The sequence below is a fragment of the Pseudoxanthomonas sp. PXM02 genome, assembly GCF_014851805.1.
Taxonomy (GTDB): domain Bacteria; phylum Pseudomonadota; class Gammaproteobacteria; order Xanthomonadales; family Xanthomonadaceae; genus Pseudoxanthomonas_A.
In genome coordinates this window covers 399,398-455,613 of sequence record NZ_JACVAK010000001.1, presented here as the reverse complement: position 1 = coordinate 455,613, position 56,216 = coordinate 399,398, and the positions used below count along the sequence as shown (strand labels likewise).

Below are 56,216 nucleotides of genomic sequence, written 5' to 3'. Positions count from 1 at the left end.
TGCGCTCCTCGTGCACCAGTTCCAGCGCGGCCACCAGCGCGTACTGCACGAGCGGCAGTCCGGACGGCGCCTGCACGTAGGGCTTCTCTTTCTCTTCCAGCGTGTGCGGTGCGTGGTCGGTGGCCAGCACGTCCACCACGTCGTCCACCAGCGCCCTGATCAGGGCTTCGCGGTCACTGGCGTCTTTGATCGCGGGATTGCACTTGATCAGGTTGCCGAGCGCGGCGTAGTCGGCGCGGTCGAAGCGCAGGAAGTGGATGCAGGTTTCAGCCGTGATCTTCTTGCGCGTGCCGTCGGCGGCGATCAGCGGGCCCGGCGTGAACAGCGCCAGTTCGTCGGCGGTGGAGATATGCAGCACGTGCAGGCGGGTGCCGTGCTTGCGCGCCAGCGACATCGCCAGCTGCGTCGACTTGATGCAGGCCTCGCGGCTGCGGATGTCGGGGTGGTGTTCGGCGCTCAGCGCATCGCCGTACTTTGCCTGGAAAGCCGCCAGGTTGGCGTCGATGGTCGGCGTGTCTTCGCAGTGGGTGATGATCGGCGTGGGCGCCTCGCGGAAGATCGCGTCCAGCGTCTCGGGGTTGTCGACCAGCATGTTGCCGGTGGACGCGCCCATGAACACCTTGATGCCCGGCGCCGTCTTCGGATCCAGCGTGCGGATCGCTTCCAGGTTGTCGTTGCTGGCACCCATGTAGAAGCCGTAGTTGCCCCACGCGCGGCCCTTGGCGCGCTGGTACTTGTCTTCCAGCGCGGCCGCGTCGAGCGTCGGCGGGCTGGTGTTGGGCATGTCCATGAAGGTGGTCAGGCCGCCGGCCACGGCCGCGGCCGACTCGGTGGCCATGTCGCCCTTGTGCGGCATGCCGGGTTCGCGGAAGTGCACCTGGTCGTCGATCATGCCGGGCAGCAGCCAGCGCCCGGCGGCGTCGATGACCGTTTCCCCGCCTTCGGGGCGGATTTCGGCGGCGATGCGGGCGATGCGCCCGTTCTCGATGCGCAGGTCACCCTCGGTGACGCGGCCTTCATTGACCAGACGGGCGTTGACGATGACGGTAGCGGGCATCAGCGGTTCCTGGAGGGGCAGGGGGAAGAGGAGGCGTCGTGATCGCACGACGGTACAGGATCGTGTCCGCCGGGATGCAGGGGGTGGCAGCGGCCGATCCGGCGGACCGCCAGCCAGCCGCCCTTCAGCGGGCCGAACCGGCCGATCGCCTCCATGGCGTACTCCGAGCACGACGGGACGAAGCGGCAGCGCGGTCCCAGCAGTGGGCTGATGAAGCGCTTGTAGCCCTTCAGCAGCAGGATGAGCAGGCGGGCGAGCATGGCCCGATGATACCGCGTCGGGTTGCCGCTGCCTCCCGGGTAGGCTATAAAAGCGCGCTTTCCCGATGCTCGGGAAGAACAAGGAAGCGCTGTTCGTGGCTGCAAAGAAACCTGCGAAGAAGGCCGCCAAGGCCGCCAAGAAACCCGCTCAGACCGTCGCCAAGAAGCCTGTCGCGAAGAAGGCTGTCGCCAAGAAACCGGCTCCCAAGCCGGTAGCGAAGAAAGCGGCTCCCAAACCTGTCGCCAAGAAGCCGGCCGCCAAGAAAGCGGCGCCGGTGAAGAAGGCTGCCCCGGCGAAGAAGCCGGCGGCCAAGCCCGCGGCGAAGCAGGCGGCACCGGTCAAGAAGGCGGTCGCCAAGGCGACCAAGCCCGCAGTTGCCAAGAAGCCCGCACCTGCCGCCAAGGCGGCTCCGGTGAAGGCGCCGGCCAAGGCCGCGAAACCCGCTCCTGCCCCCGCTCCGAAGCCTGCCGCGAAGCCGGCTCCGGCAAAGTCCGCCCCCACCGCGGCTGCGACCAAGACTCCTGTGCCTGCACCCGCCCCCAAGGCGGCTGCCCCGGCTCCGGCGCCCGCCGCCAAGGTTCCGTCCCCCCCGAAGCCTGTGCCAGCCCCGAAACCGAATACCAAGAACGCCAAAGCCTCTACCGCCGTCGAAGCGCCCGTGAGCCCCCGTCCCGCCGTTGCCCGCCCCGTGGGCAAGGTCGCGGTCGCCGTGGCTGCCCGCCCTGCGGCGCCGGTCGTGCGCGGCAAGGTGAAAGAAGTGCCCTACAAGACCGACGAAGCCACCGGTCGTCCGATCGTGCCGACCGGCTACAAGCCCTCGTCCGACGAGGAATACATGAGCACGCTGCAGCTGGAGTACTTCCGCCAGCGGCTGCTGCAGTGGCGTGCGGACCTGGTCGAAGAGTCCAAGCAGACCATCGAGAACCTCAAGGACGAAGTCCGCGACATTGGCGACGAAGCCGAGCGCGCGACCCGCGAGACCGAGAACTCGCTGGAACTGCGTACCCGCGACCGCTACCGCAAGCTGATCGGAAAGATCGACAGCACGCTCAAGCGCCTGGAAGCGGGCGACTATGGCTACTGCGTCGATACCGGCGAAGAGATCGGCCTGGATCGTCTTGAGGCGCGCCTCACCGCCGAGCGCACCATCGACGCCCAGGAACGCTGGGAACACATGCAGAAGCAGCAGGGCGACTGAACCCCGCCGCTGACGCACACCACAGAACCCCGCTCCGGCGGGGTTTTGTGTCTCTGGAGTACGTCGCACAGGAGGCCACATGCAGCACGAAGACTTCATGCGCCAGGCCGTGGCGCTGGCACGTGCCAACATCGCCGACGGTGGCCGTCCGTTCGGTGCGGTCGTGGCCAGGGCGGGCGAGGTGGTCGCACACGCGGCCAACGGCATCCATCGCGACCACGATCCGACCGCACACGCGGAGCTGCTTGCCATCCGCGCGGCAGCGAGCACGTTGGGCGCGCCGCGTCTGGACGGCTGCGTCGTCTACGCCAGTGGTCATCCCTGTCCGATGTGCCTGGCCGCGATGCACCTGTGCGGCATTTCGCAGGCCTGGTACGCCTACGGCAACGAAGACGGCGAGCCCTATGGCTTGTCCACCGCTGAGGTGTATCGCGAGATGGCGCGGGCGCCCGAGCAGCATCTGACGCTGCAGTTGCAGGTTCTCAGGCCCGAAGGCGAGCAGGGTCTGTACGACGAATGGGTTGCACGCCGCTGACGCAGCGCGCCGACGCGGTCACTGCAAGTCGCGCAGGTCCAGTCGCCGCAATCGTGGCGTCTTCCATGCGGTCACGCCCGCGACCGACAGGATCGCGAAACCGCCCAGGATCACGGCGGGCACCAGCCCCAGCAGCTTGGCCATGGTGCCGGCGTAGAACGCACCGAGTTCGTTCGACGAACTGACGAAGATGCCGTTGATCGACGAGACGCGCCCGCGCATTTCGTCCGGCGTCGACAGCTGCAGGATGGTCGAGCGCACCACCACCGACACACCGTCGCACATGCCGTAGAACAGCAGGATGACGGCCGACAGCCAGAAGCTGCGCGACAGGCCGAAGGCGATGACCGCCAGGCCGAAGCCCGCCACCGCGAACAGCAGCACGCGACCGGCATGCTTCTGCAGCGGATGCCGCGCCAGCCACAGGCCGACGCAGACCGAGCCCGCCGCCGGCATCGCGCGCAGGATGCCCAGGCCTTCGGGGCCGTAGTGCAGGATGTCGTGGATGAAGGCGGGCAGCATCGCCACCACGCCGCCCAGCAGCACCGAGAACATGTCCAGCGCCATCGCGCCCAGCATGATCTGGTTGTTCAGGACAAAACGGGCGCCCTGCGCGATGCTCGCGAACACTGGAAGACTGACCGCCGGCGGACCGGGTTCTTCCACCCGCAGCCGCGCCAGCACGGTGGCGGCCGCCAGCGCGAACACCACCGCCATCGCGTAGGACAGCGTCTTGCCGCCGAAACCGACCAGCAGGCCGCCCAGCGCGGGACCGGTGACCAGCGCCGCCTGGAAGATCACGCTGCCCAGGCCCGCCGCACGCACGAAGTCCTCGCGCGGCAACACCTTCGCGAACAACGCGTTGTAGACAGGACTCAGGAACGAGCGCGCCATGCCCGTGAGCGCGATGGCCGCATAGATCGGCCACGTTCCTTGGAAGGGCAGCCAACCTGCGGACACGGCCACCAGGATCACCGCCGTAGTCGCCAGCGCCGCGCAGGCGACGATGCCGACGCGTCGACGCGGCAGGTGGTCGACCAGGTAGCCGGCGAACGGTGCGACGCAGAAGAACGGCAGTACTTCGGCCAGACCGACCAGACCCAGCGAGAACGTGTCCCGGGTCAGTTCGTAGATATGCCAGCCGACGGTGACCGCGACGATCTGGTACGACAGCAGCGCGCAGATGCGGTAGGCGAGTACCGCCGAATAACCGCGGTTGCGGAGCAGTGAAAACGCGGAAGGCGTGCCGGTTCCGCTCACTTCGTGTTCGCGGCCGTCTCGCGGATGAAGGCCAGCAGCGACGCCAGTCCGTTCGAGCGGGTGGGCGAGAGGTGCTTCGCGAGCCCGATATCGGCGATGTAATCCGGCGACGTGGCCAGGATTTCCGCAGCCGGACGCCCGGAGTACACGCGCAGAGCCAGGAAGATCAGCCCCGAGACGATTGCCGAATCACTGACCGCATGGAAATCCAGCTTCGCCGCATCACCGCTGGGCACGATCCAGACCATCGATTGGCAGCCAAGCAGGCGATGCTCCTCGCGCTTCCAGTCATCGGGGAAGGCCGGCAGCTTCCGGCCCAGGTCGATCAGGTACTGGTAGCGTTCGGACCAATCGCCGAAGAAGGCGAATTCGTCCTTGATCGCCGCCTGCGCGTCGGCGGCGGTGGGTTCGAGCGGGAAGATCGTGTCGGTCATGGGGCTTTCTATCTGTCTCTAGAGCCCTTCTCCCGCCGGGAGAGGGGTTGGGGAGAGGGTGCGGCGAAGTCCATCAGGCACGGGCATCGGGACTGCGCCAAACCCTCATCCTGCGCTTCGCGCCACCTTCTCCCGGAGGGAGCAGGAAAGGGAGGGCATCACGCCCGCTTCCAGCGCACGCCCTGCGGCGTGTCTTCCAGCAGGATGCCTTCGGCGGCCAGCTGGTCACGGATGGCGTCGGAGCGCGCGAAGTCGCGGGACTGCTTCGCTGCCACGCGTTCGTCGATCAGCGCCTGGATGCGGGCATCGTCGTCGGAGGAGGTACCGCGACCGAACCATTCGGCCGGATCCTGCTGCAGCAGGCCTAGCACCCGACCCGCGCCGAGCAGTTCGCTCTTCAGTCGCTGCTTCTCCCCCTCGTCCGTCGCCTTGCGTGCCTCGGCAGCGATACGGGCCACTTCGGCCAGCGCCTGCGGGGTGTTGAGGTCGTCGTCCAGGATGTCTTCGATGAACTGCGGCGTCACAGCGACGGCGTCGATATCGCGCAGGTCGCGCAGCGTTCCGTACAACCGGTCCAGCGTGTTCTTAGATTGCTCCACCAGCGCCTCGGACCAGTCCAGCGGCTGCCGGTAGTGGGCCGAGAGCAACGCATAGCGCAGGCCTTCCGGCGGATGCTGCTGCAGCAGGTCGTGGACCTTCTCGATGTTCCCCAGCGACTTGCTCATCTTGGCGCCGCCGAAGTTGAGCATGCCGTTGTGCACCCAGAAGCGGGCGAACGTCTTGTGCGAGCCGTCGGCATGCTTGTGCGCGCACTCGCTCTGCGCCACTTCGTTCTCGTGGTGCGGGAACTGCAGGTCCACGCCGCCGGCATGGATGTCGATGGTCTCGCCCAGGTGGGCGGCGGCCATCGCCGAGCATTCGATATGCCAGCCCGGGCGACCGATGCCCCAGGGCGAGTCCCAGCCCGGCAGATCCGGGGTGGAAGGTTTCCACAGCACGAAGTCGCCCGGATCGCGCTTGTACGGGGCGACCTCGACGCGGGCGCCCGCCAGCATTTCCTCGGGATCGCGACGCGAGAGCTTGCCGTACTCGGCGAAGCTGCCCACCGAGAACAGTACGTGGCCTTCGGCGGCGTAGGCGTGTCCGCCAGCGATCAGCTGCTCGATCATCGTGATGATGTGGCCGATGTGGTCGGTGGCGGCCGGTTCGATGTCCGGGGCGAACTCACCGGTCACGCCCAGGCCGGCCATGTCCTCGCGGTAGGCGGCGGCGTAGCGGTCAGTGATGGCCGAGATCGCCACGCCCAGGTCCTTGGCCGCGGCGTTGATCTTGTCGTCCACGTCGGTGATGTTGCGGGCGTAGCGCAGTTGGCCGAAGCGGCGGCGCAGCAGGGCCGCCAGCACGCCGAACACGACGGGGCCACGCGCATTGCCGATATGGACGTAGTTGTAGACGGTGGGCCCGCAGACGTACATCGTGGGGATCGGGCCGAGCGGTTCGAAGTCCTCGACCCGGCGGGTGAGGTTGTTGTGCAGGCGCAGGGTCATGGGGACAGGGCAGGGGAGAGCCGTGGAATTCTAACGCCTGAGCCGCATGCGAGGGTCCGGCGACCGCTCGGGAGGCCGATGTTCAGCCCCACTCAAGGCGCCGTCCCTAAACTGTGACACCGGGATCCCACCTACAGGCCACATGCTCCGCCTCCGCACCGCCCTTCTCCTGTCCTGCTGCCTGCTTGCCACCTCTGTCGTGGCGCAGGAGCGGGTGATCCCGACGGAGAACGTCCGTCTGGACTATGCGCAGGTGCTGAGCGTCGAGCCGGTGTACCAGACCCTGCGGGCGACCCGCACCGAGCAGCGCTGCGACGAAGTGCCCGCGCCGAAGGCCGAGGTGCCCGCGCCGGCGAAGGACGAGGGTCGCTGGAACCGGATGGTCAACTCGGTGCGCGGCTGGTTCGGTGGCGACGAGCCGGAGCCGTCGGCGCCGTTGGCACCGCCCTCCACGATGAAGGTCAACTGCCGCACGGTGCCGATCGAGCGCGAGTTCCAGCGCCCGATCGCCTATGACGTGGACTACATCTACAAGGGCGTGAAGTACCGCTCGCGTCTGGCCGAAGATCCCGGCAACCGCCTGCGCATCCGTATCTCGGTGGTGCCCTACATCGCGCCTGCCCAACCCACGGCGAGCGGTCCCTGATTCTGTGCACGGTTGCACACGCAACCGAATCCGGCCTTGCGCTGCGCCGCAGCACATGCGAGCATTCGCGCCCATGAAGATGAACGCACACGCCCATGCTGACAGCGCGGCCTCCCAGGCCTCGAGCATGACGTCGCGTGCGCGTCGACCGGAATCCTGCATCTAGCTGGGTACCCCGGACGTCGTCGCCTGTTCACCGGAAACCCAGCCAGAGGCTGGGTTTTTTCGTTTCTGAAGTCCGTTTTGCCACATTCCCGAAACCAGGATGCCGTAATGAAGCACTTCTTGAACACGCAGGACTGGAGCCGTAGCGACCTCGATGCGTTGCTGACGCAGGCCGCCCTCTACAAGCAGAACAAGCTGGGCGACGCGCTGAAGGGCAAGTCCATCGCGCTGGTGTTCTTCAATCCCTCCATGCGCACCCGCACCAGCTTCGAGCTGGGCGCGTTCCAGTTGGGTGGCCATGCGGTGGTGCTGCAGCCGGGCAAGGATGCGTGGCCGATCGAGTTCAACCTGGGCACGGTGATGGATGGCGACACAGAAGAGCACATCGCCGAGGTGGCGAAGGTGTTGGGCCGCTACGTCGACCTGATCGGCGTGCGCGCGTTCCCGAAGTTCGTCGACTGGGCCTACGACCGCGAGGACATCGTGCTGAAGTCGTTCGCCAAGTACTCGCCGGTGCCGGTGATCAACATGGAGACGATCACCCATCCCTGCCAGGAGCTGGCGCATGCCCTGGCGTTGCAGGAGCACTTCGGCACGTCGGACCTGCGCGGCAAGAAGTACGTGCTCACCTGGACCTACCATCCCAAGCCGCTGAACACCGCCGTAGCCAACTCGGCGCTGACCATTGCCACGCGCATGGGCATGGACGTGACCCTGCTGTGCCCGACGCCGGACTATGTGCTGGATGAGCGCTACATGGGCTGGGCCGAGCAGAACGTCGCCGAGAGCGGCGGTTCGCTGCAGGTCAGCCACGATATCGACAGCGCCTACGCTGGTGCCGATGTCGTGTACGCCAAGAGCTGGGGCGCGCTGCCGTTCTTCGGCAACTGGGAGCCCGAGAAGCCGATCCGCGACCAGTACAAGCACTTCATCGTCGACGAGCGGAAGATGGCGCTGACCAACAACGGCGTCTTCAGCCATTGCCTGCCGCTGCGTCGCAACGTCAAGGCCACCGACGGCGTGATGGATTCGCCGCAGTGCATCGCCATCGACGAAGCCGAAAACCGCCTGCATGTGCAGAAGGCCATCATGGCGGCCCTCATCAAGTAAGGCGGGCCCAGGCCCGCTGCTCCTACCTGCATCACACCCCCATCCGGTGGGCCAAGGCCCACCCTACGAGAGTTCCAAGATGACCACGCCTCACGACTCCAAAGACATCGTCCTCGCCTTTTCCGGCGGCCTCGACACCAGCTTCTGCGTGCCCTATCTGAAGGAGCGCGGCTGGAACGTGCATACCGTGTTCGCCGACACCGGCGGTGTGGATGCCGAAGAGCGCGCCTTCATCGAGCAGCGCGCCGCCGAACTGGGCGTGGCCAGCCATGTCACCGTCGATGGCGGTCCCGCGATCTGGGACGGCTTCGTCAAACCGTTCGTGTGGGCGGGCGAGGGCTACCAGGGCCAGTACCCGCTGCTGGTGTCCGACCGTTACCTGATCGTCGACGCCGCGTTGAAGCGCGCCGCCGAGCTGGGCACCAATGCCATCGCGCACGGCTGCACCGGCATGGGCAACGACCAGGTGCGCTTCGACCTGGCGGTCAAAGCCAGTGGTGACTACCGCATCGTGGCGCCGATCCGCGAGATCCAGAAGGAGCATACCCAGACCCGCGCCTACGAGCAGGCGTACCTGGAAGAGCGCGGCTTCGGCGTGCGCGCCAAGCAGAAGAGCTACACGATCAATGAGAACCTGCTGGGCCTGACGATGTCCGGCGGCGAGATCGACAAGTGGGAAGCGCCGGGCGAAGGCGCGCGTGGCTGGTGCGCACCGCGTGCCGAGTGGCCGGTGGAACCGCTGCGCGTGACGATCGGCTTCAAGCACGGCGAAGCCGTCAGCCTGGACGGCCAGCCGGTTGCCGGCGCCGCGCTGCTGGCGAAATTGAATGCCCTGTTCGCACCGTATGGCGTGGGCCGTGGCGTGTACACCGGCGACACCGTGATCGGCCTGAAGGGCCGCATCGTGTTCGAAGCGCCCGGCCTGGTGTCGCTGCTGGCCGCGCACCGCGCGCTGGAGGAGACCGTGCTGACCAAGCAGCAGAACCGCTTCAAGCCCGAGGTCGCGCGCAAGTGGGTGGAACTGGTGTACGAAGGTTTCTACCACGACCCGCTGAAGGCCGACCTGGAAGCATTCCTGCAGTCGTCGCAGTCCATCGTCAACGGCGAAGTGGTGCTGGAGACCCGCGGTGGCCGCGTCGATGCGGTGGCCGTGAAGTCGCCGCACATCCTCAACGCCAAGGGCGCGACGTACGCGCAGTCGGCCGACTGGGGTGTGGAAGAAGCGGAAGGCTTCATCAAGCTGTTCGGCATGAGCTCGACCCTGTGGGCCGAGATCAATCGCTGAGCCGAGGGAAGAAATCCCGTCATTCCAGCGGATCTCAACAGCCGTATGGCTGGTAAAGCTGGAATCCAGGTTGATCTGCCGGAAACTTAAAAGGCAGAAGCGAGATGGATCCCGGCGTTCGCCGGGATGACGAACGGAACGTTGATCGATCACGGACAAGACACGCAATGCTGCAATCCGTTCTCCAACACCTTGAAAAGCTGGTGTCGTTCGATACCCGCAATCCGCCGCGCGACATCGGCACGGACGGGATATTCGACTATCTGCGCACGCAGCTTCCGGACTTCGCTATCGAAGTGATCGATCACGGCGCGGGCGCGGTGTCGTTCTTCGCCGTGCGCGGTCAGCCGAAGCGGGTGTTCAACGTGCACCTGGACACGGTGCCGTCGTCGCCGGCGTGGACCGCCAGTCCGCATGTGCTGCGGATCGACGGCGATCGCGCCATCGGCCTCGGCGCCTGCGACATCAAGGGTGCGGCGGCGGCGCTGGTGGCCGCCGCGCAGGTGACCAAGGGCGATGCGGCCTTCCTGTTCACCACGGACGAGGAAGCCAACGATGCACGCTGCATCGCGGCGTTCCTGGCGCGTGACCACGGCTTCGGCGAAGCGATCATCGCTGAGCCGACCCGCTGCGAAGCGGTGCTCGCGCATCGCGGCATCAGTGCCGTGCGTATGGCCTTCACTGGTCAGGCGGGTCATGCGTCGGCCGAGAACGCGCTGTCGCTCAGCGCGCTGCACAACGCGATGCGCTGGGGTACGACGGCGCTGGACTTCGTGCAGGACCAGCATCATCTGCGCTTCGGCGGGCTGACCGGGCTGCGTTTCAACATCGGCCGGGTCGAAGGCGGCATCAAGGCCAACATGATCGCGCCGAGTGCGGAAGTCCGCTTCGGCTTCCGCCCGCTGCCGTCGCAGGACATGGATCAGTTGCACGCCACGTTCCGTAGTTTCGCCAATGCCGATGCGCTGGCCGAGTACGAGGAGACCTTCCGCGGTCCGTCGCTGCCGTCCGGGGATGTTGCCCGTGCGGAAGAGCGCCGTCTGGCGGCGCGCGATCTCGCGGACGAACTCGGCCTGCCGATCGGCAATGCCGTGGACTTCTGGACCGAGGCCTCGCTGTTCTCGGCCGCCGGTCTCACCGCGTTCGTCTACGGTCCGGGCGACATCGCCCAGGCGCATACGGCCGACGAATGGGTATCACTGGAGCAGTTGCAGCGCTACGCCGACAGCGTGGTCCGAATTCTCGAATAACTATGCATGGCGGGCCTTGGCTCGTCATGCACAACATCGATGACGGTGGGCCGAGGCCCGCCTTACGAAAGCAAGAAGACATGGAATCGAACAAGCAAACCCGCCAGACCATCATCCGCTTGCTGTCCAGCATGGCCAGCGCGAAGGAGATCTCGCAGTACGTCAAGCGCTTCTCGCAGCTGGATGCAAAGCGCTTCGCGGTGGTGAAGGTCGGCGGCGCAGTCCTGCGCGACGATCTGGAAGCGCTGACGTCGTCGCTGACGTTCCTGCAGGAAGTCGGCCTGACGCCGATCGTCGTGCACGGCGCCGGCCCGCAGCTGGACGAAGAGATGACGGCCGCCGGCATCACCAAGCAGACCGTCAACGGCCTGCGCGTGACCACGCCGGAAGTCCTGGCCATCGTGCGCAAGGTGTTCCTGCAGCAGAACCTGGCGCTGGTGGAAGCGCTGCAGCAGGTCGGCGCACGCGCGACGTCCATCGTGTCGGGCGTGTTCGAAGCCGAGTACAAGGACCAGGCGACTTACGGTCTGGTCGGCGACGTCACCCGCATCAATCAGGCGCCGATCGAGGCCAGCCTGAAGGCGGGTTCGATCCCGGTAATCGCCAGCATGGGCGAGACCGTCGGCGGGCAGATCCTCAACATCAATGCCGACTTCGCCGCCAACGAACTGGTGCAGGTGCTGCAGCCGTACAAGATCATCTTCCTCACCGGCACCGGCGGCCTGCTGGACGCCGAGGGCAGGGTGATCGATTCGATCAACCTGTCCACCGAGTACGACGAGCTGATGGCGCAGCCGTGGATCAACGGCGGCATGCGGGTGAAGATCGAACAGATCAAGGACCTGCTGGATCGCCTGCCGCTGACCTCGTCGGTGTCTATCACCAAGCCGGCAGAACTTGCGAAGGAACTGTTCACCCATCGCGGTTCCGGCACGCTCGTACGCCGCGGCGAACGCGTGCTGCGCTTCCAGAACGGCTGGGACGGCGTGGACCTGCCACGCCTGAAAACGCTGATCGAATCCAGCTTCGGCCGCACGCTGCTGCCGGACTACTTCGAGCGGACGACGCCTTACCGCGTCTATATCAGCGAGAACTACCGCACCGCGTTGATCCTGACGCAGGAAGAGGGCTTCGCTTACCTCGACAAGTTCGCGGTGCTGGACGATGCCCAGGGCGAAGGCCTGGGTCGCGCGGTCTGGCACGTGATGCGCGAGGAGAATCCGCAGCTGTTCTGGCGTTCGCGCCACAACAACCAGGTCAATATCTTCTACTACGCCGAATCGGACGGCTGCTACAAGCAGGAGAAGTGGAAGGTGTTCTGGTACGGCATCGAGGACTTTGGCGACATCGAACGCTGCGTCGCGCATTGCCGCACGCGCTTGCCGACGCTGAAGGACTGACATGACTTCGGCCTCACTTCCCGTCGCGTGGCAGCAGGTCCCGGTCCTGGCAGGCCGGCATGCGCGCTTGGAGCCTATGTCGCGCGACCATGTCGACAGCCTGCGCGACGCGTTGGCGGGCGATACGCTAGCCGCGCTGTGGTTCACCCAGGTGCCGAAGGCGGAAGACACGGAGGGCTACGTGGATGCCGTGCTGGCCGCACAGGCCGACGGCCGCGTGCTGCCGTTCGTGGTGCGGGATGCGGCCGGTCGCGTGGTCGGCAGTACGCGCTTTTACGGGCTGGAAGCGGACGTGCCCAAGCTCAGCATCGGCTACACCTGGTATGCGCCGGACGTCCAGCGCACCGGCGTCAACACCGAGACGAAGCTCTTGCTGCTGACGCATGCTTTCGAAACCCTGGGCTGCATCAGCGTGGTGTTCGAGACCAGCTGGTTCAACCATCGCTCGCGCGCGGCCATCGCCCGTCTGGGCGCCAAGCAGGACGGCGTGCTGCGCAACCACAAGCGCCACGCCGACGGGTCGCCGCGCGATACCGTCGTCTTTTCCATCATCGACAGTGAGTGGCCCGCGGTGAAACGCAACCTGCAGGCCCGGCTGGCGCAGCACGCACAGGAATCCCCATGAGCAGCAAGAAGACCGTCGGCATCGTCGGTGCCCGCGGCCACACCGGCGCGGAACTGATCCGCCTGATCGCCCGCCACCCGCAGCTGGAACTGGCCTTCGTGTCCTCGCGCGAGCTCGTCGGGCAGAAGGTCAGTGACCACATCCCCGGATTCGAGGGCGAGCTGCGCTACGAGACCTTGAGCCACGAGCAGGTCGGTGGCAAGGGCGCCGATGCCGTCATTCTGGCGCTGCCGAACGGCAAGGCTGCCGAACTGGTCGCGGCCATCGATGCGCAGGCGCCGGACACGGTCGTCGTCGACCTGTCGGCCGACTTCCGCTTCGACGAACACTGGTACTACGGCCTGCCCGAACTGACCCGCGGGAAGTACGCAGGACAGAAGCGCATCAGCAATCCCGGCTGCTACGCCACGGCTATGCAGTTGGCCATTGCGCCGTTGCTCGATCGACTGGCGGGGCCACCGCAGTGCTTCGGCGTGTCGGGCTACTCCGGGGCGGGCACCTCGCCGTCGGACAAGAACAACACCGAGCTGCTGCGCGACAACCTGATGCCGTACGCACTGACCGACCACATGCACGAGCGCGAGGTCAGCCGGCAGCTCGGTGTGCCGGTGGAATTCATGCCGCACGTGGCACCGCATTTCCGCGGCATCACCATGACGGTCAATATCTGGCTTCAGCAGGCGATCAAGATCGACGACGTCCGCACGCTGTACCGCGAGCGCTACGCGTCCGAGCCGCTGATCCGCATCCTCGACGAAGCGCCGTGGGTCAGCCGGATCGCCGGCAGGCACGGCGTCGAGATCGGCGGTTTCACCCTGGCGCCGGGCGGCAAGCGGCTGGTCGTGGTCGCCACGCTGGACAATCTGCTCAAAGGCGCGGCGACGCAGGCGATGCAGAACCTCAATCTTGCTTTCGGCTTCGACGAGCTGGAGAGCATTCCGCAGGAGACGACGGCATGAGCGACCTGTTGTGGCAGAAGCCCGGCGTGGCGGTGGACGCGGAGATCCAGCGTTTCCTGGCTGGCGACGATGTGGTGCTGGACCGCGAGTTCTTCCTGCACGATATCCAGGCCAGCGCGGCGCATGCCGAAGGCCTGCAGCGCACCGGCATCCTGTCGGGCGACGAACTGGCCGGGCTGAAGCGCGAACTGGCGGTCCTCGCCGATGACTTCCGTCGCGGCGACTTCGTGCTCGACGAGCGTTTCGAGGACGGCCACTCCGCCATCGAAGCGCGCCTGACCGAACGCTTGGGCGATGCCGGCCGCAAGATCCATACCGGCCGCAGCCGCAACGACCAGATCCTGGTCGCCACGCGCCTGTGGCTGAAGGAGAAGCTGGCGCGCGTGGCCGTGCTGTCGCGCGAGATCGCCAAAGTCGCGCTGGACCGCGCGCAAGCCGAACGCGACCTGCCGATTCCCGGCTATACCCACATCCAGCGCGCCGTCGTTTCGTCGGCCGGCATGTGGTGGGCGGGCTGGGCCGAGGCTTTTATCGACAACACGATCCGCGCGCGCGACACGCTGAAGCTGGTCGATGCCAATCCGCTCGGCACCGCCGCCGGTTACGGCGTCAACCTCAAGCTGGACCGCGAGCACACCACGACGGCGCTCGGCTTCGCGCGCATGCAGGTCAGTCCGATCTACGCGCAGCTCTCGCGCGGCAAGTTCGAGCTGGCCGCGCTGGAAGCGCTCGGCGCCGCCACGCTGGATCTGCGCCGCATCGCCTGGGACCTGTCGCTGTTCACCAGCGCCGAATTCGGCTTCGTTGCGCTGCCGGCGCAGTACACCACCGGCAGCTCGATCATGCCGAACAAGCGCAATCCCGACGTCATCGAGCTGATGCGCGCCACGCACGCCAGCGTCGCCGCCGCACGCATGGAGATCGAACAACTGCTGTCGCTGCCGTCGGGGTACCACCGCGACCTGCAGGCCAGCAAGGGCGCGATCTTCCACGGCTTCGGCCGCGGCCTGCCGGCGCTGGAACTGCTGCCGGCGCTGCTGGCCAACCTGGGCTGGCGTGAAGACAAACTGCGCGCCGCGATCGATTCCGGCATGTACGCCACCGACGTTGCGGTCGAAGCCGCGGTCGCGGGCGTGCCGTTCCGCGAAGCCTACAAGGCCGCCGCCGCATCGGCCGACAGCGCAGGGCAGGGACGTACGCCGGAAGGCAGCCTAGCCGCGCGCGTCTCGCCTGGCGCGGCCGCCGATCTGCGCCTGGACGAACTGCTCGCCCGCTGGGACGCCCTGTGATCCGCTACCTCGTCATGGCGATGCGTCGTCCGTCGTTCGATGACGCCGTCATCGCGCCGCATCTTTCGTTCCTGGATGAACTGCGCGCTGCTGGCCAGTTGGAAATGACCGGCGGCTTCAGCGACAAGAGCGGCGGGGCCTACGTGCTGGTCAATGTCGCGTCGCTGGAAGAGGCGCGGGCGATCGCGGAACGCGATCCCCTGGCGCTGACCGGCACGTCCGATCTCACCGTCTACGAATGGAACACACGCTGAGCTGACCCATGACGCACGCCACGCCGCTTCCGTTCTCCGAACAACCGTTGCCGGCCTGGCGTCGCGCCGTGCTGAAGGTGGGCAGCAGCCTGCTGGCAGCCGAGGGCGAGGGGCTGAGCCCGCGCCATGCGCTGAATCTGGCGCAGTTCGTGTCGTCCAGCATCGCCGCCGGGCGCGAAGTGGTGATCGTGTCGTCCGGCGCCGTGGCCGCGGGGCGCGGGCTGCTGCACCGCAAGCCGCAGGCCGGCGTGGCGATGGCAGAACGGCAGGCGCTGGCCGCGCTGGGGCAGGCGCAGCTGATCGCGCTGTGGCAACGGTTCTTCGACCGTCCCGTGGCGCAGGTGCTGCTGACCCATGACGACCTGCGCAACCGCCGCCGTTACCTCAATGCGCGCGCCACGCTGCAGGAACTGTTGGCGCTGGGTGCGTTGCCCGTCGTCAACGAGAACGACACCGTCTCCGTCGATGAACTGAAGCTCGGCGACAACGACAATCTCGCTGCGGTCGTCGCAGCGCTGATCGACGCCGATGCGCTGTTCATCGCCACGGACATCGATGGTTTCTACACCGCCAATCCGCGCACGCACGCCGATGCGCGCCCGATCCTGGATGTCGAGGCGCTGACGCCGGAGTTCTTCGCCATGGCCGGCGGCGCTGGCAGCGGCGTCGGTACCGGTGGCATGCATACCAAGCTGGAAGCCGCGGCCAAGGCAGCGGCAGCCGGCATCGAGACCTTCCTGTTCAACGGCACACAGGCCGCGACCGTCTCCACGCTGGCGCGCGGCGCGCTGCTTGGCACGCGCTTTCGCCCGGCGCAGAACCGTCTGGCCGCACGCAAGTACTGGCTGCGCAACGTGCCCGTCGAATCGGGGGCCATCGTGGTCGATGCCGGTGCGGCGACTGCGATGAGCCAGAAGGGCGCGTCGCTGCTGCCCGGTGGCGTGGCGACGGCGGAAGGCGATTTCCGCCGTGGCGACATGGTCGAGCTGGTGCTGCGCGACGAGGCCGGCGACCGCCGTATCGCGCGCGGTGTCAGCCAGTACTCGGCGGTCGATATCCGCCGCATCGCGCGCCGCCACTCGCGCGACATCGAAGGCATCCTCGGTTACACCTACGGCGAGAACGTCGTCCATCGCGACGACCTGGTCCTGGTGTGAGCACGCAGACGGAAACCCCATGACCGGCCAGATCACCCAGCAAGCCCTGCAATGCCGCGATGCGGCCCACGCCATCGCGGCATTGCCGACCGAGGCGAAGAATGCGCTGCTGCAGGCGATGGCCGACGCATTGCTGGCCGACGAGGCGCTGATCCTGGCGGCCAATGCGCAGGACGTCGAGGCGGCTGCAGCCAAAGGCATCGGTAGCGCCATGCTGGATCGCCTGCGCTTGGACAGTGCGCGGCTGCAGGGCATTGCCAGCGCGGTGCGTGAAGTGGCGGAACTGCCGGATCCGGTCGGGCAGGTGACCCGCGCCTACGATCGTCCTAACGGCATCCATGTCGAACGCGTGCGGGTGCCGCTGGGCGTCATCGCGATGATCTACGAGGCGCGCCCGAACGTCACGGCGGATGCGGCGGCGCTGTGCCTGAAGGCCGGCAACGCGGTGATCCTGCGTGGCGGCTCGGAGGCGATCCATTCCAACACCGCCATCGCGGCGGCCTTGAAGCGCGCGTTGCGCGAAGCCGGCTTGCCGGACGCGGTGCTGACGCTGGTCGAGGATCTGCGCCGCGAGACGATCCTGGAGTTGATCCAGCTCAGCGATATCGTCGATCTGGTGATCCCGCGCGGTGGCGAGGGGTTGATCCGCTTTGTCGCGGAACACGCGCGCGTGCCGGTGATCAAGCACTACAAGGGCGTCTGCCACCAGTATGTGGACGCGGGTGCGGACGAGGATCTGGCGCTGGCGCTGCTGCTGGACGGCAAGGTGTCGCGTCCGTCCGCCTGCAATTCGCTGGAGACGCTGCTGGTCCACCGCGATATCGCACCGACCTTCCTGCCGCGTGCGGCCGAGGCGCTACGCGCGCGCGGCGTCGAGGTCCGGGCGGATGCGGCAGCCATGGCGCTGATGCCGGATGCGACCAGTGCGACGGACGACGATTTTGCCGCCGAGTTCCTCGATCTGGTGATCGCGGTTGGAGTAGTCGACGACCTGGATGCTGCCATCTCGCATATCCGTCGCTATACGTCGGACCATACCGAGGTCATCGTCACTCGCAATCCCGTCCATGCGGAGAAGTTTCTCAACGCACTGCGGTCAGCCGTGGTGATGGTCAATGCCTCGTCGCGCTTCTCGGACGGCGGCGAACTGGGGTTGGGTGCGGAGATCGGGATTTCGACCACGCGCCTGCATTCGTATGGCCCTATGGGTCTGGAAGCACTGACGGTGGAGCGGTTTGTGGTGCGCGGAGAGGGGCAGGTACGACATCCGGATTTGCTGGCCTAAGGCTCTTGGGCGAGTCCTGATGTTGGAGTTCCCAAGCTATGCTTCTGACGGAGCCTCATGCGGCGTGTAAAGCACTGTTGAGTTTTAGCGAGATTTTCCCAGGCTTATTGCGACTGGTAGGGTGGAGTCATGTTCCAGTTTGGCGAGCCTAGAGACGACTACAGGACGTTCCGCGCAGAGAATGGCGCTGACGCGCTGGGCCTTCTTATTCAATCAATCCGGTGGTATGCGGTCCGAGCATCCCATGTTCTCTATACATGGTGCTTATTCAGTGCTCTTGAGAGTAAGGAAGCTCACGAGATGTCGGCCAAGCCGATGCCTGAGGACGCTAAGTTTGTTCTTCGCCGAACGCTACTGAATGGGTTGGTGCTTGAGTTGCGTGCGCTGCACGATCGCGACAAAAGCTCCCTTGGGAGTTGTCAGATTGGTCGGCGATTGGCTGATCCTGATACTCGTTTGGCGTTCAACGCATATTTGGAAGTTCACTCCACGGCGATGCCAGATGCTGCGCAGCGTCTTAGCTATCTTGTCTACTTGGAGAAGTACTGTCGCATCATGGCGCCTCCGGCCGGGATAGCTTCGGTGCCAGCTCACCGGCTGTTCGAGAAAATGGAGCTCGTAAGGCGGATGGCAAACAAGGGTGTCGCGCACTCAACCCTTGACCATTTCAGCCTCTATCCATCTGACTTCACGGATTGCGTGGTGGCGTCGCTAACACTCGCATGCGCGGTCGAGGCTTGTATGGGTGACTTCGCGGTCAAGCACGACTACGGACGGATTGAAGAATTGGGCTACGCTGCGGCCGAGCACATACTGCATGCCGAGTTTGACCCAGATGTTTGGGTGATCAAAGCGATTCGGAAATTCCTACCACGCTGGGTAGAAGGGGGTGGAGAATTTCCTCGGTTCCCTGAGGATTTGCTTCCCAAGCAGTACTTGGTGATTCCCCTAAAGCAATAATGGTGGGCACATTGCCCTGCACGCACAAAAAAAAGCCGCCACTGGGGCGGCTTTTTCTTAAAGCCTTGAATCTATTGGTCGGGGAGACAGGATTCGAACCTGCGACCTCTACGTCCCGAACGTAGCGCTCTACCAGACTGAGCTACACCCCGACTGAGCGCGAAATTATAGGTGGGCGACCCGGCCCGGGCAAGCCCCCGACAGCATCCTCTAGCGAAAGTTAGGCCAACAGGCTGGGAAAGGCTGCGGCGGATACGCCAACGAAAGTAAAATGGCCCGTTCACGAAAGCCGGAGTCTCCCTTGATCAAGCCCCGTACCCCGCCTGGCGTCATGGAGCTGCTCCCGCGCGAGCAGATCGCGTTCCAGCGCATGCTGGACACCATCCGCCGGAACTACGAGCGCTTCGGCTTCCTGCCCGTGGAAACCCCGGTCTTCGAACTGTCCGAGACCCTGCTGACCAAGTCCGGCGGCGAGACCGAACGGCAGGTCTACTTCGTCCAGTCCACCGGCGCCCTGGCCAAGGAAGGCGAAGGCCTGCCCGAACTGGCCCTGCGCTTCGACCTGACCGTGCCGCTGGCCCGCTACGTGGCCGAACACGAACACGAACTGACCTTCCCGTTCCGCCGCTACCAGATCCAGCGCGTCTATCGCGGCGAGCGCCAGCAGCGCGGCCGCTTCCGCGAGTTCTACCAGTGCGACATCGACGTCATCGGCAAGGACGCACTGAGCGTTCGCTTCGACGCCGAGATCCTGGCCGTCATCCACGCCGTCTTCAGCGAACTGGGCATCGGCGAGTTCACCATCCAGTTGAACAACCGCAAGCTGATGCGCGGCTTCTTCGAAGCGCAGGGCGTCACCGACGGCGAGCAGCAGGCGCTGGTGCTGCGCGAAGTCGACAAGCTGGACAAGCGCGGCGCCGACTACGTGCGCGAAACGCTGACTGGCGAAGGCTTCGGCATGTCGGTCGAGGGCGTCGACCGTATCCTCGAGTTCGTCGCCATGCGCAGCACCGGCCACGCCGACGCGCTGGCCAAGCTCGATGCGCTGGGGCAGGGCAGCGAGACCTTCAACCAGGGCATCGCCGAACTGCGCGAGGTGCTGGAGCTGGTCAAGGCGCTGGGCGTGCCCGAGAGCGCGTACTGCCTGAACTTCTCCATCGCGCGCGGCCTGGACTACTACACCGGCACCGTCTACGAGACGCAGCTGGACGGTTACCCGCAGATCGGCTCGATCTGCTCGGGCGGCCGCTACGAAGACCTTGCCAGCCACTACACCAAGTCGAAGCTGCCGGGTGTTGGCATCTCGATCGGCCTGACCCGCCTGTTCTGGCAGCTGCGCGAAGCCGGCCTGATCGCGGGTAGCGACGAAAGCAGCGTGCAGGCGATGGTCGCCCTGATGGACGACGGCCAGTTGGCCGAATCGCTGGATATCGCGCGCCGCCTGCGCGCGGCCGGCATCAACACCGAAGTGCAGATGGAAAGCCGCAAGCTGGCCAAGCAGTTCCAGTACGCCTCGCGTGCGGGCATCCGTTTCGTGGTGCTGGCGGGCGAGGAGGAACTCGCGCGCGGCGCGGTGACGGTCAAGGACCTGGTGCGCGAGCAGCAGTTCGAAGTGAAGCGCGAGGAGCTGGCCAGCAGCCTGAAGGTCGAGCTGGAACAGGCCCGCGTACTGGCGGGGCGCTGACATGAAGCCGATCCTGCTGGATGGCAAGTCGCTGACCCGCGACAAGCTGGTCGAGATCGCGTTCGGCGCCAGCGTCGAACTGGACAAGGGCGCGCTGAAGGCCGTCGCGCGCGCCGCCGACTTCCTGGCCGAACAGGTCCGCCGCGAAGAGCCGATCTACGGCGTCTCCACCGGCTTCGGCAGCAACGCCGACAAGCTGCTCGGTGCACATCCGCTGCGCGACGAACTGCCGGGGGCGGTGAAGTCCGGTCGTTCGCTGCACGAGGAACTGCAGTACAACCTGATCGTCACCCATGCCGTGTGCGTGGGCGAGCCGATGGCGCCGGAGATCGTCCGCGCCATGCTCGGCATCCGCATCAACACGCTGCTGAAGGGGCATTCCGGCATCCGCGTGGAGACCCTGCAGGCGCTGGCAGCGATGCTCAACGCCGGCATCGTGCCGGTGGTGCCGTCGCTGGGTTCGGTCGGCGCCTCGGGCGACCTGGCGCCGCTGTCGCACCTGGCCATCGTGCTGCTGGGCGGCGGCGAAGCGTTCTATGAAGGCGAGCGCATTGCCGGTGCTGATGCGCTGAAGCGCGCGGGCCTGTCGCCGGTCAGCCTGTCGTACAAGGAAGGCCTGGCGCTCAACAACGGCACCGCACAGATGCTGGCGATGGGCGTGCTGGCCACGTACCGCCTGGACCAGCTGCTGGATACCGCCGACCTCGCTGCCGCGATGACGATCGACGCGTTCGCCGGCCGCCTGGGCGCGTTCGCCGAGGAAGTGCACGCGCTGCGCCCGCATCCGGGCCAGGTGCACGTCGCGGGGCGGTTGCGCGATCTGCTCGACGGTTCGACGCTGGCCGACATTCCTTATCACCTGGTGCCGAAGTTCCGCCCGTGGCTGCCGCGCAGCTGGGACACCGCCGAGGCGCAGGCGCTGCGTTTCGACATCGGCTGGGACTGGGTGCCGACCGACCAGCGCCACGGTCGCGAGAAGTTCTACCTGCGTTTCATGCCGTTCCGCGGCGGCAAGAAGCACCAGCCGCAGGACAGCTACTCGCTGCGCTGCATCCCGCAGGTGCATGGCGCCGTGCGTGATGCGGTCGAGCAGGCGCGTCGCGTGCTGGAGATCGAACTCAACGCGGTCACCGACAATCCGCTGGTGTTCCCGGACAAACAGTCCGAGCACGTCGAAGAGCAGGTGATCTCCGCCGGCCACTTCCACGGCATGCCGCTGGCGCTGGCGATGAGCTACGTGAAGGCGGCCATCCCGACGCTGGCCTCCATCTCCGAGCGCCGCCTCAACAAGCTGGTCGATCCGTCGACCAACGACGGCCTGCCGGCATTCCTGATCGGCAACGAGGACGGTACCGAGTCGGGCCACATGATCGTGCAGTACTCGGCGGCGGCCATCGTCAACGACCTGGCCAGCCGCGCGCACCCGGCCAGCGTGTTCTCGGTGCCGACCAGCGCGAATGCGGAAGACCATGTGTCGATGGGCGCCAACGAAGCACGCCACGTGCTGGCGATGGTGCAGGACCTGGGCAAGGTGCTGGCGCTGGAGCTGTACACCGCCGCACAGGCACTGGACCTGCGTCGCGACATGATCAATGCCGCCCGCGCCCTGTCGGATCGCACCGACGCCGAAGGCCTGGCCGTGAAGGTCGCGGGTGGTCCGCAGGCGGGTGCTGAAGGGCGCGACGGATTCCTGGCCGAAGTCGAAGCCCTGCGCTCCGCGCTGGCATCCAGCGAAGCCTTCCATCCCGGCCACGCTGTCGCGGCCGCACACGCCGCGATCCGCGCGAAGATCCCGTTCCTCGATCGCGACCGTGCGCTGGATGGCGAAGTGGCTACCGCGGTGCGTCTGGTGGAATCAGGCGAGATCCTCGCCGCGGTCCGCAATCGCTGAGCCGTCGGGAAAAGTAGGTGTGGGAGCGACGTAAGTCGCGAGCTTTTTAAAGCTATCGCGACTTACGTCGCTCCCACACCTGAGATCCCCAGTCCTACAGCGTCCTTACGCAATCCCGCCCTTCGGCCTTGGCGGCATACAGCGCCTGGTCGGCCACCTGCAACGCAGACTCCAGGCTGTCGCGGGCTTCCAGGTCGACGCAGTGCACGCCGATGCTGGCCGAGACCGCGATCTCCAGTTCACCGCTGCGGCATGGCTGCGCACGCAGTGCCTGGCGCAGTTCTTCGGCGACCACGCTGGCTTCGCCCAGGCCCATGCCGGGCAGGGCGGCGATGAACTCCTCACCGCCGAATCGCGCCAGCAGCGCGCCGTGCGGGCGCAGCGTCTCGGCCAGTGTGTTCGACGTGCAGCGCAGGCAGTCGTCGCCGACCAGGTGGCCGTAGGTGTCGTTGATGCGTTTGAAGTGGTCCAGGTCGATCATCAGCAGCGAGATCGGCCGTTGCGAGTTGCGCGACTGCGACAGCAGGTGCTCGAAGGCTTCGCGGAAATGCGTGCGGTTGTAGAGATCAGTCAGGCCGTCGAGGCGGCTGGATTCGCGCAGCCGGTGGTGAGCGCTCTCCAGTTCCGACATCGCCTGGCGCAGTTCGCCGGTCCGCTCGATCACCTGCGCTTCGAGCGAATTCTTGGCATCGCGCACGATGCGTTCGTTCTCGTTGCGCAGGGCGGCGTAGCGGTAACCCAGCGCCACCGACAGCAGCAGCATTTCCAGCGCCGAACCGATCTGCACGCCGTACTCGGTCAGGAAGGTCTTGGGCAGCAGGCCGAACGCCAATGCCACGAAGATGCCGGTGCCCAACAGGAACATCGCCCAGGCCAGCAGGAACACCTTCGCCGGCCGGTAGCCGGTGCGCACCACCATCAGCGTGATCACCGCGATCCAGACGATGCTGGGGAACACCGCCGCCGAAGCGATCGGCGTGGCCACGTGGTACGGCAGCTGGGTCGCCGCAATGCCGAGCAGCACGAAGAAGCCGATGATCGCCTTGCTGATGCGGTCGCCCAGCCGCCATCGCGTGCCCAGGTCCAGGAACGTACGCGAGAACTGCTGCATGCCGATCTGCGCCAGGCAGACCGACAGCGGTACCGATTTGTCCGCCAGCCAGGTGGAATGCGGCCACAGGTACTCGAAGCCCAGGCCGTTGAGGGTGAACAGCACCAGCCCGAACGCGCTGATGTGGAACAGGTACCAGAAGTAGCTGCCGTCGCGCAGCACCAGCCACAGCACCAGGTTGTAGAAGAACAGCGCCAGCAGGATGCCGTAGTAGATGCCGATGCCCAACTGGCCATCGCGCGACAGTTCGGCGAAGGCGGCGGGCGTGTACAGGAACAGCGGCACCTGCATCGAGCTCTGGCTCTGCACGCGCACGATCAGGTCGACCTGTTGGCCCGTCGGCAGGTCGAGCCAGAAGTTGGGATGGCGATAGCGGACGCTGCGCTGTTCGAACGGAAAGGTGTCGCCGCCGACGTGGTGTACCGTGCGGCCGTCGGGGTAGCGCGCATACACGTCGATGCGGTCGCTCAGGGCGTACTGCTGTACCAGCAGCCAGCGCTGCTCGCGTGCGTTTTCGTTCGTCACGGCCACGTGGAACCAGAACGCGCCGGTCTGGAAGCCGAATGACGCATCGCCATTGGGGAGCGGACCGAAACGCCCGGCGTCGAGCAGGCGCTTCGCGTCGGCAAGCGTCGCGCTGCCGCCGGCGTCGTGCAGGTAGGTGGTCTGCGGCGCCAGCGGCAGGTAGCTGGCGTCGGTGGCGATCCGGGCGGGCGTGTCGGCGGCGGCCAGCAGGGGAAGGAACGCCAGCAACAGGAAGCACACGCGGGCAGCGAGCCGGCGGCCCATGCGGAGTGCGTTTCGCGGTGACTGCATGCCCGTCCCCCCCGGGTGGCCCTCAGGGCCGTCGGAGTCTCCGGTCCGGCGTTCAGGCGTCCTTGGCAGTGTACTCATCGTCCGTGTCCGCTCCAGTCCATCGCGGTCCCCCGTGCTGTCCTGCCCAAGACAACGCAATCCGCGCCCGTATCCAGACAGTGCGGTTCAGGCAACGCGATCCAGCAAGGGGCGCGGCCCGGATGACGGCGGCTTGACGCTCCGCAGCAATCGCATTAATGTACTAGCGCATTAATACATTGGATGACCCTTCCCGTGAAGCGCCGTTCCCCCAACGAAGACTCGGATACCGCCGCCGGCCCGCTGCTCGCGCTGTCCGACGCCCTGGCCGCGCTGGGCCAGGCGGATGAGGTGCGGGCGTTTCTGGAAGACCTCTGCACGCCGGCGGAGCTGGAAGCCATGTCCGACCGCTGGCGGGTGGTGCCCCTGCTGTTGAAGGGGGTCCCTTACCGCGAGATCCATGACCTGACCCAGGTCAGCGTGACCACCATCGGCCGCGTCGCCCGCACGCTGGAACGCGGCGCCGGCGGTTACGCCACCGCCGTCCAGCGCCAGCAGGCCGCGACGGCTTCCGCTTCCCACTGAGTTCTCCCATGAGTCCCTCCCTGACCCCCGCGACGCGCGAGCGTCTGCGCATCGCCATCCAGAAGAGCGGTCGGCTGGCCGAGCCTGCGCGCACCTTGTTGGCTGCCTGTGGCCTGAGCTGGCGCGAGAGCCGCGACAAGCTGTTCTGCTACGGCGAATCCCTGCCGGTCGACCTGCTGCTGGTCCGCGACGACGACATCCCCGGGCTGATCGCCGATGGCGTCTGCGATTTCGGCATTGTCGGCCGCAACGAACTGGACGAGCAGGCCGGCGAGCGTGCCCTCAACGGCTTGCCGCCCGCCTATCGCGAACTGCGCCCGCTGGGTTTCGGCAGTTGCCGTCTGATGCTGGCCATCCCGGAGAGCTGGGAGTGGGAAGGTCCGCAGCAGCTGCAGGGCCTGCGCATCGCCACCAGCTATCCGTCGGTTCTGCGCCAGTGGCTGCAGGCGCGCGGCATCGACGCTGCGGTGGTCGAACTGTCCGGTTCGGTGGAGATCGCGCCGAAGCTCGGCACGGCCGACCTGATCTGCGATCTGGTATCGAGCGGCGCGACGCTCGCCGCCAACCAGCTGAAGCCGGTTGAAACCCTGCTCGACAGCGAGGCGGTGCTGGCAGGACCGGCACGCGAGTTCGACGACGCCCGCGCCGGTCTGGCCGACATGCTGCTGCGCCGTCTGGACGGCGTGCTGAAGCTGAAGGACAGCAAGCTACTGATGTTCCGCGCCGAGCGTGACACCGTGCCGGCCCTGTCGCGGCTGCTGGGCGACAGCGACGGGCTGATCACCCTGCCGGGCGGCGAGGAAGGTCCGCTGTCGCTGCAAGCGATGTGCCACGGCACGGTCACTTGGCAACGACTCGAAGAACTGCAGCGTGCCGGCGCGCAGGGTTTGATGGTGCTGTCGGTCGAGAGGTCGCTGGCATGAGCGCTTCGCCTGCACCCGTGTACGACTGGAACGCACTGGATGCGGCGGCGCGCAGCGCATTGCTGGCGCGTCCGGTGCAGACCGTGGCGCAGCGCACGCGCGAGTCCGTCGCCGCGCTGCTGGACGACGTGCAGACGCGCGGCGATGAGGCACTGCGAGAGGTCACCGCGCGTTTCGACGGCGTGGAGCTCGCCACGTTCGAAGTCAGCGCCGAGGAATTCGCCGCTGCGCACGCCGCCGTTCCCGCGGATCTGCGGCATGCGATGCAGGAGGCGGCCGAGCGCATCGAGGCGTTCCACCGCGCTGGCATGGCACAGCCGTATGCGGTGGAAACCGCTCCTGGCGTGGTCTGCGAGCGCGTGATCCGCCCGATTCCGCGCGTGGGCCTGTACGTGCCGGCCGGCAGCGCGCCGCTGCCGTCGACGGCGCTGATGCTGGGCGTCCCCGCGCGTCTGGCGGGTTGCCGCGAAGTAGTGCTGTGCACACCGCCGCGCCGCGATGGCACGGCGGATCCGGCGGTGCTGGTCGCCGCGCAACTGACCGGCGTGCGCCGCGTGTTCAAGCTGGGCGGTGCGCAGGCAATCGCGGCAATGGCGTTCGGCACCGACAGCGTGCCGGCCTGCGACAAACTGTTTGGTCCAGGCAACAGTTACGTGACCGAAGCCAAGCGGCAGGTGACGCAAACAGGCGCCGCCGCCATCGATATGCCGGCGGGTCCATCCGAAGTGCTGGTGATCGCTGATGCCGGCGCGGATGCGGGCTTTGTCGCGGCCGACCTGCTGTCGCAGGCCGAGCACGGGCCGGATTCGCAGGTGCTGCTGCTGTCCGATGACGAAGGTTTGATCGCACGGGTGCAGGCCGAACTGGCGACGCAGCTTGCCGCGCTCGACCGTGCCGATATCGCGCGGCAGGCGCTGTCGGCGTCGCGCCTGGTCAAGGTCGCTTCGCTGGATGACGCCTTCGCGATCAGCAACCGCTATGCGCCGGAACACCTGATCGTCGCGTTGCGCGAGCCGCGTGCGTGGCTGGATCGCGTGGAGGCGGCGGGTTCGGTGTTCCTCGGCGACTACACGCCGGAGGCGCTGGGCGACTACTGCAGCGGCACCAACCACGTGCTGCCCACCAGCGGTGCGGCGCGTGCCTACAGCGGCGTCAGCGTGGCCAGCTTCCAGAACTTCGTCAGCGTGCAGTCCGCCAATCGCGCGGGCATCGCCGCCATCGGTGAGTGCGCGCTGACGCTGGCGCGCGCCGAAGGACTGGATGCGCACGCCAATGCCGTTGCGCTGCGCCTGCGCAAGGCGGCCGCATGAGCGGCGTCCTGTCTCTCGTCCGTCCGGACCTGCGCGATTTCGCCGGTTACAAGTCCGCGCGCAGCGAGGCGCTGCGGGGCGATGTCTGGTTGAACGCCAACGAGTCCGCGTGGGCGAATCCTGCCGACGGACAGGGTCGCAGCCGGCGCTATCCCGATCCGCAGCCGCCAGCGTTGCGTGCGCGGTTGGCGCAACTTTATGGGGTTTCTCCGGAACAGCTGCTGGTCGGCCGCGGCAGCGACGAGGCGATCGACCTGCTGGTGCGCGCGCTGTGCGTGCCGGGTCAGGACGCGATCGTGGTGACGCCGCCGGTGTTCGGCATGTATGCGGTGTGCGCGAGGCTGCAAGGCGCCCCGATCCTCGAAGTGCCGCTGCTGGACAGCGACGACGGCCTGGTCGCCGATCTCGACGCGATCCGTGAAGCAGCGATGGGGCAGGGCGCCAAGCTGGTCTTCCTGTGCTCGCCGTCGAATCCGGCCGGTTCGGCCATTCCGCTCGACGCCATCGCGTCGCTGGCCCGCGCGTTGGAAGGCAAGGCGCTGGTCGTGGTCGACGAGGCCTATGGCGAGTTCGCCGACAGCGCATCCGCAACCACGCTGCTGACAGCGCATTCCAACATCGCCGTGCTCCGCACACTGTCCAAGGCCCATGCGCTGGCAGCGGCACGGATCGGTGTCGTGATCGGCGATGCGGACCTGATTGCCGTGCTGCAGCGCTGCCAGGCGCCGTATCCGGTGCCGACGCCATGCGCCGACCTTGCACTGGAAGGCCTGTCGGACGCCGCGCTCGCGCAGACCCGCGAGCGTGTTGCGCTGGTGCGCAGCGAGCGCGAGCGCCTGCGCACCGCACTCGAGACCACGGCCGGCGTCCGGCGCGTCTACGCGTCGCAAGGCAATTACCTGCTGGCCCGCTTCGACGACGCGGAAGGTGCTTTCCGCGCGCTGCTCGCTACCGGCGTCGTGGTCCGCGACCAGCGCGCCGCGCCGCAACTGGGCGACGCCTTGCGCATCACCATCGGGTCGCCGACCCAGAACGACCGCGTGATTGCGGCCCTCAACGCGCAGGAGCAGGCCGCGTGACGCCCATCCTTTTCATCGACCGCGACGGCACCCTGATCGAGGAGCCCGAGGACTTCCAGATCGATGCGTACGAAAAGGTGCGCTTCGTGGCCGGCGTGATCCCGGCGCTGCTGAAGTTGCGCGATGCGGGTTACCAGTTCGTCATCGTCAGCAACCAGGACGGCCTTGGCAGCGAGCAGTATCCGCGTGACAGTTTCGACGGCCCGCAGGCGCTGATGATGCAGGTGTTCGAAAGCCAGGGCATCCGCTTCCGCGAGGTGCTGATCGACGAAAGCTGGCCGCACGAGAACAAACCCACGCGCAAGCCCGGCATCGGCCTGATGGTCCCGTACCTGCAGGACCGCAGCATCGATTGGGCGCGTTCGGGCATGGTCGGCGACCGGCCGACCGACATCCAGTTCGCCGACAATCTGAAGATCCGCGGCTTTCAGTTGAAGACCGCGCAATTCGGCGGTGAGTGGGACTGGGCCGGCATCGCGCATGAACTGGCGGATGCGCCGCGCCGCGCCGTCGTCCAGCGCAACACCAAGGAGACGAAGATCCGAGTCGAAGTCGACCTGGATCGCGTCGCCGAACCGGTCGCGAAGACCGGCCTGCCGTTCTTCGACCACATGCTGGAGCAGATCGGTAAGCACGGCGGTTTCGCGCTGGACGTGCGCGCCGACGGCGACCTGCACATCGACGAGCATCACACCGTCGAGGACACCGGCCTTGCGCTGGGCCAGGCGCTGAAGGAAGCGCTGGGCGATAAGCGTGGCATCGGCCGCTACGGTTTCACGCTGCCGATGGACGAAACCTTGGCCAGCGCCGCACTCGACTTCAGCGGGCGGCCGTACTTCGTCTTCAGCGGCGAGTTCAAGCGCGAGCGCGTCGGCGACCTGCCGACCGAGCTGGTGCCGCATTTCTTCCGGTCTCTTTGCGATGCATCCGGACTGAACCTCAACCTCAAGGTGGAAGGCGACAACGACCACCACAAGGTCGAAGCCAGCTTCAAGGCGCTGGCGCGTGCGCTCCGCCAGGCCATCAAGCGCGAAGGCGCGGAACTGCCATCGACCAAGGGTGCGTTGTGATGAACGTGGTTCTGGTGGATGCCGGTGGCTCCAACATCGGGTCGGTGCGCTATGCGCTGCAGCGGCTCGGCGTCGAGGCGGAGCTGACCGGCGACGCCGATGTCATCCGTAGCGCCGACCGCGTGATCCTTCCTGGTGTGGGTGCAGCGGCGGTCTGCATGGCAAGGTTGAGGGAACTGGATCTGGTCGACGTTCTGCGGGCGTTGGACAAGCCGCTGCTGGGCGTCTGCGTCGGAGTGCAGTTGCTGTTTGCGCATTCCGAGGAGGACGACACGGAATGCCTTGGCCTGCTGCCGGAACGCGTACGCAAGCTCCCCACGGCGCCGGGGATCCGCGTGCCGCACATGGGCTGGAACACGCTGCAGCGCAACCGTGACGCGTCGCTACTTGAAGGTATCGCGGACGGTGACCATGCCTACTTCGTCCACAGCTATGCCGCACCCGTCGATGACGACTGCCTGTGCAGTAGCGAGCATGGCCAGCGCTTCGCCGCCGTCGTGCAGCGGGGCAATGTCGCGGGTGCGCAATTCCATCCCGAGCGTTCGGGCGCCGTCGGCGCGCGTCTGCTGAAGAATTTCATCGAGTACGGATTGCAATGACCGGTTTCACCGTTTATCCCGCCATCGACGTGCGCGAAGGTCGCGTCGTACGCCTGGCGCAGGGCGACTACGCCCGTGAAACGCGCTACGAAGGCGCGCCACTGGATGTCGCCTTGCGCTATGCCGTGCAGGGTGCCGAATGGCTGCATCTCGTCGATCTGGATGCCGCGCGCGCCGGCGGCTACACGCTGGCGCCGCTGCTGGTCGAGATCGCACGGCACACGCCATTGAAGGTGCAGACGGGCGGCGGCGTCCGCCAGCGCGACGACGTCGCCCGCATCCTCGATGCCGGCGCCGATCGCGTGGTTATCGGCTCGCTGTCGGTGCGCGAGCCCGACACGGTGCTGGCGTGGCTGGCCGAGTTCGGCAGTGACCGAATCACGGTGGCGCTTGACACGCGTCGTGACGGGGACGGCATCTGGCGCTTGCCGGTGCATGGCTGGACCGAGACGGCGTCGGAGACGCTGGGCGAACTGGCGACGCGCTACGCCGAGGCGGGCCTGCGCCATCTGCTGTGCACCGACATCGCCCGCGACGGCATGCTGACCGGCCCCAACCTGGACCTGTACGCGCATCTGCGTGCGACCGTGCCGGCGCTTGCCGTGCAGGCCTCGGGAGGCGTCAGTGCGGTGGTCGATATCAACGGAGCCCGCGATGCCGGCTGCGCGGGCATCGTGCTGGGGCGCGCGCTGCTGGAAGGTCGCTTCACGCTGCCGGAGGCATTGGCGTGCTGAGCCGGCGCATCATTCCGTGCCTGGACGTACGCGAGGGCCGCGTGGTGAAGGGCGTGAAGTTCCGTGACCACGTGGACATGGGCGATATCGCCGATCTCGCGTTGCGCTATCGCGACCAGGGTGCCGACGAACTGGTGTTCTACGACATCAGTGCGAGTCCGGAAGGGCGCTCCGTCGACTACGCGTGGATCGAACGGGTGTCGCGCCTGCTCGACATTCCGTTCTGCGTGGCCGGCGGCATCCGTGATGTCGACACGGCCCGGCGCGTGCTCTACAGCGGCGCCGACAAGGTGTCGGTCAACACGCCGGCGTTGGAACGGCCTGATCTGATCGGCGAGCTGGCCGAAGCGTTCGGGGTGCAGTGCGTGGTTGTCGGCGTGGACTCGATCCTGGAAGCGGATGGCGAATGGCGCGTGCGCCGCTACACCGGCGACCCGTCGAAGATGCAGGGCGCCGGCCTGCGGACGCTGGACTGGGTGTCGCAGGCGCAGGAACTGGGTGCGGGCGAGATCGTGTTGAATTGCATGGATCAGGACGGCGTGCGGCGCGGCTACGATCTGGTGCAACTGAAGGCGGTACGTTCCGTATGCGACGTGCCCCTGATCGCCTCCGGCGGTGCGGGCGAGATGGAGCATTTCGCCGACGTGTTCCTGCAGGCGGATGTCGACGGCGCACTGGCCGCCAGCGTTTTCCATAGTGGCCATATCGCGATTCCCGCGTTGAAGAGCGTATTGGCCGAGCAAGGCATCGAGGTGCGGCGTGACAACTGAGAATCAGCGGTCGGGCATCGATTCCGCTTCGCTCGACTGGAACAAGGGCGATGGCCTGCTGCCCGTCATCGTGCAGGACGCATCGAACCTGCGCGTGCTGATGCTGGGCTACATGAACCTTGAAGCGCTGGACGCGACACTGGCTAGCCGGCGCGTGACTTTTTTCAGCCGCAGCAAACAGCGCTTGTGGACCAAGGGTGAAAGCTCGGGTCATGTGCTGGAGCTCGTGTCGGTCGACGTGGATTGCGACAACGACACGCTGCTCGTGCTCGCGCAACCGCAAGGCCCGACCTGCCATCTGCAACGGCCCAGCTGCTTCCCGTCGGCGCCGTCGGCGTTCCTGTCCGAGCTGGATGCACTGGTCGAGCAGCGCGAACGCGAACGGCCGGCAGACAGCTACACCACACGCCTGTTCGAGGGCGGCGTCCGCCGTATCGCGCAGAAGGTGGGCGAGGAGGGCGTGGAGACCGCGCTCGCCGCCGTGGCGCAGGACGAAACCGCGCTGCTGGGCGAGAGTGCCGACCTGCTTTACCACTTGGCCGTGCTGCTCCGGTCCCGTGGGCTCTCGCTGGCCGACACCATTGAGGTCTTGCGCGCTCGCCATGCGTCCTCATGAGCCGGGTTCGCTTCATGTAGGAGCGAAGTAAGTCGCGATCGTGGATCAGGGGAAAACGTGGAGTTCCATCGCCCGTTGCGCTGACTCGCACTTCTTCGGCCGTGCGGTCGCGACTTACGTCGCTCCTACAGGGAAGCCGTTGCTGTCATCGCGGCTGCGCCATAATCCGTCGGTCGCCCCAGCCGGAGTTCCCGTGCGCGCATCGCTGACCGCCCTGTTGCTGGCCTGCCTGGCCGTTCCCGCCCATGCGCTGCCACCGCCCTGCAGCAGTGGCGTGGTCTTCGAGGATCGCAACGGCAACGGCGTGCGTGACGCGGGCGAACCCGGCATCCCGGGCGTCAAGGTCTCCGACGGTGCGCAAGTCGCCATCACCAACGCGCAGGGCGAGTACGATGTCCCTTACGAAGACGGGCGCACGCTGTTCGTCATCAAGCCGGCCGGCTATGACCTGTCGGTGCGGCGGGATGGGATGCCGGATTTCTGGCACAACCGGCAGTACCACAAGGGGCCGGCTTTGAAATATGGCGGCATCCCCCAGCGTCAGCCGGGCTGCAAGCATTTCGGCCTGCGTCCGCGCGAAACGACGCCGGGCGATGGTGCATTCGAAGCCTTGCTGCTCGCTGACAGCCAGACGGCATCCGTGAAGGACGTGGACTACTACTGGCGCGACATCGTGCAGCCGCTGGTCGGCAAGCACGGGGCGTCGCTGGGCCTGACGCTGGGCGACGTAACCAACGACGACCTGGCGTTGTACCCCGAGTTGCTGCGGACGACGATGAGCCTGCAGGTGCCGTGGCTGTTCATCCCCGGCAACCACGATATCGATTTCGATGCGGCGGATGACGGTGATTCATTGCGCACGTTCCGCCACCACCTGGGACCCGACACGTTCGCGTGGGAAGAAGAGGCGGTGACCTTCATCGGGCTGGACGACATCATCTACCAGCCGGGGAAATCGCCTTCCTATCTCGGAGGCCTGCGCGAGGACCAGTTCGCCTTCCTGCAGGCGTACCTGCCGACCGTCCGCAAGGACCGGCTGCTCGTGATCGGCGTGCACATCCCGTTCTTCGAAGAGGGACCGCGTGGCTTCCGTGCCGCGGACCGCGACCGGCTGTTCGCGCTGCTGAAGGATTTCCCGCACCTGTTGCTGCTGAGCGGGCATACCCATACGCAGCGGCACTGGTATCACGATGCCGCCACCGGCTGGCACGGTCTGCAGCCGTTGCACGAGTACAACGTGGGTGCCGCGTGTGGCGCCTACTGGTCGGGCGTGAAGGATGCCGAAGGCATTCCCGACACGGTCATGGCCGATGGCACCCCGAACGGCTATGCGCGGCTGCGGGTGATGGCCGGCGGCGACTACGCGTTGTCGTGGCATCCGGCACGCAGCCAGGACGAAAGCGGCATCGGCCTCCACGCGCCCAAGGTGTTGCGCAAGGGCGCGTATCCGGCGTGGGGCCTCTACGCCAACGTCTACATGGGACAGGCGGATACGCGCGTGGAGTTCCGCGTCGATGCCGGCGAATGGAAGCCGATGAAGCGTGTCGAGCAGCCGGATCCCGCGCTGCTGGCCGAGAACATGCGCGATGACCTCGCGGACGCGCTGCGCGGCTTTGACCGCTCGCCGGAAGCCGAACCCTCGCATCACCTGTGGCGCGCGGCGTTGCCGACCGACCTCGCCGAAGGCGAGCACCACGTGGAGGTTCGCGCGTTCGATCGCTGGCGTGGCGAGAAGACGGCAAGGACCACCTATCGCTTGCAGACCGCGGAGCCCTGAGCATGGCCACGCCCGACCTTCCGATCGAACATTTCGCCGACGCGGTTGCGTGGGAGCGCTGGCTGGAACAGCACCCCGATTCGGCAGGGCTATGGCTGAAGATCGCCAAGAAGGAGGCCGGCATTCCATCGGTGACCTATGCCGAAGCACTCGACGTGGCGCTGTGCCATGGCTGGATCGACGGGCAGAAGAAGGGTCTCGACGCGCAGTTCTTCCTGCAGCGCTTCACCCCGCGGCGTGCGCGCAGCACGTGGTCGAAAATCAACGTGGCCAAGATCGATGCCCTCATCGCGGCCGGACGCATGCGGCCGGCGGGATTGCGCGAAGTCGAGGTGGCAAAGGCGGACGGGCGCTGGGACGCGGCCTACGACGGCGCGAAGTCGATGGAGGTGCCGCCGGAGCTGGCGAAGGCGCTGGCGCTCGCCAAGCATCGCAAGGCGAAGGCCTTCTTCGATACGCTGGACAGGACCAATCGCTACGCCGTGTGCTGGCGCGTGCAGACAGCCGTGAAGCCGGAGACGAAGCGTGCCCGCGTCGAGAAGCTGGTCGCGATGCTCGGGCGCGGCGAGAAGATCCACGACTGAACCGCAGAAACGGAAACGCCTCCCGGCGGGAGGCGTTCTGGGACCTGGCGGGCGCGCGAAGGCTGGCGGGCGAGGTTCACGTGGCTGGCTTGCGGATGGCTGGCTGGCGACGTGGCGCGCAGTCTAGGCAATTGTCCGTGGCGATGTAGAAACGCGAATCGCTCTCATCGCGACGCGCGGCTGGCGCGCACGCTGAGCCATGCCCCCGTAAGCAGCAGCGTGATCGCGACAGCTTGTATCCAGTGCGCCTGCGCGCGTCCCGAGGCTACCAGCAGCAGGGTGGACAGCAGTGGCGCCAGATAGGACAGGCTGCCCAGCAGCGCGATGTCGCCGCGCTTGGTGCCGTGGTCCCACAGCCAGAAGGCGGCGCCCACCGGACCGACGCCCATCAGCACCAGCACGATCCATTGGCTGGTCGTCGGCACCGCGGTCTGTTCGCTGAGCAGATGCGCAACAGCCCCCAACGCGGCTACACCGGCGCAGGCGACAGTGATGGCGGCGGTGGGCACGTTGGCATAGCGTCGGTTCAGCACCGAGTACAACGACCAGATCAGCGCCGCGCCCAATGCCGCCAGATATCCGGGAACATGCGTAGGCTCGACCTGCAGGCTGCGTCCACGCGTCACCAGCAGCACGGCCGCCACCAGGCCCAGCGCCGTGCCCAGCCATTGGCCGGGACGGACCGAGACGCCGCCGATCAGCCCGGCGAACACCACGATCAGTAACGGCCACATGTAGTTCAGCAGGTTGGCTTCCACCGCCGGCGCGCGCTTCAGCGCGATGAAGTAGAGCGCGTGGTAGCCGAACAGCGCCAGCGTCGACAGCGCGAGCGCAGGCAGTGGCTGACGGAGTTCGCGCCAGCCCTCGCTACCGCGCAGCGCGGCTCGGGACAGGCCCAGCAGGGCCGCGATGCCGAAGCCGATCGCCAACACCTGGAACGGGGGCAGGCTGCCGGTGGCGGTTGTCAGCAGGGCAAGCGATGCCCACAGCAGGATCGCGACCAGGCCGACCAGTGTGGCCCGGCGCAGCGCGGCGGTGTCGCTCACGCGGCAGGCAGCGCGATGTCGGCGAAGGAGTCGACGCGTGCGTGACCGCGGGCATCGTCGCCAGTGCGCGGCTGCGGATAGTCGTCCAGCCTGTCGACCAGCCGCGTCTGCAGTCCCGCGTCGCGCGCGGCTTCGAGTTCCTCGACCACGTCGGACAGGAACAGGATCTTGTCCGGCGCCACGTCGATGCGTTCGGCGATCGTGCGGTAGCTGTCCGCGTCGCGCTTGCCGCCGATCTCGGTGTCGAACCAGCCCGAGAACAGTGGCGTCAGGTCACCCGCATCGCTGTGGCCGAAGAACAGCTTCTGCGCGGGTACCGAACCCGACGAGTACACGTACAGCGGATAACCCTGCGCATGCCACTCGCGCAGGGCGGGTGCGGCATCGGGATAGATGTGGGCGGTGAAATCGGCATCGCGGTAGCCGGCTTCCCAGATCAGTCCCTGCAGTGCCTTCAGCGCGGTGTGCTTGCGGTCCTGGTCGATCCAGCCCTGCAGCGTCTCGACGATGACGTCATCGCTGCAGATGCTGCCGTGCTCGGTGGCCACAACATCCAGCCAGCGGCGGACCTCCGGTTCCTGGCCATGCTCACGTACGAAGTCGGGCAGGGCGCGGCGCGCATACGGGAACAGCACGTCCTTCACGAACGAGATGCTGCTGGTGGTGCCTTCGATGTCGGTGAGGATCGCGGAAACGGGCATGGAACGGGATCTTCGAAAAGGAGGGCGCGCGGACTCAATGCCCGTCGGTCAGCCCGTCGTAGCGGGGGAACTGCTGGGCGAGCGTGGTGCCGGTGAAATGTCCGACCCAGCCGTCCGGCTCGGTGAAGAAGCGGATCGCGACGAAGCTGGGTTCCGGCCCCATGTCGAACCAGTGCAGGGTGCTGTCCGGCACGCCGATCAGGTCGTCCTGGACGCACTCGATTTCATAGACCTTGTCGCCGACGTGCAGCGTGAACAGTCCCGAGCCGGCGACGAAAAAACGCACTTCGTCTTCCTTGTGGTAATGCTCATCGAGGAACTTGGCGCGCATGGCCTCGCGCTGTGGGTTGTCCGGCGCGATGCTGACCACGTCGACCGTCTTGAAGCCGCGCTCCGCGACCAGCCGGTCTATGTCGGTGCGGTAGGCATCGATCACGTCTTCCGGCGGCGCGCCAGGCTCGATCGCCTTGGTCGCCTTCCAGCGTTCGAACGTCACGCCGAGCTTCTTCAGCTCGGTGGCGATGAAGTCGGGGTCGTAGCTGGCGAACTCCGGTGTGGCCGGGTCGGATTCCTTGAAGATGCGCAGGCGGCTCATGGCGGTGGCGTGAGGCGGCGAGGGGGACGCTAGGGTAGCAAACCCGGTCCCCACACCCTGTTGCAGAATCGGAACGCAGCGATAACCGGTGGTTATCAGCGACGGCAGCCGAGCTTGCGCAGCTCCAGTTCGGCGGCGAACAGGAACTCGAAGGCTTCCAGGTGGCGGCGGGCCTCGGCCATCGTGCGGCCCCAGGCGTATAGGCCGTGGCCGTCGATCAGGTAGCCCCACAGCGGTTGGTTGTCGAGCAGGGCATCCACCTGCGCGGCCAGCGTGGGCATGTCCTGGGTGTTGGCGAACACCGGCACGTCGATCGCCATCTCGTGCGTGCTGTTGCCGTGGAAGGCCTTCAGCAGTTCGAAACCTTCGAGGCGGACATGACCGGCACCGGCGAACAACCGCGAGGCGACCGTCTGCACCAGGGAATGCGTGTGCAGCACGCAACCGATCTCGGGATAACGGCGGTAGAGCTGCGTATGCAGCAGCGTTTCGGCCGATGGGCGGTGGTCGCTGCCGACGGCCTTGCCGTCGAAGTCCACCACCATGATGTCGGCCTCTACCAGCCTGCCCTTGTCACGGCCGGAGACGGTGATGGCTGCGTGTCGTTCGTCCAGCCGCTGCGAGAAGTTGCTGCTGGTGGCCGGCGTCCAGCCCAGCTGCGCCAGCTCGCGCACATTGGAAATGATGGACTGCGCGCGATCGCGCAGCTGGTCAGCGTCGTAGGGCAGGGGCGTGGCGTTCATGGCGCCATTCTACCGCCTGCCCGATGACGGGATTCAGCGCTTGTTGCGCAGGCGGCTGTGGCGGAAGCCGTAGACGAAGTAGATCAGGAAGCCGACCGCCGTCCATACGGCCATGAGCATCCAGTTGTGGGCGGTCATCGCCGACAGCAGCGCCAGGCAGCTCAGCACGCCCAGCGTGCAGACCAGCCAGGCCATCGGGATGCGGAACGGCCGCGGCAGGTCGGGCTGGGTCCGGCGCAGGACCAGTACGCCTACGCAGACCGAGGCGAAGGCGATCAGCGTGCCCATCGAGGTCAATTCGCCCAGCACGTCGAGCGGAAACAGCGCCGCCAGCAGCGCGATGCCGATACCGGTGATGACGGTGTTGATGTGCGGCGTGCGGTACTCGGGATGGATCTTGGTGAACACCGGCGGCAGCAGGCCGTCGCGGCCCATGATCATGAAGATGCGCGGTTGGCCGATGATCATCACCAGCACTACCGACGACAGGCCGATCAGCGCACCGATTTCCACGGTGATGCGCAGCCAGCCAAGCTGGGGGTGCGCCGCCACCGCGGTGACGACCGGCTCGGGAGTGCCTAACGCGGTGTAGGGCACCAGGCCCGTCATCACCGCGGCCATGCCGATGTAGAGGATGGTGCAGATCACCAGCGAGGCCAGCATGCCGATCGGCAGGTCCTTCTGCGGACGATGCGACTCCTGCGCCGCCACCGAGACGGCCTCGAAGCCGATGTACGCGAAGAACACCATCGCGGCGCCACGCAGCACGCCGTCCCAACCGAACTTGCCCGGGCCCTCATTGGCGGGGATGAACGGCTCCCAGTTGCCCGGGTCGACGTACTGCCAGCCGGCGACGATCACCAGCACGATCAGGCCGGTCTTCAGTACGACCATCGCCATGTTCATCGCCGACGACTTGCGGATGCCCACGTAGCAGAGCCAGGTCAGCAGCAGCACCAGGATGGCGGCAGGCACGTTGGCGATCGCGCCGGTGGGTCGCAACTGGGCGTCCAGTGGTGCACTGACGAAGGCCTCTGGCAAATAGATGTTGGCGTGTTCGAGGAGGCTCAGCAGGTAGCCTGTCCAGCTGACCGCCACCGCTGAGGCGGACACCCCGTATTCAAGCACCAGCATCCAGCCGATGAACCACGCCGCCAGTTCGCCCAGCGTGGCGTAGGTATAGGTGTAGGCGCTGCCGGACACCGGCACCATCGCGGCGAATTCCGCGTAGGCCAAGGCGCAGAACGTGCAGCACAGGGCAGCCAGCACGAACGACAGCATGATCGCGGGGCCCGCGTGGTTGGCGGCGGCCTGGCCGGTGATGACGAAGATGCCGCCGCCGATCACCGCGCCAATGCCGAGGGCGGTCAGGCCCCATGGGCCGAGCGTGCGGCGCAGGCTGAGGCCTTCGGCTTCATCGTGGGCGGCGTGGGGGTGCTTGGTGGCCAGGAGCTGTCGGAGCATCGTGCTGATCTCGGGACGTTATCGATGGGTACAACCAAAAAGGCCGGCGGTGCGTCCGCCGGCCTTGAAGAGGATCAGGCCTGCTGCCTGAGCTTGCTGTTCCAGAAGCCGTAAGTGAAGTAGACCACCAAGCCCAGGATCGTCCAGCCCACGAAGATCTTCCAGTGCTCGACGAAGGGCTGCCAGAACAGGTAGAGGCAGGCCAGCACGCCCAGCGGGCAGATAACGATGGCGGCCGGCACCTTGAACGGGCGAGGCATCTCGGGGCGCGTATAGCGCAGCACGAGCACGCCGGCGCAGACCGTGGCGAACGCCAGCAGGGTGCCCATCGACACCAGTTCGCCCAGCACGTTCAACGGCATCAGGCCCGCAAGCGCGGCGGCCAGCACGCCGACGATGATCGTGCCGACGTAAGGCGTGCGGAACTTCGGGTGCACCTTGCCGAAGAACTTCGGCATCAGGCCGTCCTTCGCCATGCTGTAGAAAATGCGCGGCTGCGCCATCAGCATCACCAGGATGACCGACGACAGGCCGGCGATCGCGCCGATTTCCACGGCGGTCTTCAGCCAGGCCAGTCCCGGGTAGGGTTCCAGCGCCGTGGCGACCGGCTTGGCGGTGCCGAGCAGCGTGTAGTTGGTCATGCCGGTCAGCACCGCGCACACCACGATGTAGATGACCGTGCAGATCGCCAGCGAACCGAGGATGCCGATCGGCATGTCGCGTTGCGGGTTCTTGGCTTCGCCGGCGGCAGTCGATACGGCATCGAAGCCGATGTAGGCGAAGAACACGATGGCGGCCGCGCGCGTCACGCCTTCCATGCCGAACTTGCCGGGCCCTTCGTTCGCAGGAATGAAGGGCGTCCAGTTGGACGGATCGATGTAGGTCGCGCCGATGCCGATGAACAGCACGATCACGGTGACCTTGATCGCCACCACGATGGCATTGACGAAAGCCGACTGCGTGATGCCTACGTAGCACAGGCCGCTGATGGCGGCGACGATGGCGATGGCCGGCAGGTTGAGGATCGAGCCGGTGGCAACGAAGTTGCTGCCATCCCAGTTGATCGGCGCCTGCGCGAGTTCTGCTGGGAAGGGCAGGTGCAGCGTCGTGGTCAGGAAGCTGATCAGGTAGCCGGACCAGCCCACCGCCACGGTGGCCGAGGCGAAGAGGTACTCCAGCACCAGGCACCAGCCGATGAACCAGGCAACGAATTCGCCGAGCGTCGCATAGGAATACGAATACGCACTGCCGGAGACCGGCATCAGCGCGGAGAACTCCGCGTAGCACAGGCCGGCCAGTGCGCAGGCGAAGCCGGCCATGACGAAGCTCAGCATGATCGCCGGGCCGGCGTGGTTGGCCGCGGCCTGGCCGGTCAGCACGAAGATGCCCGCGCCGATCACCGCACCCACACCCAGCATCACCAGATGCTTGGCCGTCAGCGTCCGTTTCAGGGTGGCTTCGCCGTCCAGGCTGCCTTCGAAGGGTTCACCGGCATCGACGTGGCCTGCCGGCGCAACCGGCTTGACCCTGAACAGAGCTTTGAGCATTCGCAGCGTCCCCTGAGATGACTGAGTGCCGGCGGAGAGCGTCCGTCGGGCGGTGGCGACTGTCATGGGGACGGTCCCCACGGAAGGCCGTACCTTGCCAAAGCGGACCGGGGATCACAAGCGCGGTTGCAGCATGAACGGCGATAATCGCCCCGCGATTGCCGTACCTCAAAAGGAAAAACCACGCCGTGTCAGCCGCTTACGCTTTCCTGCGCGAACAACTCGCCGACTACGGCCGTCGCTGGCCCGACGAGCATGGGGTCGCGGCGGACTTCCTGGCGCTGCTCGACGATCCGGCCGATCCCTTCGTTCGAGAGCGTCTGGAAGGCCACCTCACCGGCGGCGCATGGCTGGTCAGCGCCGACGGTCGGCGCACGCTGCTCACCCACCATCGCAAGCTGGACCGCTGGCTGCAGCTCGGCGGGCACGCCGATGGCGACACCGACATGGCGCGGGTGGCGTTGAAGGAGGCAGAGGAGGAATCCGGTCTGCCGGACCTGTCGGTGGAGGGCAGCATCTTCGACCTGGACCGGCACTGGATTCCCGAGCGCAAGGATGTGCCGGGGCACTGGCACTACGACGTGCGCTACATCGTGCGCGCCAGTGGCAACGAAGACTACGTGGTCAGTGAAGAGTCGCTGGCCCTGGCGTGGCGCGAGATCGCGCCGATGGCCGAAGATGCCGACGAATCGCTCAGTCGCATGGCGCGCAAGTGGCTGGCGCGGAGCGCGCGTCCGTAGGGTGGGCCTTGGCCCACCCTCAAGTCCGCCTCAGTACAGCACGCGCACGCGCAGCGTGCCCGGGATCGCCGCCATCGCATCGCGCAGGCTGGCGGTCTGCTCCTCGTCGGCGGTGACATCGATGACGACGTAGCCGACCTTGGGGTCGGTACGCAGGAACTGGCCATCGATGTTGATGCCGCGGTCGCGGAAGATGTCGTTGATCTGCGACAGCACACCCGGCACGTTGCGATGGATGTGCAGGATGCGGCGGCTGCCGTCGTGGCCGGGCAGGGTGACTTCGGGGAAGTTCACCGCCGACAGCGTGCTGCCGTTGTCGCTGTAGCGCACCAGCTTGGCCGCGACCTCGATGCCGATGTTGTCCTGCGCCTCCAGCGTCGAACCGCCGACATGCGGCGTCAGGATGACGTTGTCCAGTCCGCGCAGCGGCGATTCGAACGATTCCGCATTGCCCTTGGGTTCGACGGGGAATACGTCCACCGCGGCGCCGCCCACCTTGCCGGACTTCAGGGCGTCGGCCAGCGCATCGATATCGACGACAGTGCCGCGCGACGCGTTGATCAGGTGCGCGCCGGGCTTCATCTTCGCGATCTGCGCCGCGCCGAACATGTCCTTGGTCGCCGCGGTTTCCGGGACGTGCAGCGTCACCACGTCGCTCAGTTCCAGCAGGTCGTCCAGGCTGATGGCGGGACGCGCATTGCCCAGCGACAGCTTGGTCTCGATGTCGTGGAAGAGCACCTGCATGCCCAGGGCTTCGGCGAGTACGCCGACCTGGGTGCCGATGTGGCCATAGCCGATGATGCCCAGCGTCTTGCCACGCACCTCATGGCTGCCGGCCGCCGACTTGCTCCAGCCGCCGCGGTGGCACTCGGCGTTCTTCTGCGGGACGCCGCGCATCAGCAGGATGGCCTGCGCGATGACCAGTTCCGCCACGCTGCGGGTGTTGGAGTAGGGCGCGTTGAAGACCGGAATGCCGGCCAGTTCCGCCGCGTCCAGGTCCACCTGGTTGGTGCCGATGCAGAAGCAGCCCACCGCGATCAGGCGGCGCGCCTGCGCCAGCACGTCTTCGGTCAGGTGGGTGCGCGAGCGGATGCCAACGATGTGCGCCTCGGCGATGCGGCGCTTCAGTTCGTCTTCCGGCAGCGACTTCTCATGGAACTCGATCTGCGTGTAACCCGCCGCGCGGAACGTCTCCATCGCCGTCTGACTGACCCCTTCCAGCAACAGCACGCGGATGTCCTGCTTCGGGTACGAGGTCTTCTTGATCGACATTGCCGGAAAGGTCGCAGCGGAGGGGAAAGGGCCGTCACTATGCCAGATGGAAGACGCCGATGGTGCGGCGCGCCATGGAAAGCTCGGTTGTTGTTTTCCCGCTTGGTTGCCCCTGAAACCAAGCGTGGCATCGGCTGGACGCCACACGGCATCGCTGGCACGCTGGGCGCCCCCGAAAGTCCTGCCCTCCGCAATGAGCGATCCGCGCCTGGAAGCCCTGCAGCACGCCGTCCCGGCGCTGCGCCTGAAGACCGATCCTGCCGACCTGGAACACTACGGTCGCGACTGGACCCGCCGCTGGACACCGAGCCCGCTGGCGATCGCGCTGCCGGCCACGGTCGAAGAGGTGCAGGCCGTGGTGCGCTGGGCCAACGAACATCGCGTTGCCATCGTGCCGTCGGGCGGTCGCACGGGTCTGTCGGGTGGCGCTGTGGCGGCAAACGGCGAACTGGTGCTGAGCCTGGAGCGCATGAACCAGGCGCTGGACTTCAATGCCGTGGACCGCACGCTGACCGTGCAGGCCGGCATGCCGCTGGAAGCCGTGCATAACGCGGCGCGCGACCATGGGCTGGTGTATCCGGTGGATTTCGCCGCACGCGGGTCCTGCGCCATCGGCGGCAACATTGCCACCAACGCCGGCGGCATCCGCGTGATCCGCTACGGCAACACGCGCGAGTGGATCGCGGGTCTCAAGGTGGTCACCGGTGCCGGCGACGTGCTGGAACTCAACAAGGCGCTGATCAAGAACTCCAGCGGCTACGACCTGCGCCATCTGTGGATCGGATCGGAGGGCACGCTCGGTATCGTGGTCGAAGCCACAGTACGCCTGACCGATCCGCCGCCGCCGACCAACGTCATGCTGCTGGCACTTCCGTCGTTCGAAGTGTTGATGCAGGTGTTTTCCGCGTTCCGTGAGCGGCTGCAACTGGAAGCATTCGAATTCTTCACCGACCGCGCGCTGCACCACGTGCTGGCGCATGGTGCGCAGAAGCCGTTCGACGAGGTGCACCCGTACTACGTGGTCACCGAATTCGCGATCGGCGACGAGGCGAAGGAAACGGCGGCGATGGCGGCCTTCGAGGCGTGCATGGAGCAGGGCTGGGTCAGCGACGGCGTGATCAGCCAGTCCGATGCCCAGGCCGCGCAACTGTGGCGCCTGCGCGAAGGCATCACCGAATCGCTGGCACGCTACGTGCCGTACAAGAACGACGTGTCGGTCCGCATCTCGGCGATGCCGGCGTTCCTGGCCGAGACGCAGGCGCTGCTGGGCGACGCCTATCCGCAGTTCGAGGTGGTGTGGTTCGGCCACATCGGCGACGGCAACCTGCATATCAACGTGCTGAAGCCGGATGGCATGGAGAACGCGGACTTCGTCACCCAGTGCGAGCAGGTCACCAAGTTGCTGGCAGCGTCGCTGAAGCGACACAACGGCAGCATTTCCGCCGAGCATGGCATCGGCCTGGTCAAGAAGGGCTACCTGGAAAGCACGCGCAGCGCCGAAGAAATCGCGGTGATGCGAGGCATCAAGCAGGTGCTGGATCCGAACGGACTGATGAATCCGGGCAAGCTGTTCGACAGCTGAAAATAGTCGCGGATTCAGCCTCGCCGCATCGATTGCAGGTAGTCTTTGCGCACCGCGCCGCTCACGGCGTTCCCCCGTGTGGAAATCTCCATGTCCCGATTGATCCTGGCCGGCGTGTTGCTGGCGTTCTCCGTGCCGGCGCTCGCCGGCAGTTTCGCCGGCTCCTCCGCTGGTGCTTCGTCCGCTGGTTCGTCGGCCTCGTCCGACAGCTCGTCCGGCGACGACAAGATCGTCGTGCAGGCGCGCGAAGACGCCGCCAGCTTCGTCGCCAGCAACGGCCGCATCCGCGGTGCACAGTTGGAAGCCGCGCTGCGCCACCTGCGCGAGACGGATGAAGCGGCGCGCACGGCCAGCGACATGCAGCTGGCGCAGGCCATCCTGGCCCGCTGATGTCGCTGCGTCGGCCCTGGGGCCGGCGCATCGCCGTGCTCCTGTTGGGAGCGTGGCTGGGGCCGGTCGCTACGGCGTCGGCGCTCGAAGTCGATGCGGCGGGCCTGGCGCCCGCTGACATCGCGGCCACGCACGCACTTGTCGATGACGTACTGCCGCGCCTCCCCGAGATGTGGCGAAAAGGCCTGCCATCCGGGCTGATCCTGCAATGGCGTGATGATCTGCCGCCGCATGTCGCTGGGCGGCGTACCGGTGGTCGAATCCTGCTGCCGCGCCGGCTTCTGCAGGCGTGGCAGGCGCGCGATGCCGTGGTGGCCGATGATGCCTCCTTGCTCGCCGTGCGCCAGGCGCTGGTGCATGAGCTGGCGCACAGCTATGACCGAGCACACGGCAATGCCTTGTCAGGCGACGCACGCCTGCGCGATCTGGCGGGATGGCAGCGCAGCGTGTTGCCACTCGCTGGACGCCGTTCGCGTAACGACTTCGTTGCGCGCACGCCCGATCCGTACGAACTGGAGCGTCCGTCCGAATTCGTAGCGGTGAACCTGGAGCATTTCGTCCTCGATCCCACTTACGGGTGCAGGCGTCCGGCATTGCACCGGCATTTCGCTGCCCACTTCAACGTTCCGGCCACGATGACGGCGTGCGCCCCCGGTCTGCCGTTCCTGGATGCGGACGCAGAAGCGGGTGATGCATCGTTGCTGGCGCTCGACCCGTCACGCGTCTATGCGATCGACTACCTGCTGGCTGAAGGCAACACGCAGGCGATGAGCCGCTGGGGCCACAGCATGCTGCGACTGGTCATCTGTGCTCCCGGCCGCACGCCGGGGCCCGATTGCCGCTTCGACCTGACGCATCACCGCGTGCTGTCGTTCCGTGCGTTCGTCGGCGATGTGCAGATCTCGGGCTGGCGCGGCCTGACCGGTTCGTATCCTTCACGGCTGTTCCTGCTGCCGCTGGACCAGGTGATCGAGGAGTACACCCGCGTCGAACTGCGAGGCCTGCAGTCGATTCCGCTGCGGTTGGAACATGCAGAGATCGCTGGGCTGCTGGAGCGCGCCGCGCAGCTGCACTGGAGCTACGACGGGCGCTACTACTTCATCAGCAACAACTGCGCAGTGGAGACGTGGAAGCTGCTGCACGATGGCGTACCGCGACTGGGTGCCGAGCGGTTGGCCAGCATCACGCCCACCGGACTGCTCGAGAAGCTGGCGCGCCGCGGCATCGCAGATCGCCGCGTGCTGGACGATGGGGACGAAGCGCGCCGGCTCGGTCACTACTTCGAGCCGATGAGCGCGCGCTACGACGCATTGTTCGACGTCGCACGCGAGGCGCTGTCGCTGCCGCAGACAGATGCGCAGACCTGGCTGTCGTTGTCGCCGACCGAACGCGCCACCTGGTTGCCGCAGGCCGACCTGCGCACCAGTGCAGCCCTGCTGGTACTGGAGAACGCGGCGCAGCGCCGGCAGCAACTGCTGCTGCGCGACGAGCTGAAGCGGCGCTACCTGGGCCGCAACGCACCCGACGACATCGCACAGGCCCTACAGGCCCTGCGTGCCTGGCTGGGAGATACCGGCTTTGTCAGTCGGCCATCGGAACTGGTGCCGGATGGCTACGGACTGCCGCAGACCGATGAGCGCATGCGCATCGCGGAGGAAGCGCGGGCCCGCGTGACGCGCCTGCGTGAGCAGGATGGAGCGTTGCGAAACCAACTGGAGCGTTGGTTGCCCGCCGACCAGCGCGAGGTCCTGCGGGGTATCGAGGCGAATCTCGAAACGATCGGTGCGCGCCTGCGCGTATTGGATGCGGCAGGCGCGTCGTAACCGGAACTCAGTCGGCGCGACCGCCGAACTCGCCGGTGGTCGTGTTGACCAGGATGCGTTCGCCGTTGGTGATGTACTCCGGCACCATGATCTCGATGCCGGTGCTCAGCTTGGCCGGCTTCGGACGCTTGGTGGCGGTGCCGCCCTTCAGTTCCGGCGGCGTTTCCACCACTTCTAGCGTCACATGCTGCGGCAGCTGCAGCGCGACCGGCAGCTCGTCGATGACCTGCACGTAGCAGCCGCTGAGGCCATCGGTGATGTAGCCGGCGTCATCGCCGATGACATTGGCGTCCAGCGTGTAGGGCGTGTAGTCCTCGTCGTCGAGGAACACGAACGCATCGCCGTCCTTGTACGAGTACGTCGCCTGACGGCGCAGCAGCTCCACTTCGCTCAGGTTGTCGTCGGCATCGAAGCTGGCATCCAGCTTGTTGCCGCCCGGCACGCTGTACATGATGAAGCGGAAGCGCACGTTGCCGCCGCGGCCCTGCGGCGAGCTGCGCTCGATGTCGCGGATCTGGTACACGCCGCCGTTGTGTTCAACGACGTTGCCCTTCTTGATGTCGAAAGCCTTCATGGATCAACCGTGTCTGTGGAATTGGAAGAGGGATGGCGCGGACTTACTTCGGCGCCAGGCGCACGGCACCGTCCAGGCGGATGGTTTCGCCGTTGAGGTAGGTATTGCCGAGGATGTAGGCGACCAGGTCGGCGAACTCCTCCGGCTTGCCCAGGCGCGACGGGAAGGGGATCGAGGCACTCAGCGACTGCTGCACGGCTTCCGGCATGCCATCGACCATCGGCGTCCAGAAGATGCCCGGCGCCACGGTCAGCACACGGATACCGAAGCGCGACAGTTCGCGCGCCATCGGCAGGGTCATGCCGACCACGCCGCCCTTCGAGGCCGAATACGCGGCCTGGCCGATCTGGCCTTCGTACGCCGCCACACTGGCGGTGTTGACGATCACGCCGCGCTCGCCATCGGCGTTCGGTGCGTTGTGCTGCATCAGGTCCGCGGCGGCCTTGGCCACGTTGAAGCTGCCGACCAGGTTGACCATCACGGTGGCCTGGAAGGTGGACAGCGGCATCGGCGCCTCCTTGCCCAGCACACGGCCGGCGCCCAGGATGCCGGCGCAGTTGATCGCCGCATTCAGGCCGCCGAGGACGTCCTTCGCTGTGGCGACATTCGCCGCCACGCCAGCCTCATCGGTCACGTCAGTGCGGAAGTAGCGGACGTTCGCTTCGCCAAGTTCGGCGACGGCAGCAGCGCCCTTGTCGTCGTTGACGTCGAACAGCGCGGCCTTGCCGCCGTGGGCAACCAGGTGGCGGGCGACGGCCAGGCCCAGGCCGGAGACGCCGCCGGTGATGACGGCGCGGGTATCGGAAAGCTGCATGCGGTGAACCTGCTGCGGAAAGGGCCGCATTTTACGCGATGGCGGGGGGAGGCGCCGGCGACCCGGTCAATCCCTGTGGGAGCGACGTCAGTCGCGATGAAGCGTTAAAGGGAAGGCCCATCGCGACTGACGTCGCTCCCACACCCACCCTCCCATAGTGGCTTCAGGCGTGCAGCGCCCGTTCCAGCGGGGCGTCGGCCAGCCGGCGTGCGAACTCGTCCGGCGACAGGCCCGGCGCGAACAGGAAGCCCTGGCCGACCGGCACGCCCAGGTTGAGCAGGAACTGGCGCTGGGCTTCGGATTCCACGCCTTCGGCGACCAGCCCCAGCCCCAGGCTGCGTGCGATGGCCGACACTGCCTGGCAGACCGCGACGTCGGAGCGGTTGTTCGGCACGCCTTCGGTGAACAGCGGGCTCAGTTTCAGGCCGTGGATCGGCAGGCGGCGCAGGTAGTTCAGTGCGCTGTAGCCTTCGCCGAAATCGTCGATGGTCAGCAGCACGCCCAACTGGCGCAGGTCGGCGAAGGTGCGCAGGGTTGCAGGCGCGTCTTCGATCAGGACCCGTTCGGTGAACTCCAGCTCCAGCGCGCTGCCAGGCAGGTCGAATTCGGCCAGGATGGCGCGCACGCGGTCGGCGAGATCGTCGCCGGCGAACTGCCGGTATGAGACGTTGACCGCTACGCGCACGATGCCCAGACCCATGTCGCGCCACGCGGCCACCTGCCGGCAGGCTTCGCGCAGCACCCAACTGCCGATGCGCACGATGTCGCCGGTGGTTTCCGCGTGGCTGATGAAGACGTCCGGGCGCAGTTCGCCCAGCTGGTGGTTCTGCCAGCGGATCAGGGCCTCGCCGGCGATGATGCGGCCGTTGCGCAGATCGACCTGCGGCTGGTAGACGAGTCGGAATTCCTCGTTGTCCACTGCGCGGCGCAGCTGCGTTTCGATCTGCAGGCGGTCCTGCTGCCGTTGCGCCAGTTCCTGGGTGAAGCTCTGCCAGCCGTTGCGCGCGCGATGCTTGCTGTCGTACATCGCGATGTCGGCGTTCTGGATCAGCTGCTGCGGGCGCAGGCCGTCACCGGGCGCGATCGCCAGGCCGATGCTGGCAGTGATGGCGAATTCGTCCTTGCCGAAGCGGAACGCATCGGCGAACGCGCCAAGCACGGCATGCGCCATCGCTTCCGGCAGGTGGGGATCTTCGCCTGCGTCGCAGATCACCAGGAATTCGTCGCCGCCGAAGCGCGCGATCATGCCGTCCGTACCGACGGCCCCGCGGATGCGGTCCGACGCCTGCACCAGCAGTTCGTCGCCCGCGTTGTGCCCCAGCACGTCGTTGACCATCTTGAAGCGGTCGAGGTCGATGTAGAGCACTGCGACGCGTGCGCGCTCGGGGTCGGCGAGCCGTGCACCGAGTTCGGTCAGCACGGCGTCGCGGTTCATCAGTCCGGTCAGTGGATCCGTGCGCGCCTGGATGCGCAGCATCTCCTCGGCCTGCTTGTCCTGCGAGATGTCCTGCATGGTGCCGGTGATGCGCGAGGCGCCGGGATCGCCCGGTTCGGCATCGCCGATCACACGGATCCAGAACGGATGACCGTCGGCCTGCGTTCCCTGCAACTCCAGATCGAAGCCCTGGCCACCGGCGGTGATCAGGTCCAGCGCACTGCGCAGCCGTCGGCGATCAGCGTCGCGCAGGCACGACAGCATGTCGTTGAGCGTGACCAGCGGTCGTGCCGCGCCGAGGATGCGCTGGGCCTCGTCGGTCAGGTACATGCGGTCGCGGCCGAGGTCCCATTCCCAGCCGCCGATGTGGGCGAGCGACTGCGCACGATCGAACAGCGCGCTGTCGCGCTTGAGTTCGGTGACGTCGCTGAACAGCGTGCTGACCTGGGCCGGTACGCTGGCGCCCGGGGCAAACTGCGGTACGGACGTGGCGGTGAGCCACAGCAGCTGTTTCTTCTCGCGGTGGTAAAGGCCCAGCAGCACGCTTTCGACCATCTGGCCGGTATCCAGCGCACGCTGCGCGGGCAGTTCGTGGCGCGCCATTTCGCGGCCATGCTCGTCGACGATATGCCAGCGGCCCAGCGCCAGTTCCTGGTCGGCGCGCTGGTCTTCGCGGATGCCGAAGATGCGCATCGCCGCGCCATTGCAGTACTGCACCTCCAGGTCGCGGTTGTGCACCACGATGCCCTTGTCGATGGTTTCCATCAGCTCGCGGTAGCGCAGCTCCGCCAGCCGGCGGCTGCTGATGTCGCGGGCGACGGCGACGATGCTCTTGCGTCCGTCGAAGCTGATGTTGGCCGAGTGCACTTCGACGGGGAAGCGGGTGCCGTCGCCGCGCATGTTGGTGACCTCGATGACGTAGGTCTCGCCGCGGTTCAGCGTTTCCCAGACCGGCACCAGGTGGTCGCGCGGCAGGTCGGGGTTGAGGACGTTGATGTTGCGTCCGACGATTTCCTCGCGCGGGCGTTTGTACGCCTGCATCCCTGCCTTGTTGAGGTCGAGGATGGTGCCGTCCTCGGCGATGACGCTGACCGGATCCGGCACGGCGTCGAACAGGTTGCGGTAGCGCGAGCGCTCGGTGTCGGCTTCGCGCTGCTTGGCCAGCAGCGCGTCGCGTGCCTCACGCAGCAGGTCGGCATGGGTGGCGTCCGCCGCGGCCGCACGTTCGAGTGCGGCGGCCAGCGCCATCACATCGACGTCGCTGGCCGGGCGCTGGCTCATGCGGCCGCCAGGGCCTTGCCGACGCGGCTGCCGGTTTCGCGCCCCAGCCGCGAGGCGAGCCAGCGGCCGGTGTCCGCCAGCAGGTCCAGGTCCACGCCGGTGCGCAGGCCCAGTCCATGCAGCAGATACACCACGTCCTCGCTGGCCACGTTGCCGCTGGCGCCCTTGGCGTAGGGACAGCCGCCGGCACCGGACGCCGCGGAGTCGACTACCCGCACGCCTACTTCCAGGCAGGACAGGATGTTCGCGAGTGCCTGGCCGTAGGTGTCGTGGAAATGCACGGCCAGCGCCGGCATCGGCACGTCCGCGGCCACGGCCTTCAGCATCTCGGCGGCCTTGTGCGGGGTACCCACGCCGATGGTGTCGCCCAGCGAAATCTCGTAGCAGCCCATCGCGTGCAACTGGCGCGCCACGCGCACCACGTCCGTCACCGGCACCTCGCCCTGGTAAGGACATCCCAGTACGGTGGAGACGTAGCCGCGCACTTTCACGCCATCGGCGGCGGCGCGTTCCAGCACCGGACGGAAGCGCTCGATGGATTCGTCGATGGACGCGTTGATGTTCTTGCGGGTGAAGGCTTCGGAGGCCGCTGTGAAGACCGCAACCTCCTCGACGCCGACCGCACGCGCGCGGTCGTAGCCGGTCTCGTTCGGCACCAGCACGGGGTAAGCCGTGCCGGGGCGTCGCTGGATGGCAGTGAAGACCTCGGCGGCGTCGGCCAGCTGCGGCACCCACTTCGGACTGACGAAACTGGTCGCTTCGATGCTGAGCAGGCCGGTGCGCGACAGCCGGTCGATCAGCTCCACCTTGTCCGCGGTGGCGACGAGCGCCTTCTCGTTCTGCAGACCATCGCGTGGGCCGACCTCGACGATGCGGACGAAATCGGTGGAAGAGGCGGGCAGGGCAGTCATGAAGATTTTTCCGTCTTGGCGCGGCGCATGCGCAGTGTCTTGTCGCGGCCGTCGAAGGCGTCGAACAGGGCGGGCTCGGAGGCCAGCAGTTTCCGCAATTGGTCGGGGCTCCCCTCGAAGACGTAGGTGCTGGCGTCGGCCTCGCGCGCCTTCAGCGAGCCTTGCTGCACGCGTTGCATGATGTCCACCGTGTCGAGCATTGCGATCTGCAGCGTATCGTTGCGGATGCGGTATTTCAGCAGCGTGACGGCGCCGGCCGGCATCCCTTTCGGGATCGGTGGCGTAGCGGCCCTATCGGTGCCGAACAGGCCTTCCATGTCGTCAAAGCCCAGAACCAGGTAGCGCGCGCCGTCCAACTCGAACCCTCGGGCATTGAAAGCCGGCGCGCCGTCAGTGGGTGCATCTGCATCAGCTAGACGAGCGCGACAGGTGGCGTCCACTTCGACGTAATCGTTTTCCAGCGGCACCTTGTAAAGGTCTCCAGGCAACGGGATCCAGCGGCCGACCAGGGCGGGGTCACATGTCAGCGCGGCCGGCGACTGTTCGAACATCACGCAACCCGACAGCAGGCAGGCCGCGGCCAGCACGGCAGCGACACGCGGCAAAGTCTGCGCGACGGTCCTCACTCCAACGTCACCAGGACCGTGTCCGCCTCGACGAAGTCGCCAGCGGCGGCACGCAGTTCCGCGACCACGCCGGCGCGCGGCGCCTTGACGGCCAGCTCCATCTTCATCGCTTCCATCACCAGCAGTTCCTGACCTGCGTCCACGCTGTCCCCCACTCGTGTCTTCACCACCACTACGCGTCCCGGCATCGGCGCGATGATGCGGCTGTCCCCGCCGCTGTCCCCACCTGCCGTGCGCTGGTAGGCCGGTAGCGTCTCCAGCGTGGCGCGCTGTTCCCCGTCATGCAGGGTGAGGCGGCTGCCGTGGCGGTGGACGCGGAAGCGCCGTGCCTGATCATGAATACGCAACTCGAGCAGTCCAGCGGTCAGCCTTGCGCCCTCGACCCGATGGGTCGTGCCGTCCACCTCGACCCCGTAGCGGCCGCCGTGGCCGTGCGCCAGCGCTTCCCAGCGCTGGTCGCGGTGCTGGAAGGCGAGCGGCCGGCGCCCGGCGTGTCCCAGCCGCCAGCCGTCGGCGATCGCCCAGGGCGAGCCCGGATCGGCCGACGCCTCGGCGGAACGGCGGGCGGAGGCCTCCTGGTCCAGCAGGACCGCCACCGCGGCCGCCACCTGCAGGTCGGGCGTCAGTGTCGGCGCCGGCATGAACTCGTCCAGATGACGGTCCAGGTAGCCGGTATCGATGCGTCCCTCGACCACGGCCGGGTGGCGCGCCAGCTGTTCCAGGAAGCCGATGTTCGATTTCGGCCCGACGATGTCGCAGTCCGCCAGGGCGTCGCGCAGTCGCGCGAGCGCGGTGGGCCGGTCTTCGCCCCAGACGATCAGCTTGGCGATCATCGGGTCGTAGAAGATGGTGACCAGGTCGCCCTCCACCACGCCGCCGTCCAGGCGCACCTGCGCGGACGATGCCGGCAGGACCAGCGATTCCAGACGCCCGGAACCCGGCAGGAAACCGGCTTCCGGGTCCTCCGCGTACAGGCGTACCTCGATGGCATGGCCGCGCTGCGCGATGGCGTCCTGCGCCAGCGGCAACGGTTCGCCTGCGGCCACGCGCAGCTGCCACTCCACCAGGTCGAGGCCGGTGACCAATTCGGTGACCGGATGCTCGACCTGCAGTCGGGTGTTGATCTCCATGAAATAGAACTGGCCGTCGGGGTCGACGATGAATTCCACCGTGCCGGCGTTGGCGTAGTCGATGGCCTGTGCCGCCTTTACCGCCGCATCGCCCATGGCGGTGCGCAGGGCAGGGGTGAGGAACGGCGAGGGCGACTCCTCCAGCACCTTCTGGTAGCGGCGCTGCGCCGAGCATTCGCGCTCGTTGAGGTGCAGCGTGTGGCCGTGGGTGTCGGCGAACACCTGGATCTCGATATGGCGCGGCGACTGCACGTAGCGCTCCAGCAGCACGCGATCGCGGCCGAAGGCATTGGCGGCTTCGCGCTGGCAGCTTTCCAACTGCGCGATGAAGTCCTCCAGGCGATGCACCACGCGCATGCCCTTGCCACCGCCGCCGTGCGCGGCCTTGATCATCAGCGGGAAGCCGATGCGCGCCGCTTCACGCGACAAGGTGTTGGGCGATTGATCCTCGCCGGTATAGCCGGGGACGACCGGAACACGGGCCGCCGCCATCAGTTCCTTGGCGCCGGCCTTGCTGCCCATCTTGCGCATCGAGGTGCCGGACGGGCCGATGAACACCATGCCGGCAGCGGCGACCGCGTCGGCGAAGTCGGCGTTCTCCGACAGGAAGCCATAGCCCGGATGGATAGCCTGTGCACCGGTCTTCTTCGCTGCTTCGAGGATGGCGTCGCCGCGCAGATAGCTGTCGGCGGGGCGGGGGCCACCGATCAGGCAGGCTTCGTCGGCCTGGCGCACGTGCTGGGCATCGGCATCGGCTTCCGAGTAGACGGCGACCGTGCGGATGCCCAGCCGGCGACAGGTGCGGATGACGCGGCAAGCGATTTCGCCGCGGTTGGCGATCAGGATCTTGGAGAACATCAGGGCTGTGCTTCCGCAGGCAGGTGGCAGACGGCTTCGATGTTGTGGCCGTCGGGATCGATGGCGAAGGCGCCGTAGTAGTGGGCGTGGTAATGCGGACGGAGCCCCGGGGCGCCGTTGTCGCGCGCGCCGGCAGCGAGCGCGGCGGCATGGAAGGCGTCCACCTGTGCACGACGCTGCGCGGTGAACGCGATGTGGGCGCCGCGGCCGGGTTCGCCGCTGCCCTTGCCGACCCAGAAGTGCGGCCTACCGGGAGGGCCGAAGCCGCAGCCTTCGTAGCCGCCGCTCATCTCGCGCGTCACTTCCATGACGACGCCGTATCCGAGCGTGGCAAGCACGCGCTCGTAGAAGGCACGGCTGCGCGCGTAATCGGCGACCTCGATGCCCAGGTGGTCGATCATCCGTTCAGTCCTTGCCGGTCCACGCGGGCGGGCGCTTGTCGAGGAAGGCCGACAAGCCCTCCTGGCCTTCGGGCGACACACGTAGACCGGCAATGAGGTCTGCGTTGTCCGCGTCCAGGCGGTCGCGATCGACTCCACCGGCGACACGTGCGACGAGTTGCTTGGCGCCTGCCGTGGCTTTCGGGCCCGCCTTCAACAGCAGCGCCAACTGGCGTTCGACGGCGGCATCCAGCGCATCGGCTGGCACCACGTCATGCAGCAGCCCGATCCGGAGCGCGGTAGCGGCGTCGAAGATCTCGGCGGTGGCGAACCAGCGCCTGGCCTCGCGTGGCCCGATGGCGGCGATGACGTAGGGCGAAATCACTGCCGGCAGCAGGCCCAGCTTGCTTTCGGTCAGGCCGAACTTCGCTTCCGGTACGCCGATGGCGATGTCGCAGCACGCGACCAGGCCCACGCCTCCGCCGAACGCGGCGCCGTGGACGCGCGCGATCGTGGGCTTCGGCAGCTCGTCCAGCGTGCGCATCAGGCGGGCGAGGGCGAGGGCGTCCTCACGGTTGACCGCCTCGCTGGCCGCGGCCATGCCGCGCATCCAGTTGAGGTCGGCGCCGGCGGAGAACGAAGCGCCACTGCCTTCCAGCACCACCGCGCGGATGCCGTCGTCGACGGCCAGCTGTTCCAGGGTCGCCGTCAGGGCGGCGATCAGGCCGGCGTCGAAGGCGTTGTGGAGGGCGGGGCGATCCAGCCGGAGGCGCGCGACGGCGTCCGTGCGGGTCAATACGAGGGGGTGTTCCTGCGGTGATGCCGCCATGCCTGCCTTTCCCTGCAAAGTCGCCGAATGATAGCGGCACAGTCCGTTGCGGCCGTCGTGCAGTGCGGCGATGCTACAATGAGAACAGTTCGCATTTAAGGGCTTTGCGTGATCCTGACCGACCTTCCCCGGCGCACTCCCGCCATCGTCGACTCCGTCGAGGACCACGGTCCGCAGGACAACATTGCCCGTCGCCTGCGCGAACTGGGCTTCGTCAATGGCGAAGAGGTCGAGATCGTGGCGAGTGGACCGCTGGGCGCCGAGCCGCTGCTGGTGCAGGTCGGTTTCACCCGCTTCGCGCTGCGCCGTTCCGAAGCGGCCCGCGTGCGATTGCGCAACGGAGCGTCGGCATGAGCGCGACCGATGCATCCACGTTGCGGCTGGCGCTGGTCGGCAACCCGAACTGTGGCAAGACCGCGCTGTTCAACCAGCTGACCGGCAGCCGCCAGAAGGTCGCCAACTACGCCGGCGTCACCGTCGAGCGCAAGGAAGGCCGTCTGCATTCGTCGGCGTCGGGACGCAGCTACGCCGTGCTGGATCTGCCGGGTGCCTATAGCCTGCATGCCGCCAGCTTGGACGAAGCCGTCACCCGCGATGTCTGCCGGGGCTTCTATCCCGGTGAGGCCGCCCCCGATGTACTGGTCTGCGTGGTGGATGCCACCAACCTGCGCCTGCACCTGCGCTTCGCGCTGGAAGTGCGCGAGCTGGGCAAGCCGATGATCCTGGCGGTCAACATGATGGATGCCGCAAAGCGCCGTGGCATCGCCATCGACCTGGCCGCGCTGGAGAAGGAACTCGGCGTGCCGGTCGTCGAGACGATCGCGGTGAAGCAGGGCGGCGCACGTGCGCTGGTCGAGCGCATCGATGCCGTCGCGGCGCAGCCCCACGAGCCTCGCGTGCATCTGGCAGAAGGTGCCGACCTGCACGCTGAAACGCGCCGCCTGCTGTCGCTCGCGGTGACCATGCCGACCCGCACCGCGAAGATCGACGATGCGCTGGACCGCTGGCTGCTGCATCCGGTGTTCGGCCTGGTGGCGCTGATCGTGGTGATGTTCCTCATCTTCCAGGCGGTCTATGCCTGGGCGACGCCGATGATGGACATGATCGAAGCCGGCACGGGCTGGCTGGGCGAACAGGCCGGCAGCCTGCTGCCCGAAGGTCCACTCAAGAGCCTGTTGGTCGAGGGCATCATCGAGGGCCTCGGCGGCGTGGTGGTGTTCCTGCCGCAGAT

The 56,216-nt window shown here is 66.9% G+C and carries 54 protein-coding genes and 1 tRNA gene (2 of these 55 running past the window's edge); 33 read left to right on the top strand and 22 right to left on the bottom strand.

The window, feature by feature from the left end; genetic code table 11:
- On the bottom strand, positions 1-1,057 hold the 5' portion of the coding sequence (locus tag IB225_RS02040; protein ID WP_192309292.1) for a dihydroorotase. 290 nt of this gene lie to the left of the window's left edge; only the first 1,057 of its 1,347 coding nucleotides appear in the window; its start codon is at positions 1,055-1,057; its stop codon lies off the left edge, out of view.
- The gene (yidD, locus tag IB225_RS02035) at positions 1,057-1,317 is read right to left on the bottom strand and encodes a membrane protein insertion efficiency factor YidD (RefSeq protein ID WP_192309290.1); all 261 of its coding nucleotides are present in this window, start codon (positions 1,315-1,317) and stop codon (positions 1,057-1,059) included. The genes IB225_RS02040 and yidD overlap by 1 nt, the downstream gene beginning before the upstream one ends.
- 95 nt (positions 1,318-1,412) lie before the next feature.
- On the opposite strand from yidD, the gene dksA reads away from it, so the two are divergent.
- Together dksA and IB225_RS02025 are read left to right on the top strand one after the other, a co-directional pair.
- Positions 1,413-2,516, top strand: coding sequence for an RNA polymerase-binding protein DksA (gene dksA / locus IB225_RS02030; RefSeq protein ID WP_192310817.1), 1,104 nt, complete (start codon positions 1,413-1,415; stop codon positions 2,514-2,516).
- 79 nt (positions 2,517-2,595) lie between these two features.
- On the top strand, positions 2,596-3,051 hold the full coding sequence (locus IB225_RS02025; RefSeq protein WP_192309288.1) for a nucleoside deaminase: 456 nt from the start codon (positions 2,596-2,598) through the stop codon (positions 3,049-3,051).
- 18 nt (positions 3,052-3,069) lie between these two features.
- Here the strand turns inward: IB225_RS02025 and IB225_RS02020 are convergent, their stop codons facing one another.
- The 3 genes from IB225_RS02020 to cysS form a co-directional block, all read right to left on the bottom strand.
- On the bottom strand, positions 3,070-4,311 hold the full coding sequence (locus tag IB225_RS02020; RefSeq protein WP_192309286.1) for an MFS transporter: 1,242 nt from the start codon (positions 4,309-4,311) through the stop codon (positions 3,070-3,072).
- Positions 4,308-4,745 (bottom strand): SufE family protein, encoded by a 438-nt coding sequence (locus IB225_RS02015; protein WP_192309284.1) that lies wholly within the window; start codon positions 4,743-4,745, stop codon positions 4,308-4,310. The genes IB225_RS02020 and IB225_RS02015 overlap by 4 nt, the downstream gene beginning before the upstream one ends.
- 158 nt (positions 4,746-4,903) lie before the next feature.
- Positions 4,904-6,292: a cysteine--tRNA ligase gene (gene cysS, locus IB225_RS02010; protein ID WP_192309282.1), complete on the bottom strand. Its 1,389-nt coding sequence runs from the start codon at positions 6,290-6,292 to the stop codon at positions 4,904-4,906.
- A 142-nt stretch (positions 6,293-6,434) separates the two neighbouring features.
- Between cysS and IB225_RS02005 the strand changes: the two genes are divergently transcribed.
- The 12 genes from IB225_RS02005 to IB225_RS01950 all read left to right on the top strand — a co-directional run bounded on the left by IB225_RS02005 (position 6,435) and on the right by IB225_RS01950 (position 18,677).
- Complete coding sequence (locus tag IB225_RS02005) at positions 6,435-6,938, top strand: hypothetical protein (protein ID WP_225583188.1); 504 nt, start codon at positions 6,435-6,437, stop codon at positions 6,936-6,938.
- Between the two features lie 273 nt (positions 6,939-7,211).
- Positions 7,212-8,213 carry an N-acetylornithine carbamoyltransferase gene (locus IB225_RS02000; protein WP_192268709.1) on the top strand — a complete coding sequence of 334 codons (1,002 nt, stop codon included), beginning with the start codon at positions 7,212-7,214 and terminating at the stop codon, positions 8,211-8,213.
- 79 nt (positions 8,214-8,292) lie between these two features.
- Positions 8,293-9,498 carry an argininosuccinate synthase gene (locus IB225_RS01995; protein ID WP_192309280.1) on the top strand — a complete coding sequence of 402 codons (1,206 nt, stop codon included), beginning with the start codon at positions 8,293-8,295 and terminating at the stop codon, positions 9,496-9,498.
- Between the two features lie 167 nt (positions 9,499-9,665).
- On the top strand, positions 9,666-10,748 hold the full coding sequence (locus tag IB225_RS01990) for an acetylornithine deacetylase (protein ID WP_192309278.1): 1,083 nt from the start codon (positions 9,666-9,668) through the stop codon (positions 10,746-10,748).
- Between the two features lie 80 nt (positions 10,749-10,828).
- Complete coding sequence (locus IB225_RS01985) at positions 10,829-12,148, top strand: acetylglutamate kinase (protein ID WP_192309276.1); 1,320 nt, start codon at positions 10,829-10,831, stop codon at positions 12,146-12,148.
- 1 nt (position 12,149) lies between these two features.
- Positions 12,150-12,773, top strand: coding sequence for a GNAT family protein (locus tag IB225_RS01980; RefSeq protein WP_192309274.1), 624 nt, complete (start codon positions 12,150-12,152; stop codon positions 12,771-12,773).
- Positions 12,770-13,732 carry an N-acetyl-gamma-glutamyl-phosphate reductase gene (gene argC, locus IB225_RS01975; RefSeq protein WP_192309272.1) on the top strand — a complete coding sequence of 321 codons (963 nt, stop codon included), beginning with the start codon at positions 12,770-12,772 and terminating at the stop codon, positions 13,730-13,732. Before IB225_RS01980 ends, argC begins: the two co-directional genes overlap by 4 nt.
- Positions 13,729-15,021 carry an argininosuccinate lyase gene (gene argH, locus IB225_RS01970; protein ID WP_192309270.1) on the top strand — a complete coding sequence of 431 codons (1,293 nt, stop codon included), beginning with the start codon at positions 13,729-13,731 and terminating at the stop codon, positions 15,019-15,021. The genes argC and argH overlap by 4 nt, the downstream gene beginning before the upstream one ends.
- 14 nt (positions 15,022-15,035) lie before the next feature.
- Complete coding sequence (locus tag IB225_RS01965) at positions 15,036-15,275, top strand: YciI family protein (RefSeq protein ID WP_192310815.1); 240 nt, start codon at positions 15,036-15,038, stop codon at positions 15,273-15,275.
- Between the two features lie 8 nt (positions 15,276-15,283).
- On the top strand, positions 15,284-16,432 hold the full coding sequence (proB, locus tag IB225_RS01960) for a glutamate 5-kinase (protein WP_192309268.1): 1,149 nt from the start codon (positions 15,284-15,286) through the stop codon (positions 16,430-16,432).
- A gap of 19 nt (positions 16,433-16,451) precedes the next feature.
- A complete protein-coding gene (locus IB225_RS01955; RefSeq protein ID WP_192309266.1) occupies positions 16,452-17,717 on the top strand; it encodes a glutamate-5-semialdehyde dehydrogenase in 1,266 nt (421 codons plus the stop codon).
- A gap of 129 nt (positions 17,718-17,846) precedes the next feature.
- Positions 17,847-18,677 carry a hypothetical protein gene (locus tag IB225_RS01950; protein WP_192309264.1) on the top strand — a complete coding sequence of 277 codons (831 nt, stop codon included), beginning with the start codon at positions 17,847-17,849 and terminating at the stop codon, positions 18,675-18,677.
- 75 nt (positions 18,678-18,752) lie between these two features.
- Here the strand turns inward: IB225_RS01950 and IB225_RS01945 are convergent.
- Positions 18,753-18,829 (bottom strand) — tRNA-Pro (locus IB225_RS01945).
- 149 nt (positions 18,830-18,978) lie between these two features.
- Here IB225_RS01945 and hisS point away from each other — a divergent pair.
- Positions 18,979-20,361, top strand: coding sequence for a histidine--tRNA ligase (gene hisS / locus IB225_RS01940; protein WP_192309262.1), 1,383 nt, complete (start codon positions 18,979-18,981; stop codon positions 20,359-20,361).
- Between the two features lies 1 nt (position 20,362).
- Positions 20,363-22,252 (top strand): aromatic amino acid ammonia-lyase, encoded by a 1,890-nt coding sequence (locus IB225_RS01935; RefSeq protein WP_192309260.1) that lies wholly within the window; start codon positions 20,363-20,365, stop codon positions 22,250-22,252.
- 94 nt (positions 22,253-22,346) lie between these two features.
- Here the strand turns inward: IB225_RS01935 and IB225_RS01930 are convergent, their stop codons facing one another.
- Positions 22,347-24,179 (bottom strand): diguanylate cyclase, encoded by a 1,833-nt coding sequence (locus IB225_RS01930; protein ID WP_192309258.1) that lies wholly within the window; start codon positions 24,177-24,179, stop codon positions 22,347-22,349.
- A 273-nt stretch (positions 24,180-24,452) separates the two neighbouring features.
- On the opposite strand from IB225_RS01930, the gene IB225_RS01925 reads away from it, so the two are divergent.
- The 11 genes from IB225_RS01925 to IB225_RS01875 all read left to right on the top strand — a co-directional run bounded on the left by IB225_RS01925 (position 24,453) and on the right by IB225_RS01875 (position 34,244).
- On the top strand, positions 24,453-24,782 hold the full coding sequence (locus IB225_RS01925; protein WP_192309257.1) for a YerC/YecD family TrpR-related protein: 330 nt from the start codon (positions 24,453-24,455) through the stop codon (positions 24,780-24,782).
- Between the two features lie 8 nt (positions 24,783-24,790).
- Positions 24,791-25,705: an ATP phosphoribosyltransferase gene (hisG, locus tag IB225_RS01920; protein ID WP_192309255.1), complete on the top strand. Its 915-nt coding sequence runs from the start codon at positions 24,791-24,793 to the stop codon at positions 25,703-25,705.
- Positions 25,702-27,015: a histidinol dehydrogenase gene (hisD, locus tag IB225_RS01915; protein ID WP_192309253.1), complete on the top strand. Its 1,314-nt coding sequence runs from the start codon at positions 25,702-25,704 to the stop codon at positions 27,013-27,015. Before hisG ends, hisD begins: the two co-directional genes overlap by 4 nt.
- The gene (hisC, locus tag IB225_RS01910; protein WP_192309251.1) at positions 27,012-28,094 is read left to right on the top strand and encodes a histidinol-phosphate transaminase; all 1,083 of its coding nucleotides are present in this window, start codon (positions 27,012-27,014) and stop codon (positions 28,092-28,094) included. Before hisD ends, hisC begins: the two co-directional genes overlap by 4 nt.
- Complete coding sequence (gene hisB, locus IB225_RS01905; RefSeq protein WP_192309249.1) at positions 28,091-29,164, top strand: bifunctional histidinol-phosphatase/imidazoleglycerol-phosphate dehydratase HisB; 1,074 nt, start codon at positions 28,091-28,093, stop codon at positions 29,162-29,164. The genes hisC and hisB overlap by 4 nt, the downstream gene beginning before the upstream one ends.
- Complete coding sequence (hisH, locus tag IB225_RS01900) at positions 29,164-29,763, top strand: imidazole glycerol phosphate synthase subunit HisH (RefSeq protein WP_192309247.1); 600 nt, start codon at positions 29,164-29,166, stop codon at positions 29,761-29,763. The genes hisB and hisH overlap by 1 nt, the downstream gene beginning before the upstream one ends.
- Positions 29,760-30,497: a 1-(5-phosphoribosyl)-5-[(5-phosphoribosylamino)methylideneamino]imidazole-4-carboxamide isomerase gene (hisA, locus tag IB225_RS01895; RefSeq protein WP_192309245.1), complete on the top strand. Its 738-nt coding sequence runs from the start codon at positions 29,760-29,762 to the stop codon at positions 30,495-30,497. The genes hisH and hisA overlap by 4 nt, the downstream gene beginning before the upstream one ends.
- Entirely contained in the window at positions 30,491-31,267 is a 777-nt protein-coding gene (gene hisF, locus IB225_RS01890) for an imidazole glycerol phosphate synthase subunit HisF (protein WP_192309243.1), read from the top strand. Before hisA ends, hisF begins: the two co-directional genes overlap by 7 nt.
- Positions 31,257-31,883 (top strand): bifunctional phosphoribosyl-AMP cyclohydrolase/phosphoribosyl-ATP diphosphatase HisIE, encoded by a 627-nt coding sequence (hisIE, locus tag IB225_RS01885; RefSeq protein ID WP_192309241.1) that lies wholly within the window; start codon positions 31,257-31,259, stop codon positions 31,881-31,883. The genes hisF and hisIE overlap by 11 nt, the downstream gene beginning before the upstream one ends.
- Positions 31,884-32,097: 214 nt before the next feature.
- On the top strand, positions 32,098-33,660 hold the full coding sequence (locus IB225_RS01880; RefSeq protein ID WP_192310814.1) for a calcineurin-like phosphoesterase C-terminal domain-containing protein: 1,563 nt from the start codon (positions 32,098-32,100) through the stop codon (positions 33,658-33,660).
- Positions 33,661-33,662: 2 nt separating this feature from the next.
- On the top strand, positions 33,663-34,244 hold the full coding sequence (locus IB225_RS01875; protein WP_192309239.1) for a YdeI/OmpD-associated family protein: 582 nt from the start codon (positions 33,663-33,665) through the stop codon (positions 34,242-34,244).
- A gap of 164 nt (positions 34,245-34,408) precedes the next feature.
- Here IB225_RS01875 and IB225_RS01870 read toward each other — a convergent pair whose 3' ends face one another.
- The 6 genes from IB225_RS01870 to IB225_RS01845 all read right to left on the bottom strand — a co-directional run bounded on the left by IB225_RS01870 (position 34,409) and on the right by IB225_RS01845 (position 40,340).
- A complete protein-coding gene (locus tag IB225_RS01870; RefSeq protein ID WP_192309237.1) occupies positions 34,409-35,290 on the bottom strand; it encodes an EamA family transporter in 882 nt (293 codons plus the stop codon).
- Positions 35,287-35,991, bottom strand: coding sequence for an acireductone synthase (mtnC, locus tag IB225_RS01865; RefSeq protein WP_192309235.1), 705 nt, complete (start codon positions 35,989-35,991; stop codon positions 35,287-35,289). The genes IB225_RS01870 and mtnC overlap by 4 nt, the downstream gene beginning before the upstream one ends.
- Before the next feature lie 34 nt (positions 35,992-36,025).
- Positions 36,026-36,586 (bottom strand): acireductone dioxygenase, encoded by a 561-nt coding sequence (locus IB225_RS01860; RefSeq protein WP_192309233.1) that lies wholly within the window; start codon positions 36,584-36,586, stop codon positions 36,026-36,028.
- A gap of 95 nt (positions 36,587-36,681) precedes the next feature.
- Positions 36,682-37,329: a methylthioribulose 1-phosphate dehydratase gene (locus tag IB225_RS01855; RefSeq protein WP_192309231.1), complete on the bottom strand. Its 648-nt coding sequence runs from the start codon at positions 37,327-37,329 to the stop codon at positions 36,682-36,684.
- A gap of 33 nt (positions 37,330-37,362) precedes the next feature.
- Positions 37,363-38,793, bottom strand: coding sequence for an amino acid permease (locus tag IB225_RS01850; protein ID WP_192309229.1), 1,431 nt, complete (start codon positions 38,791-38,793; stop codon positions 37,363-37,365).
- A gap of 74 nt (positions 38,794-38,867) precedes the next feature.
- Positions 38,868-40,340, bottom strand: a complete 1,473-nt coding sequence (locus IB225_RS01845) for an amino acid permease (RefSeq protein ID WP_192309227.1) — start codon at positions 40,338-40,340, stop codon at positions 38,868-38,870.
- A gap of 209 nt (positions 40,341-40,549) precedes the next feature.
- Between IB225_RS01845 and IB225_RS01840 the strand changes: the two genes are divergently transcribed.
- Positions 40,550-41,080, top strand: a complete 531-nt coding sequence (locus IB225_RS01840; protein ID WP_225583428.1) for an NUDIX hydrolase — start codon at positions 40,550-40,552, stop codon at positions 41,078-41,080.
- A gap of 30 nt (positions 41,081-41,110) precedes the next feature.
- On the opposite strand, the gene serA is transcribed toward IB225_RS01840, so the two are convergent.
- A complete protein-coding gene (gene serA / locus IB225_RS01835; protein WP_192309224.1) occupies positions 41,111-42,352 on the bottom strand; it encodes a phosphoglycerate dehydrogenase in 1,242 nt (413 codons plus the stop codon).
- Between the two features lie 193 nt (positions 42,353-42,545).
- Here serA and IB225_RS01830 point away from each other — a divergent pair, with 193 nt between their 5' ends.
- The 3 genes from IB225_RS01830 to IB225_RS01820 all read left to right on the top strand — a co-directional run bounded on the left by IB225_RS01830 (position 42,546) and on the right by IB225_RS01820 (position 46,147).
- Positions 42,546-43,934 (top strand): FAD-binding oxidoreductase, encoded by a 1,389-nt coding sequence (locus IB225_RS01830; RefSeq protein ID WP_192309222.1) that lies wholly within the window; start codon positions 42,546-42,548, stop codon positions 43,932-43,934.
- A 90-nt stretch (positions 43,935-44,024) separates the two neighbouring features.
- Positions 44,025-44,324: a DUF2388 domain-containing protein gene (locus IB225_RS01825; RefSeq protein ID WP_192309220.1), complete on the top strand. Its 300-nt coding sequence runs from the start codon at positions 44,025-44,027 to the stop codon at positions 44,322-44,324.
- Positions 44,324-46,147: a DUF4105 domain-containing protein gene (locus IB225_RS01820; RefSeq protein WP_192309219.1), complete on the top strand. Its 1,824-nt coding sequence runs from the start codon at positions 44,324-44,326 to the stop codon at positions 46,145-46,147. Before IB225_RS01825 ends, IB225_RS01820 begins: the two co-directional genes overlap by 1 nt.
- A 7-nt stretch (positions 46,148-46,154) precedes the next feature.
- Here IB225_RS01820 and yeiP read toward each other — a convergent pair whose 3' ends face one another.
- The 8 genes from yeiP to IB225_RS01780 form a co-directional block, all read right to left on the bottom strand.
- Complete coding sequence (gene yeiP / locus IB225_RS01815; RefSeq protein ID WP_093297452.1) at positions 46,155-46,721, bottom strand: elongation factor P-like protein YeiP; 567 nt, start codon at positions 46,719-46,721, stop codon at positions 46,155-46,157.
- Positions 46,722-46,764: 43 nt separating this feature from the next.
- Positions 46,765-47,535, bottom strand: coding sequence for an SDR family NAD(P)-dependent oxidoreductase (locus IB225_RS01810; protein ID WP_192309217.1), 771 nt, complete (start codon positions 47,533-47,535; stop codon positions 46,765-46,767).
- Positions 47,536-47,698: 163 nt separating this feature from the next.
- Positions 47,699-50,251 (bottom strand): EAL domain-containing protein, encoded by a 2,553-nt coding sequence (locus tag IB225_RS01805; RefSeq protein WP_192309215.1) that lies wholly within the window; start codon positions 50,249-50,251, stop codon positions 47,699-47,701.
- Positions 50,248-51,162, bottom strand: a complete 915-nt coding sequence (locus tag IB225_RS01800) for a hydroxymethylglutaryl-CoA lyase (RefSeq protein WP_192309213.1) — start codon at positions 51,160-51,162, stop codon at positions 50,248-50,250. Before IB225_RS01800 ends, IB225_RS01805 begins: the two co-directional genes overlap by 4 nt.
- Positions 51,159-51,788 carry a hypothetical protein gene (locus tag IB225_RS01795; protein ID WP_192309211.1) on the bottom strand — a complete coding sequence of 210 codons (630 nt, stop codon included), beginning with the start codon at positions 51,786-51,788 and terminating at the stop codon, positions 51,159-51,161. The genes IB225_RS01800 and IB225_RS01795 overlap by 4 nt, the downstream gene beginning before the upstream one ends.
- Positions 51,785-53,776: an acetyl/propionyl/methylcrotonyl-CoA carboxylase subunit alpha gene (locus IB225_RS01790; protein WP_192309209.1), complete on the bottom strand. Its 1,992-nt coding sequence runs from the start codon at positions 53,774-53,776 to the stop codon at positions 51,785-51,787. Before IB225_RS01790 ends, IB225_RS01795 begins: the two co-directional genes overlap by 4 nt.
- Positions 53,776-54,177 carry a VOC family protein gene (locus IB225_RS01785; protein ID WP_192309207.1) on the bottom strand — a complete coding sequence of 134 codons (402 nt, stop codon included), beginning with the start codon at positions 54,175-54,177 and terminating at the stop codon, positions 53,776-53,778. The genes IB225_RS01790 and IB225_RS01785 overlap by 1 nt, the downstream gene beginning before the upstream one ends.
- Before the next feature lie 4 nt (positions 54,178-54,181).
- The gene (locus IB225_RS01780) at positions 54,182-54,985 is read right to left on the bottom strand and encodes an enoyl-CoA hydratase-related protein (RefSeq protein ID WP_192309205.1); all 804 of its coding nucleotides are present in this window, start codon (positions 54,983-54,985) and stop codon (positions 54,182-54,184) included.
- Between the two features lie 108 nt (positions 54,986-55,093).
- Between IB225_RS01780 and IB225_RS01775 the strand changes: the two genes are divergently transcribed.
- Together IB225_RS01775 and IB225_RS01770 are read left to right on the top strand one after the other, a co-directional pair.
- A complete protein-coding gene (locus IB225_RS01775; protein WP_192309203.1) occupies positions 55,094-55,339 on the top strand; it encodes a FeoA domain-containing protein in 246 nt (81 codons plus the stop codon).
- A protein-coding gene (locus IB225_RS01770) for a ferrous iron transporter B (protein ID WP_192309201.1) crosses the window boundary here: on the top strand, positions 55,336-56,216 show its 5' end (the start). The gene runs 982 nt beyond the window's last position; 881 of the gene's 1,863 nt are visible here — the first part of the coding sequence; its start codon is at positions 55,336-55,338; its stop codon lies off the right edge, out of view. Before IB225_RS01775 ends, IB225_RS01770 begins: the two co-directional genes overlap by 4 nt.

Bases quoted from the DNA above. Each gene is read 5' to 3' on its own strand.
- yidD (WP_192309290.1), bottom strand. From the start codon at position 1,317: ATGCTCGCCCGCCTGCTCATCCTGCTGCTGAAGGGCTACAAGCGCTTC.
- IB225_RS02025 (WP_192309288.1), top strand. From the start codon at position 2,596: ATGCAGCACGAAGACTTCATGCGCCAGGCCGTGGCGCTGGCACGTGCC.
- IB225_RS02015 (WP_192309284.1), bottom strand. From the start codon at position 4,745: ATGACCGACACGATCTTCCCGCTCGAACCCACCGCCGCCGACGCGCAG.
- cysS (WP_192309282.1), bottom strand. From the start codon at position 6,292: ATGACCCTGCGCCTGCACAACAACCTCACCCGCCGGGTCGAGGACTTC.
- IB225_RS02005 (WP_225583188.1), top strand. From the start codon at position 6,435: ATGCTCCGCCTCCGCACCGCCCTTCTCCTGTCCTGCTGCCTGCTTGCC.
- IB225_RS02000 (WP_192268709.1), top strand. From the start codon at position 7,212: ATGAAGCACTTCTTGAACACGCAGGACTGGAGCCGTAGCGACCTCGAT.
- IB225_RS01995 (WP_192309280.1), top strand. From the start codon at position 8,293: ATGACCACGCCTCACGACTCCAAAGACATCGTCCTCGCCTTTTCCGGC.
- IB225_RS01990 (WP_192309278.1), top strand. From the start codon at position 9,666: ATGCTGCAATCCGTTCTCCAACACCTTGAAAAGCTGGTGTCGTTCGAT.
- IB225_RS01985 (WP_192309276.1), top strand. From the start codon at position 10,829: ATGGAATCGAACAAGCAAACCCGCCAGACCATCATCCGCTTGCTGTCC.
- IB225_RS01980 (WP_192309274.1), top strand. From the start codon at position 12,150: ATGACTTCGGCCTCACTTCCCGTCGCGTGGCAGCAGGTCCCGGTCCTG.
- argC (WP_192309272.1), top strand. From the start codon at position 12,770: ATGAGCAGCAAGAAGACCGTCGGCATCGTCGGTGCCCGCGGCCACACC.
- argH (WP_192309270.1), top strand. From the start codon at position 13,729: ATGAGCGACCTGTTGTGGCAGAAGCCCGGCGTGGCGGTGGACGCGGAG.
- IB225_RS01965 (WP_192310815.1), top strand. From the start codon at position 15,036: ATGGCGATGCGTCGTCCGTCGTTCGATGACGCCGTCATCGCGCCGCAT.
- proB (WP_192309268.1), top strand. From the start codon at position 15,284: ATGACGCACGCCACGCCGCTTCCGTTCTCCGAACAACCGTTGCCGGCC.
- IB225_RS01955 (WP_192309266.1), top strand. From the start codon at position 16,452: ATGACCGGCCAGATCACCCAGCAAGCCCTGCAATGCCGCGATGCGGCC.
- IB225_RS01950 (WP_192309264.1), top strand. From the start codon at position 17,847: ATGTTCCAGTTTGGCGAGCCTAGAGACGACTACAGGACGTTCCGCGCA.
- IB225_RS01935 (WP_192309260.1), top strand. From the start codon at position 20,363: ATGAAGCCGATCCTGCTGGATGGCAAGTCGCTGACCCGCGACAAGCTG.
- IB225_RS01930 (WP_192309258.1), bottom strand. From the start codon at position 24,179: ATGCAGTCACCGCGAAACGCACTCCGCATGGGCCGCCGGCTCGCTGCC.
- hisG (WP_192309255.1), top strand. From the start codon at position 24,791: ATGAGTCCCTCCCTGACCCCCGCGACGCGCGAGCGTCTGCGCATCGCC.
- hisD (WP_192309253.1), top strand. From the start codon at position 25,702: ATGAGCGCTTCGCCTGCACCCGTGTACGACTGGAACGCACTGGATGCG.
- hisC (WP_192309251.1), top strand. From the start codon at position 27,012: ATGAGCGGCGTCCTGTCTCTCGTCCGTCCGGACCTGCGCGATTTCGCC.
- hisH (WP_192309247.1), top strand. From the start codon at position 29,164: ATGAACGTGGTTCTGGTGGATGCCGGTGGCTCCAACATCGGGTCGGTG.
- hisA (WP_192309245.1), top strand. From the start codon at position 29,760: ATGACCGGTTTCACCGTTTATCCCGCCATCGACGTGCGCGAAGGTCGC.
- IB225_RS01875 (WP_192309239.1), top strand. From the start codon at position 33,663: ATGGCCACGCCCGACCTTCCGATCGAACATTTCGCCGACGCGGTTGCG.
- mtnC (WP_192309235.1), bottom strand. From the start codon at position 35,991: ATGCCCGTTTCCGCGATCCTCACCGACATCGAAGGCACCACCAGCAGC.
- IB225_RS01860 (WP_192309233.1), bottom strand. From the start codon at position 36,586: ATGAGCCGCCTGCGCATCTTCAAGGAATCCGACCCGGCCACACCGGAG.
- IB225_RS01855 (WP_192309231.1), bottom strand. From the start codon at position 37,329: ATGAACGCCACGCCCCTGCCCTACGACGCTGACCAGCTGCGCGATCGC.
- IB225_RS01850 (WP_192309229.1), bottom strand. From the start codon at position 38,793: ATGCTCCGACAGCTCCTGGCCACCAAGCACCCCCACGCCGCCCACGAT.
- IB225_RS01845 (WP_192309227.1), bottom strand. From the start codon at position 40,340: ATGCTCAAAGCTCTGTTCAGGGTCAAGCCGGTTGCGCCGGCAGGCCAC.
- serA (WP_192309224.1), bottom strand. From the start codon at position 42,352: ATGTCGATCAAGAAGACCTCGTACCCGAAGCAGGACATCCGCGTGCTG.
- IB225_RS01830 (WP_192309222.1), top strand. From the start codon at position 42,546: ATGAGCGATCCGCGCCTGGAAGCCCTGCAGCACGCCGTCCCGGCGCTG.
- IB225_RS01825 (WP_192309220.1), top strand. From the start codon at position 44,025: ATGTCCCGATTGATCCTGGCCGGCGTGTTGCTGGCGTTCTCCGTGCCG.
- IB225_RS01820 (WP_192309219.1), top strand. From the start codon at position 44,324: ATGTCGCTGCGTCGGCCCTGGGGCCGGCGCATCGCCGTGCTCCTGTTG.
- yeiP (WP_093297452.1), bottom strand. From the start codon at position 46,721: ATGAAGGCTTTCGACATCAAGAAGGGCAACGTCGTTGAACACAACGGC.
- IB225_RS01810 (WP_192309217.1), bottom strand. From the start codon at position 47,535: ATGCAGCTTTCCGATACCCGCGCCGTCATCACCGGCGGCGTCTCCGGC.
- IB225_RS01805 (WP_192309215.1), bottom strand. From the start codon at position 50,251: ATGAGCCAGCGCCCGGCCAGCGACGTCGATGTGATGGCGCTGGCCGCC.
- IB225_RS01800 (WP_192309213.1), bottom strand. From the start codon at position 51,162: ATGACTGCCCTGCCCGCCTCTTCCACCGATTTCGTCCGCATCGTCGAG.
- IB225_RS01790 (WP_192309209.1), bottom strand. From the start codon at position 53,776: ATGTTCTCCAAGATCCTGATCGCCAACCGCGGCGAAATCGCTTGCCGC.
- IB225_RS01785 (WP_192309207.1), bottom strand. From the start codon at position 54,177: ATGATCGACCACCTGGGCATCGAGGTCGCCGATTACGCGCGCAGCCGT.
- IB225_RS01780 (WP_192309205.1), bottom strand. From the start codon at position 54,985: ATGGCGGCATCACCGCAGGAACACCCCCTCGTATTGACCCGCACGGAC.